The sequence below is a fragment of the Streptodolium elevatio genome (genome assembly GCF_053592165.1).
On sequence record NZ_JBSFVE010000001.1, the window covers coordinates 349,887 to 407,557 of the forward strand.

Consider the following 57,671-nt stretch of genomic DNA (forward strand, 5'->3'; position numbering starts at 1 on the left):
GGATGCGGGCGGTGGCGGGCGGTGTTCGAACACCGCCCGCCACCGCCCGCATCCCGTGTCACCCGCGCCGCACGATCGCCTGCCTGAACCGTTCCCGTCGCTCTACCGTGGTTGCGGGGAGGGACAACCGTGGAAGCACTGCGGTCTGAGGATCCGTCAACCATCGCGGGGTACCGCATGCTCGCCCGGCTCGGCGCCGGGGGCATGGGCCGCGTCTATCTCGCGCGTTCGCCCGGAGGGCGACCGGTCGCGTTCAAGGTCATCCGGGCGGACTTCGCCGACGACGCCGACTTCCGCGTGCGGTTCGCGCGGGAGGTGGCGGCGGCCCGGTCGGTGAGCGGCGTCTTCACGGCACCCGTGCTGGACGCCGACCCACAGGGCGACCCGCCGTGGCTGGCCACCGGGTACGTGGCCGGGGTCGCGCTCGACGACGCGGTCACCCGGTTCGGCCCGCTGCCGGGTTCGCTGCGGCAGTTGGCGGGCGGCATCGCGGAGGCACTGATCGCCGTGCACGCCGCGGGACTTGTGCACCGCGACCTCAAGCCGGCCAACGTGATGCTGGCGGCGGACGGGCCGCGCCTGATCGACTTCGGCATCGCCCGCGCGCTGGAGGGCGGGACCATCACGCGCACCGGGTTCCTGGTCGGCTCACCCGGCTTCCTCGCCCCCGAGCAGGCGGGCAGCGGCGCGATCGGCCCGGCCACCGACGTGTTCGCGCTCGGTGCCGTGCTGACGTACGCGGCGACCGGCCAAACGCCTTTCGGCGAAGGCGTGTTCACCGAACTGCTCTTCAAGGTCCTGTACGGCGAGCCGGACGTGTCCGGGGTGCCCGAACGCTTCCGCCCGCTCGTGGCCGCGATGCTCGCCAAGGCACCCGCCGACCGGCCGACGCCCGGCCAGATCCTGGACCGGCTCGCGGAGTTCGGCCCGGACGCCCGCGCGGGCGCGTGGCTGCCGCGGCCGTTGACCGAGTTGGTGCTCGCGCGTTCGGCGGCGCTGCTGGCGGAGGACCCTCCCCCGGCCTTCGGCCGGGAGGCGCCCCCCGCCGCGGAGACGGTCGTAGAACACCCGGAGCCCGCGGCCCCGGTGCCTCCCGCGCCGCAACCCCCGCCACACCCCGCGCCGCCGGTCGAGCCCATATCCGAGCCCCTGTCCCAGCCCGCGCCGCTCAGACCGCCGCCCGGGCAACAGCCCACTGGACCACCGACGTCGTCGCAGGCGACCGCGTCGCAAGCGATGCCACCGGCGGTACCACCGGTGGCATCCCCGTCGCCGCGACCATCGGCACCGCCGTCGCCGTCGCTCTCGCCGCCCGGGCAGCCGCCGCACGCGCCACCGTCCGAGCGCCCCGGCGGCCCCGCCTCGGCAGGCACGGGCCAGCGCCGCCGCATCGTCGTCGCGGCGGTCGCTGTCATGGCACTGGCCGTGGCGGCCGCCGTCCTCACCCCGCGCCTGCTCGACGACGACAAGAACCCGGAGGGCGGCGGCAAGGCGAGCCCCAACTCCGGAACTCCCGGCACCGGCGGCCCCGCGTCGCCCACCGCCTGCGGCGCGGTGTCCGCGAACTTCACCGGCACCACGGTGTATCCGCAGATCAGCACGCCGACCGACGGCATCGAGCCGGAGCAGACGGCGGCGGGGTACGTCATCACGGCCGAGCCGGAGTCCGACGTACGCGCCGACTTCCAGGGCAAGGTGACCGCGCCTTTCGCGAGCGCCCGGGTCAACGGGGACCTGACCGTCGAGACGCGCGTGACGGTCGACCCGCGCGTCGGCTACCAGGCCGCCGGCCTCCTGCTGTTCACCGACCAGCACAACTACGTGCGGCTGGAGCGCGGCTACGGCGACTTCGACGCCATCGCCTTCGAGTACTTCGCGAACTCCGTGCACTACAAGCTGACCACGCCCTACAACACCGAGCCGGAAGGCAAGGTCAGGGCCACGTCCGACACGGTGTCCCTGCGCCTGGAGCGCAAGGGCGGCAAGGTCACGGCGCAGTGGCGGGCCGCGGACACCGAGCCGTGGAAGCCCCTGCCGGGCGAGGCGGCGTTGCCCGAGGGGCGCGCCGACGCGGGCATGACGGTCCTCAACTCCCCGAAGACCGGCCTGTTCAGCGCGACGTTCCGGAACCTGACCGTGAACTGCCTGTGAGCGCCGGGCGGGACCACCCGCGTACGGCCGCTACCGGGCCGCTACAGGGCCGCCCCGATCGCCGCGAGCACGATGCCCGCGGCCAGGGGCGCGAGGATCTCCCAGGACCAGGCCACCTTGACCGGTCCCGTCGACTCCTTGCCCATTTGTTCGGCCATGCCGCGGAAGTCGGCCACCGCGTGGTCGGCGAGCGCGGCCTGCGCGATCTCGTGGTGCCGGGAGCCGTAGGGGCTCTCCGCGGCCGACCGCGAGTTCATGCGCATGGCCCGCTTGCGCTCGCGCAGCGAGACCGGGATCGACCAGATGTGGAACTTGCGGTCGTCGGCCCGCACCTCCAACGAGTACTCCGCACGGACCTCCTGCACGGCGCCCCACGGGATCTCGATGGTGCGGAACGGGTTGCGGATGCGCAGCATCTCCGGCCCGGCGAACACCGCCGCGCGCAGCGTGAGCGCGACGACCACCGCGCCCACCGCGACCACGGCTCCCACGACGGTCACCGAGGCCTTGCCGTCGGCACGGACCAGGCTGTCGACGACCAGCCACAGCCCGGCGGCGAGCAGCGCGACGCCCGTGAAGACGGCCGGCTTGGACCGGTAGGTGGTGACGCCCTCATCGGTGTTCATGACTCGGGATTGTGCCCCACGCCCCGGCGGCTCGGAAACGGCAGGCCGAGCGCCCGGGCCTCGGGAGATCCGCCGGGCGGCCGCGTTCCGCGCGGATTCGCGGGCCTCCGCCCGTCCTTACCGGGCGCGTGCCGGGCCGCTGGGCGGACCAAGGGGCGAAACGTTCCGTTTGATAGCCCCTCTGGCCGTCAGCTACGCGTGTAGATATGCTCATGTGGTGACCATGCTGTCTGCCTTCCCAGCCGACCCGGCCGAGGTGACGTCCTCCGAGGCGGCCCTGACCCGGTTCCTCCACGGGCTTCCCGGCATCGACAAGGTCGGGGCCGAGTCCCGTGCCGCGATGCTCGGGACGCGTTCGATCAAGAAGGACGCCAAGGCCTTCGCGATCGACCTCGCCATCTCGATGATCGACCTGACCACCCTGGAGGGCGCCGACACCCCCGGCAAGGTCCGGGCGCTGTGCGCCAAGGCCCTCCACCCCGACCCCGGCGCCCCCGACGCGCCGCGGCCCGCCGCGATCTGCGTCTATCCGGACCTGGTCGGCGAGGCCAAGAAGGCACTCGGCGCCGCGCCCGTCAACGTGGCGTCCGTGGCCACCGCGTTCCCCTCCGGCCGCGCCGCTCTCGACGTCAAGCTCGCCGACGTGGTGGAGGCGGTGCGCGCGGGCGCCGACGAGATCGACATGGTCATCGACCGGGGCGCCTTCCTGTCCGGGCGCTACCGGCAGGTCTTCGACGAGATCGTGGCCGTCAAGGCGGCTTGTGGCAGCGCGCACCTCAAGGTGATCCTGGAGACCGGCGAGCTGTCGACGTACGACAACGTGCGCCGCGCGTCGTGGCTCGCCATGCTGGCCGGCGCCGACTTCATCAAGACCTCGACGGGCAAGGTCGCCACCAACGCGACGCTGCCCGTGACGCTCGTGATGCTGGAGGCGGTACGCGACTTCCGCGCCGCGACCGGGCGCCAGATCGGCGTCAAGCCGGCCGGCGGCATCCGGACGACCAAGGACGCGATCAAATACCTCGTCCTGGTCAACGAGACGGCCGGCCCGGACTGGCTGACCCCCGACTGGTTCCGCCTGGGCGCCTCCAGCCTGCTCAACGACCTGCTGATGCAGCGTCACAAGCTGGCGACCGGCCGCTACTCCGGCCCCGACTACGTGACGGTGGACTGACCCGTGAGCAAAGACGTTTCCACACCGGGCAAGGCGTTCGAGTACGCCCCGGCGCCCGAGTCCCGTTCCGCCGTCGACATCGCGGCGTCGTACGGGCTGTTCATCGACGGCAAATTCTCCGAAGCCGCGGACGGCGGCGTGCTCAAGACCGTCAACCCGGCCACCGAGGAGGTCCTGGCCGAGGTCGCGGTCGGCGGTGACGCGGACGTCGACCGCGCGGTCAAGGCGGCCCGCAAGGCGTTCAAGGGCTGGTCCGCGCTGCCCGGCAGCGAGCGCGCCAAGTACCTGTTTCGCATCGCGCGCCTGGTCCAGGAGCACGGCCGCGAGCTCGCGGTCCTGGAGACCCTCGACAACGGCAAGCCGATCCGCGAGTCGCGCGACGTCGACATCCCGCTCGTCGCCGCGCACTTCTTCCACTACGCCGGGTGGGCCGACAAGCTCGCGTACGCCGGCCACGGCCCCGACCCGAAGCCGCACGGCGTGGCCGGCCAGGTCATCCCGTGGAACTTCCCGCTGCTGATGCTGGCCTGGAAGATCGCCCCGGCGCTGGCGGCCGGCAACACGGTCGTCCTCAAGCCCGCCGAGACCACGCCGCTGACCGCGCTGCGGTTCGCGGAGATCTGCGTCGAGGCCGGGCTGCCGGCCGGGGTCGTCAACATCGTCACCGGCGCGGGCGCCACCGGCCGCGCGGTCGTCGCGCACCCGGACGTCGACAAGATCGCGTTCACCGGCTCGACGCCGGTCGGCAAGGAGATCATCCGCACGGTCGCCGGCACCGGCAAGAAGCTGACCCTCGAACTCGGGGGCAAGGCCGCGAACATCGTCTACGACGACGCCGCGCTCGACTCCGCGGTCGAGGGCATCGTCAACGGCATCTTCTTCAACCAGGGCCAGGTCTGCTGCGCCGGTTCGCGCCTGCTCGTGCAGGAGTCGGTCGCCGACGAGGTGCTGGCCATGCTGACCCGCCGCCTGGGCACGCTGCGCCTCGGCGACCCGCTGGACAAGAACACCGACGTCGGCGCGATCAACTCGGCCGCCCAGCTCGACCGCATCAGGACGCTGGTCGCGTCCGGCGACGACGAGGGTGCCGAGCGCTGGACCGCGCCGTGCGAGATCCCCGCGAAGGGCTTCTGGTTCCCGCCGACCGTGTTCACCGGCGTGACGCAAGCGCACCGCATCGCGCGCGAGGAGATCTTTGGGCCGGTGCTGTCGGTGCTGACCTTCCGCACCCCCGCCGAGGCGGTAGAGAAGGCCAACAACACGCCGTACGGCCTGTCGGCGGGCGTGTGGACCGAGAAGGGCGCCAAGGCGCTGTGGACCGCGCAGCGGCTGCGCGCGGGTGTCGTGTGGACCAACACGTTCAACCGGTTCGACCCGGCGTCGCCGTTCGGCGGGTTCAAGGAGTCCGGGTTCGGCCGCGAGGGCGGCCGCCACGGTCTGGAGGCGTACCTCGATGTCTAAGGCTTCGATGTCCAAGGCCGCGATGTCCAAAGACCTGATGCGCGCCTCGGGGACGGCCCGTCTGGCGGTCAACAAGACCTACAAGCTGTACATCGGGGGCAAGTTCCCCCGGTCCGAGAGCGGGCGGGTGTACGCGGTGACCGACACGAAGGACCGTCCGCTGGCCAACGCGCCGCGCGGCACCCGCAAGGATGCCCGCGACGCGGTCGTCGCCGCACGCAAGGCGTTCGGCGGCTGGTCCGGCGCGACCGCGTACAACCGCGGCCAGGTCCTCTACCGTGTCGCGGAGATGCTGGAGGCGCGCCGCGAGGAGTTCGCCACCGAGGTCGCCGCGGCCGAGGGCCTCGGCCGGGGCAAGGCGCTCGCGCTCGTCGACGCGTCGGTGGACCGCTGGGTCTGGTACGCGGGGTGGACCGACAAGCTCGCGCAGGTCGCGGGCGGCGCGAACCCGGTGGCCGGGCCGTACGCGAACTGGTCGACCCCGGAGCCGACCGGCGTCGTCGCGGTCCTCGCCCCGCAGAAGTCGTCGCTGCTCGGCCTCACCAGCGTGGTCGCCCCGGTGATCGCGACGGGCAACACCGCGGTCGTGCTGGCGTCCGAGAAGGCACCGCTGCCGGCGCTGGCGTTCGCCGAGGTGCTGGGCGTCGCCGACGTGCCGGGCGGCGTGGTCAACCTGCTGAGCGGTCCGGTCGCCGAGGTCGCCCCGTGGCTGGCCGCGCACCAGGACGTCAACGCGATCGACCTCGCGGGCGCGGCGCACAACGCCGGCGTCGCGTCGGTCCGTGACCTGGAGATCGCCTCGGCCGACAACCTCAAGCGCGTGCTGCGCCCCGAGGCCAAGGAGCCGGACTGGTCCGCGGACCCGGGCGTGGGCCGCATGCTCGCGTTCACCGAGACCCGCACCGTGTGGCACCCGACGGGCAACTGACCCGTCCCCCGGCCGGAGAGCCGGGGCACGCGCCGAGTCTGAGCGGCGCGTGCCCCGGCTCTCCGCACATCCGCCGGCGCGTCAGCCGGTGATGCCCCGGACGATCTCCTCCAGGTTGGTGCCGTCGGCGATCTGGCCGGTGACCATCCCGCTGCTGAGCGGCAGGTCGCCGACCGTGGTGCCCACCGAGTTGTCGAGCGGGTTCACGCCGGTGCCGGCGAGCGGGTTGAGCGCCACCTTCGCGGCCGGGTCGACGGCCGCCGGAACGGCCGCGTCCAGCGCCGGTTCCAGGCGCGTGGGGCCCGGCGCCTTGGGCGCGGCGGTCGCGGCCGGGGCGGCGACGCCCAGGGCCACGGCGGCGCCGATCGACGCGGCCATCACGGTACGCATTGCCGAAGCCATGGCAGGTCCTTCCGTACGACACGACCAGCCGGCGCGTCGCCGACCGCGACCGGACACGAAGAGCACCCGATCAAACACGCAAGGTAGCGAAACTGCCGTCGTCGGGGCAACGTGACACCCGCCGGAACCGAACCCGCGGCCGCGCCGTCCTCAACCGCGTGACAGCACAGCCCGGCAGACGACCGCTTCCGGGAAAACCCGGAAACGACGAAGTCCCGGGCCGGTCCGGCGAACGGACCACACCCGGGACTCCAGGTCCCCACAAGCCCCCCCGGACCGGTGTGAACTCTCCACGTCGCGCAGCCCCCGCCACCACGGCGGGGCACCTCACGTACCGCGGCTCAGGCAACCAGCTCCGCGAACGCCTCGTCCGCGCCGAAGCTGAGCGCCTCGTCCTCGCGCAGCCGGCGCAGCGCGCGCCAGATGCTGCTCTTGACCGTGCCGACGCTGACGCCGAGCACCTCGGCGACCTCGGGGTCGGTCCGGCCCTCGTAGTAGCGCAGCACGAGCATCGTGCGCTGCGGCTCGGGCAGCTTGGCCAGTGCCGACCACAGCACCGCGCGCAGTTCGGTGTCGCCCATCGAGTCCGAGCAGTCGGGGCGCTCGGGCATCTCCTCGGTGGGGTACTCGCCGATGCGGCGGCGCCGCCATGCCGATATGTGCAGGTTGGTCATCGTGCGGCGCAGGTAGCCGCCGAGCGCGGCCTTGTCCTGGATGCGGCCCCACGCCTGGTAGGTGCTCATCAGGGCGCTCTGCAGGAGGTCTTCGGCCTCGTTGCGGTCCCCGGTGAGGTGGTAGGCGGTGGCGAACAGCGCCGAGCGGCGCTCCCGCACGTACGCCGTGAAGTCGTCGTCCACGCAACCGGTGTCCTGCACGGCGGCGCGCGAGGCCGGCGTACCGGCACTCGGGACCGCGGCGAGCGCGACGACCGTGCGGCGGTTCTCGTGGCGGTCGATCAGCTGTGACTGCATGGTTCCTCCCCCAAACCCTGCTCCAACGCGAGCTTCGTTCACAGCCACAACTCTGCTGGTCGGGCTTCATCGGACCGTCTGCCTCGTGTCACAGCTGTGCAACAGGGCGCGGTGCCGGAGAACCACGGAATGCGGACCCGTGTTCTTCCCACCCGTGACGTCAGACACAATGGCTCGCGTGCCCTACCTGTTGCTGATCGAGGACGACGAGGCCGTACGCACCGGCCTCGAACTCGCGCTTGGCCGCCAGGGTCACCGTGTGGTGACCGCTGCCACCGGCGAGCTCGGCTTGGAGCGGTGGCGTGAGCAGCGCCCCGACCTCATCGTGCTGGATGTGATGCTGCCCGGAATCGACGGCTTCGAGGTGTGCCGGCGGATCCGCCGCACCGACTCGCTGCCGATCATCCTGTTGACCGCGCGCAACGACGACATCGACGTGGTCGTCGGCCTGGAGTCGGGTGCGGACGACTACGTGGTCAAACCGGTGCAGCCGCGCGTCCTGGACGCCCGCATCCGTGCGGTCTTGCGGCGCGGCGAGCGCGAGGTCTCGGACGCCTCGGTGTTCGGCGACTTGGTGGTCGATCGCAACGCGATGATCGTGACCAAGGGCGGCGAGGAGTTGTCGCTGACCCCGACCGAGCTGCGGCTGCTCGTCGAGCTGAGCCGCCGGCCGGGCCAGGCGCTGTCGCGGCAGCAACTGCTGCGGCTGGTCTGGGAGCACGACTACCTCGGTGACTCGCGCCTGGTGGACGCGTGCGTCCAACGACTGCGCGCCAAGGTCGAGTTGGTGCCGTCCGCACCGACGCTCATCCGTACCGTACGGGGCGTGGGTTACCGCCTCGACCCGCCGTGACGGGCCGGTTCGGCCGTACGCGGAAGCAGTCCACCGCCCGTCCCCGCTCGCGCCGCCCGGTGCTCGCGCGGCTCGGCCATGCGATGCGTCTGAGCTCGCTGCGGGTGCGCATCCTCGCGGTGTTCGCGATCGTCGCCCTCATCTCGGCGGTCGCGGCCTCCGGCATCGCCTACTGGCTGACCCGCAACGCGGTGCTCCAGCGTGCGCAGGACTCGGTCATCAAGGAGTTCCGCGACGGCCTCGGCCGGGTCTCCGCGAACCTGCCCGCCGACCCGACGCGGGAGCAGCTCGACGCGGCCGCGCTGCAGCTCAAGAGCACCAGCTTCGGCTACCAGGTCGTGCTGGTCGGCAAGGACGATCTCATCTCGGCACCCAGCGACGGCGAGTTCACGCTCGACGACGTGCCCGAGGACCTGCGGCGGGTGGTGAACACCACCGACGACCAGCTGAAGTACCACATGTACTTCAAGCGCGTGAACATAGACGGCCAGCCGTACCTGATCTGCGGGACGAAGGTCGTCGCGTCGGCCCCGGGGCAGGCCGACGGCCCGACCGGCTACATGTTCCAGTCGCTGCGCGCCGAGCAGACCGACCTGACGTCGCTCGCCCGCTATCTGACGACCGGTGCCGTGCTCGCGCTCGGCGCGGCCGCCGTACTCGCTCTGGTCGGCGCCCGGCACGTGCTGCGTCCGGTACGCCGACTCGGCGACGCCGCCCGGCAGTTGGGCGCGGGCAAGCTGGACACCCGGCTGGACGTCCGGGGCTCCGACGAACTCGCGGATCTGGCCCGCACCTTCAACGACGCGGCCGAGAAGCTGGAGCGCAGCGTCACGGAGCTGCGGGCACTTGAGGCGTCGTCGCGGCGGTTCGTCGCCGACGTGTCGCACGAACTGCGCACGCCGCTGGCCGCGATGACGGCGGTGAGCGAGCTCCTGGAGGAGGAGGCCGACAGCCTCGGCGAACAGGGCGCCCCCGCGGCCCGCCTGGTCGTCGCGGAGATCGACCGGCTCGCCACGCTGGTCGAGGACCTGATGGAGGTCTCGCGCTTCGACGCGGGCACCGCCGCCCTGGTCCTCGACGACGTCGACATCGCCGACCTGGTCACCGCGTGCCTCGACGCGCGCGCCTGGATGGACGCCGTCGACCTGCGCTCGGCACGCGGCATCATCGCCCGGGTGGACGCGCGCCGCCTCGACGTGATGGTGTCCAACCTGGTCGGCAACGCGCTGCGGCACGGAGGTTCGCCGGTGACCGTCGAGATCCGCCGTGAGCCCCGCACGCACGTACCCGGCATGCTCGCCGTGGAGGGTACGGAAGACCTGGTCATCGACGTGTCCGACACCGGCCCCGGCATCCCCGAGGAGGTCCTGCCGCACGTGTTCGACCGGTTCTACAAGGCGGACAGCTCACGGGCACGCTCCGAGGGCAGCGGCCTCGGCCTGTCCATCGTGATGGAGAACGCGCGGATCCACGGCGGTACGGCGTCCGCGTCCAACGTCCCGGGCGGGGGCGCGATGTTCAGCCTGCGGCTGCCGCTGGTCCCGCCGGCCGACGACGAGATGGACGCCGGGTCCGACACGTCGCTCCGGCTCGGAGGTGCCCCGTGAGCCCGGCCCGGCACGTCGCCCGGCGCACGCCGTCCGGCACGGCCTCGCCCCGGACCGTAGGCCGGTACCGGCGCTCCCGCCGCACCCTCGCCCTCGTCGGCGTGGTCGGCGCCGCGGCGCTGCTCGTCGGGTGCGGGATCCGGGAGACCGAGGGCCCGATCAACGCCGGCGAGCCCGCGAAGCGGCCCCAGGGCACCGCGACGTCGCCCGTCCTGGCCATGCACTCGATCTACCTCGTGCGCAACGGCCGCCCCGCGCCGGTGTTGCGCGGCGACGCGGTGGACCTGCCGGTGCCGGGGCAGAACTCGACGCGCCAGCCGGTGCCGGGCGACCCGCTGCGCATGTCGCTGATAGACCGCCTGCTGCGCGAACTGGGCCACGGGCCGAACGCGGAGGAAGCGGCCGCGGGCTGGACGACGAGGCTGCCGGTCGGCGGGGTGAAGCTCGCCGAGCCGGTCGCCGAGGACCCCGCGATCCTGATCCGCCTCGACCTGGCCGCCGTCTCCGAACTGGACCCGGTGGCGCTGGGCCAGGTGGTCTGCACGCTCCAACACGCGGCGAAGTCGGCCTCGGTGCTCCTGGCCGGGCGTACCGGCCCGGGACGCCCGCTGTCGTGCGCGACGTTCGAGGACGGGCCGCTCGGCCCGGAAGCCGGCCCCCCGCCCACGCCGTCCGCCCCGTCCGCGACCCCGTCGGCTTAGGCCGCGCCGACCTCGTCCGCTTCGCGGTCCTTGGCGGCCTGTTCGTCTTCGGCTTGTCCGTCGTCGGCTGTTCGTCCTGGGCCTGTGTGTCGTCGGTCTATGTGGCGTCGGCCTCGCCGCCGGTCGACCGGTCCCTCGTCCTCAGGGTCGAACCCTGAGGAGTCCCCTACGCCCGCGAGGCGGTTCCTCCGCCTTGCGCAGCATGTCCGTCCGGTCCGGCAGGAGGACGAAATGCGCCTCGGTCCTGCGTACCTTCGAAGGTGAGGGTGCGAGGTACGCGCCGCTCCGAGGAGGAACAGATCGCCATGTACGCCATGACGCAACCCGCACGATTGACCCGGCCCCGCGAAGGCCGGATGATCGCCGGCGTCTGCGCGGGTATCGCACGCCGCTTCGGCTGGACCCCCAAGGCGGTCCGCATCGCCTTCGTCGTCTCCTGCCTCCTGCCCGGCCCGCAGTTCCTGCTGTACCTGGCGATGTGGGTGGTCGTCCCCAAGGACAGGTGACCCGCGCCCGGCCGCAGCGGGGGTCTTGCGCCTATCATCCGTTCAGGGTCCGGACGGTGTCCGGACCGGGGACGGACGTACGGCGCAGGCGAGGGGGGAGGCCCGGTGGGGCCGACGTACCACAGGAACAGGATCATCACGCTGTCCGTCGTGGGCGGCGTGATCGTCACGCTGCTGGGGCTCTTCCTGAGCGGGACCCTCGCCGTGAAGGCGGCGAAGACGTCCGCGATGTCGTCCAAGAAGTACTCCGACCAGGAGATCGAGGACAACAACCGCTTCTGGGACGACGAGGGCAGGCTCGGCGAGGCCAAGCCGGTCGGCCCGCAGGGCGTCGAGGCGCCCTCGAACCCGAACTTCCGGCCGCCGCGCACGGTGGACGCCGAGGGCGTCTCCGCTCCGTACGACCAGGAGACCGCGATACGCGGCAAGATCTTCTTCGAGGTGCCGGGCGGCGTCGCGGAGTGCAGCGGCACCGTCGTGAGCCATCCGACGGGCAACATGGTCTGGACCGCGGCGCACTGCCTGCACGGCGGACAGAGCGGCGACTTCTACAAGCGCGTGACGTTCATCCCGGGCTACAACGGCGCGGGGCGCACGTCCGCCGACAAGGCGCCGTACGGCCGCTGGCCGGCCCGCCAGGTCGAGGTGAGCGACCAGTGGGTCGAGGACGCCGACCCCGAACGCGACAGCACCGCCTCGCCCTTCGACTTCGGCGCGTTCATCGTGCAGCCGCCCCCCGGCCGGCAGTCGCTGGAGGAGGAGTTGGGCAACAGCGCCGAGATCCTGTTCAACGCGCCGCGCAACCTGACCGTCGACTCGTTCGGGTACCCGGGCGAAGAGCCGTTCGACGGCAGCGAGTTGTTCACCTGCCACTCGCCGACCACGGACTTCCGCAACACCGGGTGGCCGGAGCCCGCGATGTTGTGGATGGGCTGCACGATGACCGGCGGGTCCAGCGGCGGGGGCTGGTTCGCGGAAGTCGAGGGCAAGAGATATCTGGTCAGCAATATCTCGCTGGGGATAACGACGTCGACCGCGGAGACGATGACGGGCCCCTACCTGGGGAACGTCGCGCGCTCGTTGTACGACCGGTTCTGACCTGCCCGAGACACGGGAAACCGCCGGACCGCGCCTTGCGGGGACGCGGACCGGCGGCGGGCAGCCGTACGGTCAGCCGGTGAGGCCGGGAACGCCGGGCAGGGCGTTGGTCGGCAGGGCGTTGGCGGGCAGGGCGTTGGTGGGCAGCGACTGCGTCGCCGACTGCGCCGCGGTGTCCAGACCGCCGGTGACCTGGCCGGTCGGCAGGCTGTCGGTCACCCCGCTGATCGGGAACGGCCCGAGGGTGCCGCTGTTCTCCTGCGCCACCTTCGGCACCGTGGGGACGTTCGGGTTGAGCAGTCCGGCGTTGCCACCGGTCACGGCCATCGCCGATCCGGCCGTTCCGGCCACGATCGCCGCACCGAGCCCGGCCGTGACAGCTGCCTTACGCGTTACCGATCCCATGAGCATCCTCATCTTCCGGACGCGGCTCTACCACGCCACGTGACGACATGACCACGAAAGGTAGCGAACGCAAGACGGGGAGTGCAAAACGCAAAAGGCCCGGGCAGCCGCTTGCCGAGGCCGTCCGGGCGTATTGCGTTCCGCCGAATCCGCAGGTCAGCCGCGCGGGAAAAGCCATTCGGCGCGAAGTGCGGCGTAACCGGGCTTGATCACCTCGTTGATCATGGCCAGCCGTTCGTCGAACGGGATGAACGCGGACTTCATGGCGTTGACCGTGAACCACTGCATGTCGTCCAGGTCGTAGCCGAACGCGTCGACCAGGTGCTCGAATTCGCGGGTCATCGAAGTCCCGCTCATCAGCCGGTTGTCGGTGTTGACGGTGACCCGGAAGTACAGCTTGCGCAGCAGGCCGATCGGGTGGTCCGCATAGGAATCGGCGGCGCCGGTCTGGAGGTTGGAGGTCGGGCACATCTCCAGCGGGATGCGCTTGTCGCGCACGTACGCGGCCAGGCGGCCGAGCGAGACGGAGCCGTCGTCCTTGACGTCGATGTCGTCGATGATGCGCACACCGTGTCCGAGACGGTCGGCGCCGCACCACTGCACGGCCTCCCAGATCGACGGCAGGCCGAAGGCCTCGCCGGCGTGGATCGTGAAGTGGAAGTTCTCGCGCTGGAGGTACTCGAACGCGTCGAGGTGGCGGGTGGGCGGGTGGCCCGCCTCGGCGCCCGCGATGTCGAAGCCGACGACGCCCGCGTCCCGGTAGCGGTTGGCGAGTTCGGCGATCTCCAGCGAGCGGGCGGCGTGCCGCATCGCGGTCAGCAGCGCGCCGACGCGGATGCGGTGGCCGGTCCGCGCGGCGTTGTGCTCGCCGAGGCGGAAGCCCTCGTTGACGGCCTCGACGACCTCGTCCAGGGTCAGGCCGGCGTCGAGGTGCTGCTCGGGTGCGTAGCGGATCTCGGCGTACACGACGCCGTCGGCCGCCAGGTCCTCGGCGCATTCGGCGGCGACGCGCACCAGCGCCTCGCGCGTCTGCATGACCGCGCAGGTGTGCGTGAACGTCTCGAGGTAGCGCTCCAGCGAGCCGGAGTCGGCCGCTTCGCGGAACCAGGTGCCGAGTGCGTCGGGGTCGTCGGTCGGGAGGTTGCCGTAGCCCACCGCGGCGGCGAGTTCGACGATGGTGGCCGGACGCAGGCCGCCGTCGAGGTGGTCGTGGAGGAGAACCTTCGGGGCTCGGCGGATGTGCTCGGCCGAGGGCGAGACTGCGTGTTGGCTGTGCATGCGCAGACTTTAGTACCTACGCGCGTAGAAGGCACGAATGTCAGGTGAAGACAGGGCGCGGAAAAGATGGCGGTCCAGGTCGGCCGAGGCGCCCCCCGCCGCCCCGAGGATGCCCCGGGGCACCACCCGGCCGCAGTCGGGGCCGCGGTCCGGTCTCAGCCCCGGCCCAGCAACCGGCCGGTACGGCCGATCACGAACTCGCGGAACAGCCGTACCGGTGCCGTCTCCGGGCGCTCCCGCGGCCACGCCAGGCCGATCGTGCGGTACGCGCGGGGCTCGGTGACCGCCAGCTGCACGGTCCCCGGCCGTACCGCCTCGGGCGCGGGCAGCAGCGCGACCCCGAGCCCCGCCGCGACCAGGCCGCGCAGCGTCTCGGCCTCCTCGCCCTCGAAGGCGACGCGCGGCACGAACCCGGCCTCCGCGCACAGCGCGTCGACGATGCGGCGCAGGCCGTACCCGGGCTCCATGCACACGAACTCCTCGCCCGCCGCCTCGGCCAGCCGCACCCGCCCGCGGCCCGCGAGCCGGTGGTCGGCCGGGACCACGAGGTAGAGCCGCTGGTCGTCGAGTGCGCGCACCGCGAGGTCGGGGTCGTCCGGCAGCGGTGAGGTCAGGCACAGGTCCAACTCCCCCGCGCGCATCCGGACGAGCATCGACGCGGCCGAGTCCTGCACCAGCGAGAAGCGGATCCCGGGGTGGTCGGCGCGGAACGCGCGCAGCAGTCCCGGGACGGCCTCGGCACCCATCGTGTGCAGGAAGCCGAACGCCACCTTGCCGCGGGCCGCACTCACCTCCCCCTGGATCTCCTCGCACGCCTCGTCGAGCCGGTCGAGCACCGGCTCGACGGCGGCCAGCAGTGTGCGGCCCTGCCGCGTCAGGCGCACCCCGCGCCCGGTGCGCACCAGGAGGGGCACGCCCAACTCGGCCTCCAGCCGCGCCATCGAGCGGCTGAGCGTCGGCTGCGGTACGCCCAGCTCCTCGGCGGCGCGCGTCACATGCTCGCTGCGCGCCACCGCCGCGAAGTGCACGAGCCTGGGCACGAGGACCTCCAACGGATTCTCGGCACCGTCCGGGCGTGCGCCACCGGCTGACCTGCTCTCATACGACATGGCATCAATCATCACCGAAACATGCATTGGACGCATGACTCGGCGAGCCCTACGTTCGTCGGTATGTCCGCGTCGTCCGCACAGTCCGAGTCCTCCGCGCCGGAACCTGCCACACCGGGGCCCGCCCCGGTGGCCCGCCACGCCAAGGGCACCGCCGCGTACCGCCGCGTCAACCTCGCGCTCTTCCTCGCCGGATGCGCGACGTTCGCGATGCTCTACACGACGCAGACCCTGCTGCCGCAGCTGTCCGGCGCGTTCCACCTCAGCCCGGCCCAGGCGAGTGCGTCCGTCTCGGTCGCCACCGGGGCGCTCGCCCTCGCGGTCATCCCGGTGAGCATGCTCTCCGAGCGCTGGGGCCGCACGCGGATCATGACCGTGTCGGTCTTCGCCGCCGCGCTGCTGGGCGTACTGGCCGCGTTCGCACCGGACTTCGGCACCCTCGTCGCCCTGCGCACCCTCCAGGGCGTGGCACTCGCGGGCCTCCCGGCGACCGCGATGGCGTACCTCGCCGAGGAGATCGAGGGCACCTCGCTCCCGGCCGCGATGGGGCTGTACGTCGCGGGCAACAGCATCGGCGGCATGGGCGGCCGCCTGGTGACGGGGCTCGCGGGCGACCTGGGCGGCTGGCGTACCGCACTCCTCACCATCGGCCTCGTCGCCCTCGCCTGCGCGGTCGCGTTCCGCGTCCTGGTCCCCCGCTCGCGCAACTTCCGCCCGGCGGACCGCAGCGCGCGCGAACTCGCCGGAACGCTGCGCACGCACCTGGCCGACCCGGTCCTGCGCCGCCTCTACCTGCTGGGCATGCTCTTCATGGCGGCCTTCGGGACCGTCTACAACTACCTCGGCTACCGCCTGCTCGACGCCCCGTTCAACCTCCCCGAGGCGGTCGTCGGCGCGGTCTTCGTCATCTACCTCGCGGGTACGTTCAGCTCCGCCGCCGCGGGGCGCATGGTCGGCCGCTTCGGCCACCGCGGCACGCTGTGGGCCGCCTCCGCGGTCACCGCCGCCGGAGCGCTCCTCACGCTCCCCGACCACCTGGTGTTCGTGATCCCCGGCCTGGTCGTCCTGACTGCCGGCTTCTTCGCCGGTCACGCCGCGGCGAGCGCGGCGGTCGGGCTGCGGGCGACGCGCGGGCGGGCGCAGGCCTCCGCGCTGTACATCGCGGCGTACTACCTGGGCAGCAGCCTCGGCGGCCCGCTCGGCGGCATCGCCTTCCACGACATCGGCTGGCCCGGCGCCGTCGCCTTCGTCCTCACCCTGTGCGCGCTGGCCGCCCTGGTGACCGCCGGTCTGCGCACCGGGAACTCCGCCGCCACCCCGGTCACGCAGTCCTCCGCGCGGCGCGCCCCTGCCAGGGCCTGACCCTGGCAGAGGTACGCCTCGGCGGAAAGGTTCAGCAGGTGAGGCCGGTCACGAGGTGAGGCCGGTCAGGAGGTGGGGCCGATGCGGTCGATGACGATGGGGGTGGGCTCGAACCTCGTCCCCGGGGCCGCGACGTCGTACGAGTCGGCGACCGCCTCGAGCGCGTAGTCGAACCGCTCGGGGGTGTCCGTGTGCAGGGTCAGCAGCGGCTGGCCCTGGGCCACCGTGTCGCCCGGCTTGGCGTGGATCTCGACGCCCGCGCCCGCCTGCACGGCCTCTTCCTTGCGCGCGCGGCCCGCGCCCAGGCGCCAGGCGGCCACGCCGACGGCGTACGCGTCCAGGCGCGTCAGCACGCCGGAAGCGCTCGCCGTCACCACGTGGGTCTCGCGCGCGGTGGGCAGCGCGGCGTCCGGGTCGCCGCCCTGCGCGGCGATCATGCGGCGCCAGGCGTCCATCGCCGAGCCGTCCTTGAGCGCCTCGGCGGGGTCCCGGTCGGTCACGCCCGCGGCGGCCAGCATCTCGCGGGCCAGGGCCAGCGTCAGTTCGACGACGTCGGCCGGACCGCCGCCCGCCAACACCTCGACGGACTCGCGGACTTCGAGGGCGTTGCCGGCGGTCAGGCCCAGCGGCGTGGCCATGTCGGTCAGCAGCGCGACCGTCCGGACGCCGTGGTCGACGCCCAACCGCACCATCGTGCGGGCCAGTTCGCGGGCGTCGGCGAGTTCCTTCATGAACGCGCCGGTGCCGACCTTGACGTCGAGGACCAGCGCGCCGGTGCCCTCGGCGATCTTCTTGCTCATGATGGAGCTGGCGATCAGCGGGATCGCCTCGACGGTGCCGGTGACGTCGCGCAACGCGTACAGCTTCTTGTCGGCGGGGGCGAGGCCGTCGCCGGCCGCGCAGACGACCGCGCCGACCGACTCCAGGACGGCGAGCATCTCGTCGTTCGAGAGCTGCGCCCGCCAGCCGGGGATGGCCTCCAGCTTGTCGAGCGTGCCGCCGGTGTGGCCGAGGCCGCGTCCGGACAACTGCGGGACGGCGACGCCGCACGCGGCGACCAGCGGCGCGAGCGGCAGGGTGATCTTGTCGCCGACGCCCCCGGTGGAGTGCTTGTCGGCGGTCGGCCGCGACAGCCCGGAGAAGTCCATGCGCTCGCCGGACGCGATCATCGCGTCCGTCCAGCGGTTGATCTCGGCGGAGGTCATGCCGTTGAGCAGGATCGCCATCGCGAGCGCGGACATCTGCTCGTCCGCGACCTCGCCCCGCGTGTAGGCGTCGACCACCCAGTCGATCTGACTGTTCGTCAGCTCGCCTCGGTCGCGCTTCGTGCGGATGACGGAGATGGCGTCCATGCTCAACAGGCTCCTCGCTTCACTTTCAGGTCAGGTTGTCGGGGCCGAAGGCGTCCGGCAGGACCTCGCTCATCGGCCGGATGCCCCGCGCGGTGTCCACCAGCAACCCCGGGCCGCCGTGCTCCCACAGGAGTTGGCGGCAGCGACCGCACGGCATCAGCACCGCGCCGTCGCCGTCGCAGCACGTGAACGCGACGAGGCGGCCGCCGCCGCTCGCGTGCAGGGCTCCCACCAGACCGCATTCCGCGCACAAAGTCACGCCGTACGACGCGTTCTCCACATTGCAGCCCACGACGGTACGCCCGTCGTCGACCACCGCGGCGGCGCCGACCGGGTACTTCGAGTACGGCGCGTATGCGTGCGTCATCGCCTCGCGCGCCGCGTCCCGCAGTGCCTCCCAGTCGACGTCCGCGCCGGTCGTCGGATGGCTGCCCGCATCGGTTCCGGTCATGCCGTCAGCCCTTCGTGTAAGGCTTGTTGGCCGCGGCCGGCGGTCGGACCTTGCCCACCAGGCCGGCCACCGCGAACACCGTGACGATGTACGGCAGCATCTGGAGGAACTCCGCCGGGATCGGCGTCTGCAGCGGCTGGAGCGACGTCGCGAGGGCCTTCGTGAAGCCGAACAGCAGGGCCGCCGCGACGGCGCCCAGCGGACGCCAGCGGCCGAAGATGACCGCCGCCAGCGCGATGTAGCCCGCGCCGGACGCCATGTCCTTGCTGAACGTGCCGACCGTGCCGATGGTGAGGAACGCGCCGCCGATGCCGGCGATGAGGCCGGCCCCCGAAACGTTCAGGTAGCGGGTGCGCAGCACCTTGATGCCGACCGTGTCCGCCGCCGTCGGGTGCTCGCCGACCGCCCGGGCGCGCAGGCCCCAGCGGGTGTGGAAGAGCGCCAGGTGGACGACCGCGACCAGGACGTACATCAGGTACACGATCACGTTGACGTCGAAGAGCACCGGGCCGATGACCGGGATCTCGGACAGGCCGGGGATCGCCCAGTTGTCGAAGGTGCCGGGGTTGTTGTACTTGTCGCTGTTCGGCCGTAGCAGCTGCGAGTACAGGAAGCCGGTCATGCCCGCGACGAGCAGGTTGATGACGACACCGAGCACGACCTGTTCGACCAGGTAGCGCACCGCGAACACGGCCAGCAGCAGCCCGACGAGGCCGCCCGCCACCGCGCCGGCCACCAGGCCCGCGTACAGCGAGTCGGTGATGGAGCCGACCAGTGCCGCGGAGAACGCGCCGGCCAGGAACTGGCCCTCGATGGCGATGTTGACGACACCGGAGCGCTCGCCGATGACGCCCGCGAGGGCGCCGAGGATGAGCGGCGTCGCGGCGAGCATCGTGTTCTGCAGCGCGCCCGCGAAGGACATCTGCTTGCCGGCGATGGCCCAGCTGAGGAACGCGACCACGAACGCGATCACGAACACCGCGGCGCTCAGCCGCCGGGCGAGCTTGGACCGGTCCAGCAGGATGCGGGCCACGCCCGCCGCCATGCACAGGATCGACATCGCGATCGCGGTGCCGCGCGCGGCGACGTCGAGGTCGCCGACCTCGGGGCCGGAGCCGGAGACGGTCAGGCCGAAGACCGCGTCGACGCCGCCCTTGGTGCCGAAGCCGAAGGCCCACAGCGCGTACACGCCGATCAGGACGAAGCCGATGCCGGTGATCAGCGCGCGGCGCCGGGCGGCGGCCGCGAGCGTACGCGCCGCGGCACCCGTGGCCTCCTGGGGCGCCTCTGCCTCGGGGGTGATGAGAGTGTTCGACATCAGACGGCCTCCGCCCCTGCGGTTTCCTTCGCCACCAGGCCGCCTTCGCCGCCCCGGTGTGCGCCCTTGAGGCGGAAGATCGTGCGGACCAGGGCGGGTGCCGCGACGCAGAGCACGATCACCGCCTGGATGACCATGACGATGTCGATCGACACGCCCACGGCTGCCTGCATCTTCGAACCGCCCGCCTGGAGCGCGCCGAACAGCAGCGCCGCGAAGATCACGCCCAGCGGCTTGGTGCGGCCGAGCAGCGCCACGGTGATGGCGGTGAAGCCGAGGCCCGCGTCGATGGTCGGGCTCAGCTGGTGGCCCGCGTTGTACGGGCCGGCGAGCTGCGAGACGCCCACCATGCCGGCCATCGCGCCCGCGATGGCCATCGCCACGATCTGCGCGCGTCCCACGCTCATCCCCGCGGTGCGGGCGGCGTCCGGGTTGGAGCCCACCGCGCGCAGTTCGAAGCCCATCGTCGAGCGGTTGAGGATCCACCAGTACAGCGCCACCGCGGCGAGCGCGAGGATGATGCCGAGGTTGATGCGCAGCTCGTCGCCGAACAGCCGGGGCAGCAGCGCGCCGTCGTCCAGCGGCTTGCCGATCGGCTGCTGCTGGTTCTCCTCGCGGAAGGTGTCGGTGGTGAGCAGCCACGCGAGGAAGTTCAGCGCGATGTAGTTGAACATGATCGTGATGATCACCTCGTGGGCTCCGAAGCGGGCCTTGAGGACGCCGGCGAGCCCGGCGTACACGGCACCGCCGAGGATGCCGCCGACGATCACGAGGATGAGCAGCAGCGTGCCCGGCAGGTCGAAGGTGAAGCCGACCCACGACGCGACGATGGCGCCTGCGATGAGCTGGCCCTGCGCACCGATGTTGAACAGCCCGGCGCGGAAGGCGATCGAGACCGAGAGACCGCCGAAGATCAGCGGGGTGGCCTGCGAGATCGTCTCGGAGATCGGGTTGAGGATGTAGGGCGCGTAGTTGCTGTCAAAAGTGCCCGGGTCGACGATCGAGCCCTTGAAGAGGGCGACGTACGCGTCCTTGACCAGGTTCCACGACGCCGACAGCGCGTCGCCCGGGTCGTCGAAGAAGTACTTGTACTTGTCCAGGACGTCCTGGTTCGACAGCACGATCAGGACGGCGCCGACGAGCAGAGCCAGCACGATCGCCAGGAACGTGACGACGGCCGAGTTGCCGGTGACGATGCCGTCGACGACCTGGCGCCCGAACGACTTCCGCGGCTGCGCCTGGGCCTTCTTCGCCGCGGCGACGGCCGCGACGGGCTTGTCGGCGGGCGTCTCGGCCGGCTGCTCGGCGGGCGTCCCGGCAGGGGTTCCGGCCGGTGTCCCGGCAGGCTGCTCGGGAGGCGTGCTGCCCTCGGGCTTCTTGCCGTCGCCGTCGTTGTTCGCGTCGCTCATGCCTGCCCCTCCTCTCCACCGGTCGTGTCCGTGTCGTTGCCGCCGTCGTTGCCGCGGTCGCGCGGGGTGTCCTCGACGTCCAGTTCCAGCGACGGACGTGTGGCGGCCTTCTCCAGCAGCGCGGGGTCCTCGACACCGGCCATCAGGAGGCCCAACTGCTCACGTGTCGCGGTCGGCGGCACGATGCCGACGATGCGGCCGCGGTACATGACCGCGATCCGGTCGGCCAGCGCGACGACCTCGTCCAGTTCGGTGGAGACGATGACGACCGGCGTGCCGACGTCCCGCTCGGCCACGATGCGCTGGTGGATGAACTCCATCGCGCCGACGTCCACACCGCGCGTGGGCTGCGAGGCGATGAACAGCCGCAGCGGGCGCGACATCTCGCGCGCCACGACGACCTTCTGCTGGTTGCCGCCGGACAACGAGCCCGCCGGGCTGTCGATCGACTGCGTGCGGATGTCGAACTCCTCGACCCGCTTGTACCCGTTCTCGCGCACCTTCTTGGGGTTGATCGCGATGCCTCCGCCGTACGGCGGGCGCGTGACCAGGTCGAGCACCAGGTTCTCGGAGACCGTGAACTCGCCCACGATGCCGTCGTGCTGGCGGTCCTCGGGTACGAACCCCACGCCGGCGTCGAGCGTCTTGCGCGGACTGAGCGCGGTGATGTCGCGGCCGTCCAGCCGGATCCGGCCGGCGGCCGGCCGGCGCAGCCCGAGGATCGCCTGCGTCAGCTCGGTCTGGCCGTTGCCCTGCACGCCCGCGACGCCGAGGATCTCGCCCTCGCGCAGTTCCAGGTTCACGCTGTCGACCTGGACGTTGCCGAAGTCGTCGAGCACGGTGACGTTCTCGAGGGTGAAGCGCACCTCGCCCGGCTGCGCGGGTTCCTTGTGCACCACCAGGTCCACGGGCCGGCCGACCATGAGCGAGGCCAACTCGGTCTCGGAGGAGGACGGGTCGGCGCTGCCGACTACCTTGCCGCGGCGGATGACCGTGATGCGGTCGGCGACGGCCTTGACCTCTTTGAGCTTGTGGGTGATGAAGACGATCGAGTGGCCCGAGTCGCGCAGCGCGCGCATGACGCGGAACAGCTCCTGGGTCTCCTGCGGCGTCAGCACCGCGGTCGGCTCGTCGAGGATGAGCACCTTGGCGTCGCGTACCAGGGCCTTGAGGATCTCGACGCGCTGCTGAAGGCCGACGGGCAGGTCCTCGACGGTCGCGTCCGGGTTGACCTCGAGGCCGTACTCGGCGACCAGGTCGAGCACCTTCTTGCGGGCGCGGCGGCGGTCCAGCCAGCCGAGCGCCTGGGTCTCCTCGTTGCCCAGCATCACGTTCTCGGCGACCGTGAAAACCGGCACGAGCATGAAGTGCTGGTGGACCATGCCGATGCCGGCGTCGATGGCGTCGCCCGCGGTCCTGAAGGTACGCGGCTGTCCGTCCACGACGATCTCGCCCGACGTCGGCTCGTAGAGCCCGTACAGGACGTTCATCAGCGTCGACTTGCCGGCACCGTTCTCACCGAGGAGGCAGTGGATCTCTCCGGGCTCGACGGTCAGATCGATGTGGTCGTTCGCGACCAGCGATCCGAACCGTTTCGTGATCCCGCGCAGTTCCAGCTTCAGCGCGGTCACCTCCTCAGCGGCGCTGCGCCCCGGGCGGCGGGGCGTGCGGGGGGATGGGCAAGGGTGTGTGAATACTGCGGTGCGTGCCGGGCGACGGGGGCGAGGGGCCCGGCGGGTCGAGCGGGTACGCCGAGGGGTGAAGCACAGCGCCGGGTGCCGTGGACCGAGGGGTCCACGGCACCCGGCCGCGGCGTCACTTCGGCTGGCTCGGCGAGGTGATCTTGATGGTGCCGGCGATGATGTCGGCCTTGATCTTCTGCAGCTCGGCCTTGGTCTCCGCGGAGACCTGCGAGTCGAAGTCGTGGAACGGCGCGAGGCCGACGCCCTCGTTCTGCAGCGTGCCGAGGTACGGCGCGGTGGTGTACTGGCCCGCGGCGGCTTCCTTGAGCGCCAGGAACACCGAGTCCTTCATGGACTTCGTGACGGTCGAGAGCATGACTTCCTTGTCGTTCGTGCTCTCGTAGCCGTCGACGTCGACCCAGATGACGCTGGCCTTGCCGGACTGCTTGGCCTTCGAGGCCGCGCCGAGACCGGTCTGCCCCGCCACCGGGTGGATGATGTCCGCGCCCTGGTTGATGAAGTCGTTGGCGATGCGCTCGCCGTCGCCGGGCGAGTCGAACTTGCCCGCGATGGAGCCGTCCTGCTTGGCCTCGTCCCAGCCGAGGACCTGGACGTTCTTGCCCTTTTGCTGGTTGTAGTAGTTGACGCCCTCGACGAAGCCGTCCATGTAGATGGTGACCGGCGGGATCTTCATGCCGCCGAAGGTCGCCACCTTGCCGGTCTTGGTCTGCGCGGCGGCGAGGTAGCCGCCCATGAACGCCGCCTGGGCGGTGTTGTACTCGAGACCCTTGATGTTCGGCTCGACGCTGCTGGAGTCGACGATGATGAACTTCTGATTCGGGTTCTTCTTCGCCGCCTCGCCGGTCGCCTTGGCCATGAGGCCGCCGACCGCCACGACGACGTCGCACTTGTCGGCGACGAGGCTGTCGATGTTCGGCACGTAGTCGTTCTCCGTCTTGGAGTCGACCTTCTTGATCTGCATGCCCAGCTGGTCCTTGGCCTGGTTCAGGCCGGCCCACGCCGCGGCGTTGAAGGAGCGGTCGTCGACGCCGCCCTGGTCGGTGACCATGCACGCCTTGAAGTTCGCGGCGTTGGTGGCACCGCCGGCGCCGGGCGCGGACGCACCTGCGCTCGGGGTCGAGCCCTTGTCATCGTCCTTCGGCTTGCTGCCACAAGCAGTCGCGGTGAGGGCGAGAGCCCCGGTGACCGCGACCACGGCGACCTTGGATACCCGGCGCACGGGGTGTCTCCTTCCGATGCACGCCCAACAAGGCGTGAAATCAGCTGAACATCTGGCAAGACCTGTGGTGGCGGTTGGCTGACACGCTGCGTTCAACGCGAGTAGAATGCGTCGTGTACGCGCGTAGACATGCGAACCGCCGCTGAGCATACATACAAAATCAATATCTCTGACATACAGGTCAGATCACCACTTGGACACGATCTGCTGAGCCAAGTGGATGAAGGTAGCCGGTGGTTGGGCCAGGTCTCACGGCTCCACGGTTTCCCCGTCGCGAGCCTCGGTAAAAGCAAGGCCCCGCACCGGTCGGTGCGGGGCCTGATTCGTGTCCTGGTCGTTATCGCGGGTACTACGTATAACCTGGTCAGGGCACTCATTTGCCCCCGCGCAGGGCTCCGTTCGGGCCCGTACGAGGGGCGTCGGCGGGACGTGCCGGAGAGGAACCCGGGCCTACTGGCGCGGGCGCAGCGCCAGGTCGGCGAACAGCCGCACGCCCACGCCGATGGCCTGCTCGTCGACGTCGAAGCGGCCCTGGTGGAGGTCGTACGGCGCCTCGCCCACGGGGCGCACGCCGAGCCGGGTCAGCTGCCCGGGCACGTCCTCCAGGAACCACGAGAAGTCCTCGCCGCCCAGGCTCTGCTCGGTCACCTCGACCGACGCGGCACCGAGAAATCCGGTCGCCACGGTCCGCGCCGCGGCGACCGCGTCCGCGTCGTTGACGACCGGGGGCACGCCGCGGTGGTGCTCCAGCTCCCACTTCGCGCCGTAGGTCGAGGCGATGGCGTCGACCAACTCCTGGATGAGGTCGGGCGCCTGCCGCCACGCCTCGATGTCCAGGCAGCGCAGCGTGCCGTCCAGTTCGCCGCGCTGCGGGATGACGTTGGGCGCGGCCCCCGCGTTGATGCGGCCCCACACGATGCTGACGCCGGAGCGCGGGTCGATGCGCCGGGCCAGCGCGGACGGCAGCTCGCCGGCCATCTTCGCCAGCGCGGTCACCAGGTCGGTGGACTGGTGCGGCCGCGCGGTGTGCCCGCCCGGGCCGCCCAGCGTGATGATGATGCGGTCGCAGGCGGACGTGATCGCGCCGACGCGCAGCGCCACGCGTCCGACCTCCACGCGCGGGTCGCAGTGCACCGCGTGGATCTCCTCGACGCCGTCAAGCCCCCCGGCCTTGATGACGTCCAGCGCACCGCCGGGCAGCTTCTCCTCGGCGGGCTGGAAGATCAGCCGCACCGGACGCGTCAGCAGCCCCTCGCGCGCGAGGTCGGCCAGCACGAGGCCCGCGCCGAGCGTGACCGTGGTGTGCACGTCGTGGCCGCACGCGTGGGCGCGGCCGGGCACGGTCGAGCGGTACGGGACGTCTTTGGCGTCCTCGACCGGCAGCGCGTCGATGTCGCCGCGGAAGGCGATGAGTCCGCGCCCGTCGGCCGCACCCGCCGAGGCCGGGATGTCGCACACGACGCCGGTGCCCGGCAGCAGACGGGGCGTCAGACCGGCGGCCACCAGCCGGTCGTGGATCAACCCGGTGGTGCGAAACTCCTCCCGCCCCAGCTCAGGATGCATGTGCAGGTCGCGGCGGATCGCCACGAGTTCGTCGGCATAAGCAGCGACATGGGAGGACGCGGCTGAAACTGCGCCCTCGGGGCCTTCGGGGAGGGATGCGCTCACCCCTGCAAGGGTACGTTGCCGCGCTACCCGGGACGTGAGAGAAAGCGAATTACCCCCGTTAGGGTGAGGAAATCTGCCCTCCGTGGCGCATGACCCAGGGCCGGTGGGGGTATGCCACTACGCCCACTTGGCTGACGCCCCGTCAGGGCGCCAACCGTACGGTCAGTCCGTGTTCCCGCCCCTGCCGTGGAACGCGTCCAGGATGCGCGCGGCGGCGATCGTCGCGGTGATCTCGCCGTCCCGCACCTGCCGTTCGAGATCCGGCACCAGGCTCTTGACCTGGGGGTTCGCCCGCAATTCGGCCAACAGCGAGTCGTGTACGGCGGCCCATGTCCAGTCGACCTGCTGACGGCGCCTCACGTCCGCCAGCCGCCCTGCGGAGTCCAGGGTCTGACGGTGCTTCAGGACGGTGTCCCACAGCTCGTCGAGCCCTATCCCGGTCAGCGCCGAACAGGTGAGGACCGGCGTGTACCACAATTCACCCGGTCTGCGCATCAGCCGCAATGCGCCTTGGAGTTCGCGCGCGGCGGCCTTCGCGGCCGCCTCGAACTCGCCGTCCGCCTTGTTGACGGCCACGATGTCGGCCATCTCCAGGACGCCCTTCTTGATGCCCTGGAGCTGGTCGCCGGTACGCGCGAGGGTCAGGAAGAGGAAGCAGTCGACCATGTTGGCGACGGTCACCTCCGACTGCCCGACGCCGACCGTCTCGACCAGCACGACGTCGTGGCCCGCGGCCTCCATGAGCACGATGGACTCGCGCGTGGCGCGCGCCACGCCGCCGAGCGTCCCGGCGGTCGGCGACGGGCGCACGAACGCGGCGGGGTCGACGGCCAGCTTCCCCATCCGCGTCTTGTCGCCCAGGATGCTGCCGCCGGTCCGCGTCGAGGACGGGTCGACGGCCAGCACCGCGACCCGGTGCCCGGCGGCAGTCAGCTTGGTGCCCAGCGCCTCGATGAAGGTGGACTTGCCGACGCCCGGCACACCGGTGATGCCCACCCGGTGCGCGCCGCCCGCGTGCGGCAGCAGCTTGACCAGCAACTCCTGGGCGAGGTCGCGGTGTTCGGCGCGGGTGGACTCCACGAGGGTGACCGCGCGGGCCAGGACGGTGCGGTTGCCGGCCAGCACGCCTTCCGCGTACTGGCCGACATCGATCACACGACGTGCCACGTCACTCCGATGCGGTGGAGAGCGCCGCGGGCAGCTCGTGGCCGAGCTGGTCGTACAGACGCTTCAACAGGTCGACCGCGGCGTCCGAGATGACCGTGCCGGGCGGGAAGACCGCGGCGGCGCCCATGTCGAGCAGCGGCTGTACGTCGGACGGCGGGATCACGCCGCCGACCACGACCATGATCTCGCCCGCGTCGAGCTTGGCGAGCTCTTCGCGCAGGGCCGGCACCAGCGTCAGGTGGCCGGCCGCGAGGGAGGAGACGCCGACCACGTGCACGTCGGCCTCGACGGCCTGGCGGGCGACCTCCTCCGGAGTCTGGAACAGCGCGCCCACGTCGACGTCGAAGCCGAGGTCGGCGAACGCCGTGGAGATCACCTTCTGGCCGCGGTCGTGCCCGTCCTGGCCCATCTTGGCCACCAGGATGCGCGGGCGGCGGCCCTCCTCGCGCTCGAACTCCTCGACCAGCGTGCGGACCCGCTCGACGTTGCCCGTGGCCCCCACCTCCTCGCGGTACACGCCGGTGAGCGTGCGGATCGTCGCCTGGTGCCGACCGTACGCCTTCTCCAGCGCGTCGGAGATCTCCCCCACCGTCGCCTTCGCCCGCGCCGCGTCGACCGCGAGCTTGAGCAGGTTGTGCTCCAGGTCGTCGGGCCGCTCCCCCGCGAGGTCCGCCTCGGCGGCACCCGCGAGCGCCGCGAGGGCGCGCTCGACCTCGCCGCCGTCGCGCTCCGCGCGCAGCCGCTCCAGCTTCGCGATCTGGTCGGCGCGTACCCGCGCGTTGTCGACCTTGAGCACGTCGATCGGCTGATCGTTGTCGACGAGGTACTTGTTGACGCCGATGAGCGGCTGGCGGCCCGAGTCGATGCGGGCCTGCGTACGCGCCGCGGCCTCCTCGATGCGCAGCTTGGGGATGCCGGCGTCGATCGCGGCGGCCATGCCGCCGGCCTTCTCGATCTCGGCGAGGTGCTCGCGGGCGCGCATCGCCAGGTCGTAGGTCAGGCGTTCGACGTACGCGCTGCCGCCCCACGGGTCGATCACGTTGCAGGTGCCCGACTCCTGCTGGAGCATCAGCTGCGTGTTGCGCGCGATGCGGGCGGAGAAGTCGGTCGGCAGCGCCAGCGCCTCGTCGAGTGCGTTGGTGTGCAGCGACTGCGTATGGCCCTGCGTCGACGCCATGGCCTCGACGCACGTGCGCACCACGTTGTTGAAGACGTCCTGCGCGGTCAGCGACCAGCCGGAGGTCTGCGAGTGGGTGCGCAGCGACAGCGACTTCGGGTTCTTCGCGCCGACGCTCTGCACGAGGTCCGCCCAGATGAGGCGGGCCGCGCGCATCTTGGCGATCTCCATGAAGAAGTTCATCCCGATGGCCCAGAAGAACGACAGGCGCGGCGCGAACGCGTCGACGTCCATGCCCGCGTCCATGCCGGCCTTCAGGTACTCCAGGCCGTCCGCGAGCGTGTAGGCCAGCTCCAGGTCGGCCGTGGCCCCGGCCTCCTGGATGTGGTAGCCGGAGATCGAGATGGAGTTGAACTTCGGCATCTTCTGCGAGGTGTACGAGAAGATGTCGGAGATGATCCGCATCGACGGCTTCGGCGGGTAGATGTAGGTGTTCCGGACCATGAACTCCTTAAGGATGTCGTTCTGGATCGTCCCCGCGAGCTGCTCCGGCTTCACCCCCTGCTCCTCCGCCGCGACGATGTAGAGCGCGAGGATCGGCAGCACCGCGCCGTTCATCGTCATCGACACCGACATCTGGTCGAGCGGGATGCCGTCGAACAGCTGCCGCATGTCGTAGATCGAGTCGATGGCCACGCCTGCCATGCCGACGTCGCCCGCGACGCGCGGGTGGTCGGAGTCGTAGCCGCGGTGGGTGGCCAAGTCGAACGCGATCGACAGGCCCTTCTGGCCGGCCGCGAGGTTGCGGCGGTAGAAGGCGTTGGACGCCTCGGCGGTGGAGAAGCCCGCGTACTGGCGGATCGTCCAGGGCTGGTTGACGTACATCGTCGGGTACGGCCCGCGCAGGTACGGCGTGATGCCCGGGTAGGTCGCGAGGAAGTCGAGGCCCTCGGTGTCCTTCTCCGTGTACAGCGCCTTGACCGGGATGCCCTCGGGCGTGTCGCGGGTCAGCTCGGCGGCGTCCTTGCCGGTCGCCTCGGCGACCGCGGCGACCCACGCCTCGGCGTCGGCGGCCTCGGGGGTGCCGAGGTCGATGCCGGTGAAGTCCGGAATGGTCATCGGTCCCCTCCCGCGATGATCGTGTACGCCCGGTTCAGTACTTCGAGTGCGTCGCACCCGACAAATACGTACCCGTCGGCGTTCGTGTCCGCCCACTTCTTGGCCGCACCGGCGAGAAGGACATGCCGGGCGCCGGCCTCGTGCAGGCGCGTGACGGCGTCCTTCGCGCGCTCTTCGTAGATCTTGTCGCTGGAGGCCAGGCAGGCCACGGCCGGGGCACCGGCCGCGCGGTACGCCTCGACGACCTCGTCCTCGGTGGCCGTCGCGCCCGCCTCGACGGCGTCGATGCCGCCCGCCGCGAACAGGTTGCGGGCGAACTGGGCGCGCGCGGTGTGCTGGGCGACCGGGCCGAGGGTGGCCAGGAAGACCGTCGGGCGCGCGTCGGTGGCGAGGTAGATGTCGTCCGAGCGGTCGCGCAGGGCCTCGTAGCCGTCGGCGTACCGCACGCGCGGCAGGCCGCCCCCGGGCAGCGCCGGGGCGGGCTCGCGGATCACCGCGTCCTCGGTGAGGTTCGGGAACTCGCTGACGCCGGTGAGCGGGTCCTTGCGGGTGGCGATCGCCTTCTCGCGGGCGGCCCGCACCTCGGCGATGCGGTCCGCGACGAGACCGCCGTCGAGCGCCGCGGCGATGCCGCCCGCGCGCTCGATGTCCTGGAAGAACGCCCAGGCGGCGTGCGCGAGTTCGTCGGTGAGCTTCTCGACGTACCAGGAGCCGCCCGCCGGGTCGATGACCTGCGCGAGGTGCGACTCCTCCAGCAGCAGCGACTGCGTGTTGCGGGCGATGCGGCGGGCGAAGGCGTCGGGCAGGCCGATCGCCGCGTCGAACGGGCGGACCGTGACGGAGTCGGCGCCGCCGACGCCGGCCGCGAACGCCGCGACGGTCGTGCGCAGCATGTTGACCCACGGGTCGCGGCGGGTGGCCATCGACCAGGACGTGATGGCGTGCTGCTTCTGCGCACCGGCCCCGGCCGAGGCGCCGGACGCCTGCGCGACGCGGGCCCACACGCGGCGGGCGGCACGCAGCTTGGCGATGGTGAGGAACTGGTCGGCGGTGGCCGCGAAGCGGAACTCGACGAGGCCGAGCGCGGTGTCGACGTCGAGTCCCGCGGCGGTGAGCGCGCGCAGGTACGCGACGCCCGCGGCGGTGGCGGCGCCGAGTTCCTGGCCCTCGGAGGCACCGGCCTCGTGGTAGGGCTGGCCGTCCACGGTGATGGCCTGGAGGTGCGGGAACTCGGCGTGCGCGCGTACCGCGAGGTCGGCGGCGGCGGCCAGGTCCCGGCCGGCCCCCGGGGCGCGGCCGGTACGGGCGTGGGTGGTGACGGGGTCGGCGCCGAGGTTGCCGCGTACCTCGGCCGGGGCGACGCCGCGCTCGCGGAAGACCGCGAGGAGGGCTTCGGCGGCCGGCCCGAAGTCTGCCCCGGGGTCGAGCACGACCGGCGCGAGGTCGAGCAGCACGCCGGCCAGGACGCCGGGCAGTTCGGCGGGGTCCAGGGCGTCCTCGCCGCCGGGCGCGCCGGTCTGCAGGAAGACGGACGAGACGCCGTTCTCCAGGTCCGCGAGCACGGCTTCGGCGGTGCGCGCCGGGTCCGGGTCGCTGTGCAGCTGGCGTACGTCCCAGCCGTCGACGGAGCTGCCGGCCGCCCGGGCGCCGCGTACGTAGGAGGGGAGTCCGGGAGCGCCGGGCTCGGGTGAGGCGTCGTCGGCCGTGTAGAGAGGGGCCAGCCTGATGCCGTCGTAGGTGGTGGTCGCGAGCAGATCCTCAGGGTTGTCGGGTGCGTCGTCCGCACCGATGACCCTCGACTTGCGGAGCACGCCGGCCACCAGGCCCTGCCACTGTTCACGCGTGGGCTGCGGGAACTGCGAAGCAAAGGTGGAGCCGGTAGACGTGCCGCCGTCGACAGTAGCCTCCGTCATGTTCACGCATCGTAGGGACCGCGCCCCAAGATCGATACACGGCCTCGGTGTGACATCAGTCGCGAATTCGCTTGACCGCGGCAAGGACAGTGTCGCGGAACGGTTATCCGATTTGTCCGACGAGTGCCGGCGACCGCCCGGAGGCGTCGATGACACTGCGTCACATCAGCTGGCGGGAAAGGCCGTAGGACGCGAAGTGTCACCCGTTTGGTTCCCGTAGGCGTGCGGAATCGATCACATCACGCGCCCCCGGGCGGGAGCCGGTGATTTCGATGGCTAACATGGCCGGGGCCGGAGGAAGGTACCCGGCCGGGCCGACCGACGGCTTGCCGGCCGAGCCCCGTCTACCGCATCCGGAGGGTAGTTTCCGTGCCGGCTGGAACGCTCTACCGCGGCCGGGAAGGCATGTGGTCATGGGTGGCTCATCGAGTCACCGGCGTCCTCATCTTCTTCTTCCTGTTCGCCCATGTCATCGACACCGCTCTTGTGCGGGTCTCGCCCGAGGCGTACGACGAGACGATCGAGATCTACAAGAACCCGTTCGTCAACGTCATGGAGTACGGCCTCGTGGGCGCCGTTCTCTTCCACGCCCTCAACGGCCTGCGCATCGTCGCGGTCGACTTCTGGGAGAAGGGCCCCCGCTACCAGAAGCAGATGTTCTGGGGCGTTGTCGGCCTGTGGGCCGTGCTCATGGCCGGCGCCTTCTACCCGGTCCTGGAGCACACGCTGCGCGAGATCTTCGGGAGCTGACCCAGATGGCTTTGATCGAGAACGCTCCCCAGATCAGCGGCGGCGGCCCGGCCATCGAGGCCCCCCGCTCCAAGCGCTCGCCGCGCTCCACCCGGACCAACTTCGAGCTGTACAGCTGGCTGTTCATGCGGCTGTCCGGCATCCTGCTGGTCGTCCTCGTGCTGGGCCACCTGATCATCCAGCTGGTGATCGACGGCGGTGTGTCGCGGATCGGCTTCGCGTTCGTCGCCGGCCGCTGGGCCAACCCGTTCTGGCAGGCGTGGGACCTGATCATGCTGTGGCTCGCCGAGCTGCACGGCGTCAACGGTCTGCGCACGATCATCAACGACTACGCGGAGCGCGACCAGACCCGCTTCTGGCTCAAGGTCGTGCTCTACACGTCGGCCCTGATCGTGCTCTTCACCGGCACGCTGGTGATCTTCACCTTCGACCCGAACATCGGCCAGTAGCCGGCCAACGGACCGCACTCGAACGCACCCGAACGCGCCCCTTGGTGGTCGCGGAGATCGGTACCAGAGGACACACAGGTCATGCAGATCCACAAGTACGACACCGTCATCGTCGGCGCGGGCGGCGCCGGCATGCGTGCCGCCCTGGAGGCGAGCAAGAGCAGCCGTACGGCCGTTCTCACCAAGCTCTACCCGACCCGCTCCCACACCGGCGCCGCCCAGGGCGGCATGTGCGCCGCCCTCGCGAACGTCGAGGAGGACAACTGGGAGTGGCACACCTTCGACACGGTCAAGGGCGGTGACTACCTCACCGACCAGGACGCCGCGGAGATCATGTGCAAGGAGGCGATCGACGCCGTCCTCGACCTGGAGAAGATGGGCCTCCCGTTCTCCCGGACCCCCGAGGGCCGCATCGACCAGCGCCGGTTCGGCGGCCACACGCGTGACCACGGCAAGGCCGCGGTACGCCGGTCCTGCTACGCCGCGGACCGCACCGGCCACATGATCCTGCAGACGCTGTTCCAGAACTGCGTCAAGCAGAACGTCGAGTTCTACAACGAGTTCTACGTACTCGACCTGCTGCTCGTCGACGACGAGGACGGCAACAAGACCACCTCCGGCGTCGTCGCGTACGAGCTGGCGTCCGGCGAGGTGCACGTCTTCCAGGCGAAGGCCGTCATCTTCGCGACCGGCGGCTTCGGCAAGGTCTTCAAGACCACCTCCAACGCGCACACCCTCACCGGCGACGGCATGGGCATCGCGTGGCGCCGCGGACTGCCGCTGGAGGACATGGAGTTCTACCAGTTCCACCCGACCGGCCTCGCGGGCCTGGGCATCCTGCTCACCGAGGGCGCGCGCGGCGAGGGCGGCATCCTGCGCAACGCGGACGGCGAGCGCTTCATGGAGCGGTACGCCCCGACGATCAAGGACCTCGCGCCGCGCGACATCGTCGCGCGCTCGATGGTGCTGGAGGTCCTGGAGGGCCGCGGCGCGGGCCCGAACAAGGACTACGTCTACCTCGACCTCACCCACCTGCCGGCCGAGCAGATCGAGGAAAAGCTCCCGGACATCACCGAGTTCGCGCGCACGTACCTCGGCGTGGAACCGACCACCGAACTGGTCCCGGTGTACCCGACCGCGCACTACGCGATGGGCGGCGTCCCGACCAACGTCGAGGCCGAGGTGCTGGCCGACAACGAGACCGTGGTCCCCGGCCTGTACGCGGCGGGCGAGGTCGCCTGCGTCTCCGTGCACGGCTCGAACCGGCTGGGCACCAACTCGCTGCTCGACATCAACGTGTTCGGCCGCCGCGCGGGCATCGCCGCCGCGAAGTACGCCGCCACCGCCGACTACGTCGAACTGCCCGAGAACCCGGCGGCGGACGTACGGGCGCTCCTGGACCGCCTGCTGAACAGCGAGGGCACCGAGCGGGTCGCGCAGATCCGCTCGGAGATGCAGGAGACGATGGACGCCAACGCGGGCGTCTACCGCACCGAGGAAACCCTCAAGCAGGCCCTCTCGGACATCAAGGCACTGCAGAAGCGGTACCTCGACGTGTCCATCCAGGACAAGGGCAAGCGGTTCAACACCGACCTGCTCGAAGCCGTCGAACTCGGCTTCCTGCTCGACCTCGCCGAGGTCCTGGTCGTCGGCGCCGCCAACCGCAAGGAGTCGCGCGGCGGCCACGCGCGCGAGGACTTCCAGGCGCGCGACGACGCCAACTACATGAAGCACACGATGGCGTACCGCGAGGTCGACGCGGACGGCGACGTCTCGATCCGGCTTGACTGGAAGCCGGTCGTCGTCACCCGCTACCAGCCGATGGAGCGTAAGTACTGATGACTGCCGTTATCGACGAGACCCCGGCTGCCCCCGCGCAGAAGCCGGCGCGCGACCACACCCCCATCACCATCACCCTGCGGATCCGCCGCTTCCTGCCGGACCTGGTCGGCCCGAACGGCGAGCCCCCGGTGCCGTTCTGGCAGGACTTCCAGGTCGAGGCGGACCCGACCGAGCGCATCCTCACCGCGATGCTCAAGGTCAAGGGCGAGCAGGACGGCTCGCTCACCTTCCGCCGCTCCTGCGCGCACGGCATCTGCGGCTCCGACGCGATGCGCATCAACGGCCGCAACCGCCTCGCCTGCAAGACCCTGGTGAAGGACCTCGACGTCACCAAGCCGATCACCATCGAAGCGATCAAGGGCCTGAAGGTCGAGAAGGACCTCGTCGTCGACATGGAGCCGTTCTTCCAGTCCTTCCGCGACGTGATGCCCTTCCTCGTCACCTCGGGCAACGAGCCCACGCGCGAGCGCCTCCAGTCCCCCGAGGACCGCGAGCGCTTCGACGACACCACCAAGTGCATCCTGTGCGCCTGCTGCACGACGTCCTGCCCGGTCTTCTGGACCGACGGCCAGTACTTCGGCCCGGCCGCCATCGTCAACGCGCACCGCTTCATCTTCGACTCGCGCGACGAGGGCGCCGAACAGCGCCTGGAGATCCTCAACGAAAAGGAAGGCGTCTGGCGCTGCCGCACGACCTTCAACTGCACCGACGCCTGCCCCCGCGGCATCGAGGTCACCAAGGCCATCCAGGAAGTAAAGCGAGCCCTGATCTTCCGCCGAGTCTGAGCAACCCGCTGTTCCGAACGGTCCGTACCCCATCGGGGGCACGGGCCGTTCGGGCTTCCCGGGCAGGCTTCCCGGGCCCCGGGACCCGGTGTGCCGCGGCTTCGGTGCGCGCGAAGAACGGGCGGCCAGGTTCGGGTCAGTCCATCGAGTTGTCGAGTTCTCGTGCCGGGCAGTCGGGTTCGGGGCTTGGCAGCTCGGGACGGTCCGGAGCGCCTGCGGCGTCCGACGGCCCGGTTGCGCCGTAGTGCCGGTCGGCAGCCTGCCCGGGTGCCAACACGTCGGCTCCACGCTGCGTGGCGGACGGGTCGACGTCATGCGCGGGGGCGTGCGTCTCGTTCAGGTCGCTCAGGCCGTTCGCGGCTATGCGGGCCACGTCCGTCGGTTTCTCCGAGGCCGGTGCGGCCGGTGCTGGACCTGTGTACGGTGCGTCGCGTCCGCGCGGACGGGCCGGCAAGACATCTGGGGTTGCCGACTCTTGCAGGGTGATGAAGGGACCGACATGGCCGACCGGCTCGGTCGGCAGGGACTGCGCGAGCTCCAGGAGCACATCCCTGACTTCCGCGGCGGAATCGGGCCGCCTACCCGGGGTGTTCACGGTGAGCGCGGTCACGATTCCCGCGAGATCCCGCGGTACGCCCCTGGCCGCGTCGGCTATCGGCTGCAGTTCCCCGGTGGACTGAGCGAGGATCCGGTCCTCGCGGTCGAAGCCGGGGAACGCCGGTTCGCCCGAGATCATCTCGTACATGATGACGCCGAGGCCATACAGGTCGTTTTGGCGCGTGTTCACGCGTTCGCCGGTTGCCGGAAGGCCGTAGTCCCGCGCCACGACCGCCCGCGCCATCTCCGGTGACATGTAGCCGGGAGACCCGGCGATCGGCGAGCCGCGGCCGCCGAACTCCAGCGTGGCATTGCCGTAGTCGGCCATCTTCAGCACGCCGTCGTGCCCGAACAGCACATTTGCGGGCTTAACGTCGCGGTGCAGGATCCCGCTTTCGTGGGTCGCGGCCAGCGCGTCGGCGAGCGCCGCCCCCAACTTGGCCACCTGGTCCAAGGGAAACGACCCGCCAAGGGCCAATCTGTGCGCGAGAGTTCCTGTGCCTACCAACTCCATGGCTATGAAAGCGTCATGGTCGGTGCTCCGCTTGGGAGAGCTGTCGTGGATGCGCACCACGTGGGGGCTCCGGACCGCCGACGCGATGTGGTACTCCCAGTTGAGCTTGTCGTAGTGCGCCGGCGCCAGCGGCTTGTCGTACCTCAGAGTCTTCACCGCGACGTCCTGGCCGAGTCCCTTGTCACGGACCCGCCACACGTATCCCTCACCCCCCTGACCGATGCGCGTCACCTGCGCCGGGTCGAATCTCTCGGGAGGCAGCTGCGGCTTGCGAACGGCCACGGCGTACCTCCCTGGGCAGAGTTCGACCGAGGAGTTCATGAGAGCGGCTGCGTAGCCGCCCCGAAAGGCCGTGAGGCGCGAAGAACTGCGCGGGATCGGGCGATTCGAGGCGGCTTCCGGATTCAGTCGTTCGGCGCGTGCCGGCGGCGGAGGCGGGCGTTGCGGCCGGCATGCCGCACACGGTCAGCACGGCCGTCGTGGCGACAAGTGCGCGCTTCCGCGGCATGCGGCGGCGGCGCGGTGATGAAGTACGCATTTCCTCCCGTCCGGTGCGGCTCACGGTGTCTGAAGTACGGTGTCCGAAGTCCGGGGTTGCCAGCCTGGATCACCAGCTGTGCACGGTCTTGATCGGGAAGTCCCGGACGGTCCTCCGGGCGACGGCCCGGAAGCGCACGTTCACCTGCGTGGCAGCCGCCGCAGCGGGCCGCACCGCGGCAGGACGGTGCCGACACCCGCGGCCCCGCCGAGGAGGAGTGTCCGTCGATGCCCGACCGGGCCTGGCCTGGCGCCTGCCCGGCCTCCGTGAGACCCGGGGACGCCGGTCCCACCGACCACCCGTTGCAACCACGGCATGCGCCACTGGCGTTTTACCACCGTGCCCTCCTCCCCGGCCCCGCTCACCCCCGGACCGGCTCGGCGGCCCCCGACGCGCCGCGCGGGGCGGGTATCCCGTAAATGATTTGCGTTGATCCTGCAAAAAATTGACGCGATCGGTACTACTCTTGCGGGCATGGTGCGTCGACTTGCTGAGGTTGCCAAGAAGGTCGGAGTGAGCGAGGCGACGGTCAGTCGCGTGCTCAACGGGAAACCCGGGGTCTCGGAGGGGACCCGGGCCGCGGTGCTGACCGCGCTGGACGTCATGGGGTACGAGAGGCCGACCCAACTGCGCGGCGAACGCGCCCGCCTGGTCGGCCTGGTCCTGCCCGAACTGCAGAACCCGATCTTCCCGGCGTTCGCCGAGATCGTCGTGGGGGCGCTCGCGCAGCGCGGTTTCACGCCGGTGCTGTGCACCCAGACCGCGGGCGGGGTGAGCGAGGCCGACTACGTCGAGATGCTCCTCGACCAGGCGGTCTCCGGCGTGATCTTCTTCGGCGGGCTGTACGCGCAGGCCGACTCGCCGCACGGCCACTACGACCGGCTGGCCGAGCGCGGACTGCCGACCGTGCTGCTCAACGCGGCCGTCGACAACCTCGACTTCCCCCGCGTGAGCTGCGACGACGCGGCCGCGGCCGAGCAGGCCATCGCCCACCTCCAGGCCCTCGGGCACGACCGGATCGGCATGATCCTCGGACCGCCCGACCACGTACCGTCGAACCGCAAACTGGCCGCCGCCCAGGCCGCGATCGGCCTCGCCGACGACCGCGTCGAGCACACGCTCTTCTCCTCCGAGGGCGGCCAGGCCGCCGCCACGCGGCTCATCAACCGGGGCATGACCGCACTCGTCTGCGCGAGCGACCCGCTGGCCCTCGGCGCGGTACGCGCCGCCCGCCGGCTCGGCCGGAGCGTACCGGGCGACGTGTCGGTCGTGGGGTACGACGACTCGGCACTGATGGCCGCGACCGACCCGCCGCTGAGCACCGTGCGCCAGCCGATCGAACTCATGGGCCGGGCCGCCGTGGAGATGTTGATGGCGGAGATCGCCGGCAGCCCGGTGACGCACGACGAGCTGCTCTTCGAGCCCGAGTTGGTGCTGCGACGGTCGTCCGGCCCGGCACCCGCGCTAACTCCCCCGGTCGATCCCGCCGCGGACACCCGAGCGGACGCCGCGGCCGGTACCGCAGCCGGGGCTGCGATCTCGCCGTCGACCGCGGCCGTACGTACGCCTGCCGCTCGCGAGCCCGCGTAATCGATGTTCTTCCTTCTGTTGTCAATTTTTTGCGGAATCTAATCGAGATATTGAGTCCTGCTGCCAAGCGTGGTTGAGTGTGGCCCGCGCCACGCACGGGCCGGAGGGACACCTTCCGGTTCGCCCGCGTATCCGACCTCGTTCGACTTCCCGGGCAGAAGGGCTATTCCCATGCGCAGCTCCACCCGGTACCGCAGATCCTCCGCGATACTCCTCGCCGCCGGCCTGCTCTTCACCGGCGCCGCGTGCTCCGACGACGACTCCGGGGACAAGGCGTCCGACGCCGGAGGAACCGCCGGACCCGGCGACACCGGTGCCAAGAAGGTCACCCTCACGGTCAACTGCAAGCCGCCGCGCACCGCAGAGGTCGACCGCAAGCAATGGGAGCAGGACGTCGAGGCGTTCGAGAAGCTCAACCCGAACATCAAGATCGAGTCCAAGGACGCGTTCCCCTGCTCGGACCCGACCACCTTCGAGGCGAAGTTGGCCGGCAACCAGATGGAGGACCTGTTCTACGTCAATTACACGAACGTCCAGACGGTCCTGGCGCGCGGCGGCGCGGCGGACATCACGCAGTACATGGACAAGGTCGTGAAGGACAAGGAACTCCGGCCCGACCTCGTCAAGTTCTTCCAGGACGCCGACGGCAAGACGTACGGCGTGCCGCGTACGAACTACTCGATGGGCCTGATCTACAACCGCGCGCTGTTCACCAAGGCCGGCCTCGACCCCGACAAGCCGCCCACGACGTGGGACGAAGTCCGGGCCGCGGCAAAGAAGATCGCCGACAGCGGCGGCGGCAACGTCGGGTACGCCGACTACAGCGCGAGCAACCAGGGCGGCTGGCACTTCGTCGCCGAGCTGTACTCGCGCGGCGGCGCGGCCATTTCCGCAGACGGCAAGACCGCGACCGTCGACACCCCTGAGGGCAGGGCCGTTTTGCAGACGCTGCACGACATGCGCTGGACCGACAACAGCATGGGCAGCAAGCAGCTCCTGACCATCAACGACGTGCAGCAGATGATGGGCAGCGGACGCCTGGGCATGTACATCGCGGCGCCCGACAACGTCACCCAGATCGTCAACGAGTTCGGCGGCAAGCTCGAGGACGTCGGCCTGGCCCCGATGCCCGATGGCAAGGGCACCCTGGCCGGCGGCGACGGCTACATGTTCAACAAGAAGTGCACGCCGGAGCAGATCGAAGCGGGCCTGAAGTGGCTCGAGTTCCTGGCCCTCACCCCCGGCAAGGGCCTCAACGACTGGGCGCGCGGCAAGCAGGACAAGGAGCCCGTCGGCCTGCCCGAGCCCGCCATCTGGACCGGCGCGGCCGCCAAGAGCAACGACGACCTCAAGGCCCAGAACGCGACGCTCCCGGTGGGCAACTACAAGTCCTTCGTCGAGGCGTCCGGCAAGGTCCCGGAGATCGCCGAGCCCCCGCAGGCCCAGCAGATCTACTCGGTGCTCGACGGCGTGGTGTCCAGCGTGCTCACCAAGAAGGACGCCGACATCGCCAAGCTGCTCACCGATGCCAACGGGAAGATCACCCAACTCCTCGGCAAGCAGTAGCCGTTCCTCCGCGTCGGCCGCCGTCAGCCCACGGTGCCGCCGACCACGGGTGGACCGGGGAGCCCGCCGCGCCCCCGGTCCACCCGCCCGTCCGCCGCCTTGCCAGGTCTGTCCGCCGCTTTGCCGAGACCGTCCTTTACCTCGCCGAGCAAGTCCGTCGCCTCGCCGAGCATTCGGCCGCTTCGCCGAGTCATTCGGCCGCCTCGTCGAGTCCGTCCGTCGCCGCATCGAGGGAGTGCACGCCATGACCAGCACCGTCGGTGCGCCCCGGAAGCCGAAGAGCCCCACCGGGGCTCCCGCCCCGCCCGGCGCTCGGCCGCCCGGGAACCTGCGCCGCAAGGTCACCGACAACCTGACGGCGTACGCGTTCCTCGCCGGCGGCCTCATCTGCTTCGCGCTCTTCTCGTGGTACCCCGCGATCCGCGCGATCCAGCTGGCCTTCCAGCGCACCGGGGGCCAGGACGGCGCCGAAAAGACCGAGTGGGTGGGCTTCGACAACTTCACCACGGTCTTCCGCGACCCTGAGTTCGGCGCCGCGTGGCGCAACACCGTCCAGTTCACGCTGCTGGCCCTGCTCATCGGGTTCGTGGTGCCGTTCCTGCTCGCGCTGCTGATCAACGAGATGCGGCACGCCAGGGCGTTCTTCCGGCTCGCGGTCTACCTGCCGGTGATGATCCCGCCGGTCGTCACGGCGCTCATGTGGCAGTGGTTCTTCGACCCCGGCCCGGGGTTGTTCAACGAACTCCTCAGAGCCGTCCACCTGCCGACCTCGAACTGGACCAACGGCGAGGACACCGCCATGATCTCGCTCGTGCTCGTCGCCACCTGGGCGAACATGGGCGGCACGGTGCTCATCTACCTCGCCGCGCTGCAGGGCATACCGGGCGAGCTGTACGAGGCCGCCGAACTCGACGGCGCCAACCTGTGGCAGCGCATCCGGCACGTCACCATCCCGCAGACCCGCTTCGTGATCCTGATGCTGATGCTGCTTCAGATCATCGCCACCATGCAGGTGTTCGTCGAGCCGTTCATCATCACCGGCGGCGGGCCCGGGGATTCCACGATCACCGTGCTCTACCTCGTCTACAAGTACGCGTTCGTCTACAACAACTACGGAAGCGCCTGCGCGCTGAGCGTGCTCCTGCTGGCCTTCCTCGCCGCCTTCTCCGCGCTCTACCTGCGGCTGACCCGGAACCAAGGCTGAGGGGAGAGACGGCGATGGCCACCAAAGAGACCGCACACGTGCGCACACTCGTCTCGCCGATGCGGCTGCGCAGCCGACGCGGACGCACGATCTACTGGACCGTCTTCACCCTGACGGTCGCGGGATTCACGTTCGCGTTCCTGTTCCCCATCTACTGGATGGTGACCGGGGCCTTCAAGTCCCCCGACGAATTGCTCCAGAGCCCGCCCACCTACGTACCGAACGAATGGCACCCGGACAACTACTCCGAGGCCTGGCGCCGGATGGACCTCGCCGGCGTCATCAAGAACACCGTGCTCCAGGCCGGCGGGGCCTGGCTGTTCCAGATCGTGCTGTGCACCGCGGCGGCGTACGCGCTGTCCAAACTCAAGCCGGTGTTCGGCCAGATCATCCTGGGCGCCATCCTGGCCACCCTGATGGTCCCGGCGTCCGCGCTGCTGGTTCCGAAGTACCTCACCGCGGTGGACGTCCCCGTCATCGGCACCAACCTGCTCAACACCCCGTGGGCGATCTGGCTGCCGTCCGTCGCCAACGCCTTCAACCTGTACCTGCTCAAGCGGTTCTTCGACCAACTCCCCAACGACGTCCTGGAAGCCGCCGCCATCGACGGCGCCGGCCCGCTGCGGCGGCTCTGGTACATCGTCCTGCCCATGTCACGGCCGGTCCTGGGGGTCGTGTCGATCTTCGCGGTCGTCGCGGTCTGGCAGGACTTCCTGTGGCCGCTGCTGGTCTACCCGGACACCGACAAGCAGCCGGTCAGCGTCGCGCTCGTGCAGCTGTCGGCGAGCCTCCCGCTGACGTATCTCATCGCGGCGATGGTGATCGCGAGCATCCCGATGGTCGCCGTCTTCCTGGTGTTCCAGCGGCACATCATCGCCGGAATCAGTGCCGGCAGCGTCAAGGAGTAGGCCTCAAGGAGTCGGCTCCGAGGAGGAGTTGGCCCGGTAGTTGGCCCAGGTAGTTGGTCCCCAAGGAGCAGGCCCCGCGGACCCTCCCGAATTCCGGTACCGCCCGAAAGGACATGCCACGTGGCAGAGCACGGCCCGCAGAACGCACCGGAGACCCCGTGGTGGCGCAGCGCGGTGATCTACCAGGTCTATCCGCGCAGCTTCGCCGACGCGGACGGCGACGGTACGGGGGACCTGGCCGGCGTCCGGGAGAAGCTGCCGTACCTGGCGGAACTCGGCGTCGACGCACTCTGGTTCAACCCGTGGTACCCGTCCCCGATGGCGGACGGGGGCTACGACGTGGCCGACTACCGCGGCGTGGCACCGGAGTTCGGCACCCTGGGCGGCGCGGAGAAGCTGATTGCCGACGCCCTGGAACTGGGCATCCGGACCATCGTCGACATCGTGCCCAACCACATCTCCAGCGAACACCCCTGGTTCCGTGCGGCGGTCGCCGACCCCGCCGCGGCCGAACGGGAGTTGTTCTGGTTCCGACCCGGCCGCGGGGCGGACGGCGAACTCCCGCCCAACAACTGGATATCCGAGTTCCACGGCTCTGCCTGGACCCGTACCACCAACCCGGACGGCGCCCCCGGCGACTGGTACCTCAACCTCTTCGACTCCCGGCAACCCGACCTGAACTGGGCGCATCCGGCGGTACGCGAGGAGCACGAGGACGTCCTGCGGTTCTGGTTCGACCGCGGCGCGTCCGGCGTACGCATCGACTCGGCGGCGCTCCTCGAGAAGGACCCCGCCCTGCCGGACCTCGCCCCCGACGCGGTACCGAACGGCGGCACGCACCCCTACATCGACCGCGACGGCCTGCACGACATCTACCGCGCGTGGCGGCACATCGCCGACTCCTACCCGGACCGGAGGGTGCTGATCGGCGAGATCTGGCTGCCCGACACCGAGCGCTTCGCGCGCTACCTGCGGCCCGACGAACTGCACACCGCTTTCAACTTCGACTTCCTCACCTGCCCGTGGGAACCCGCCCGTCTGAAGGCCTCGATCGACGGGACGCTCGCCGCGCACGCCCCGGTGGCCGCCCCCGCGACGTGGGTGCTCGCCAACCACGACGTCACGCGTACGGTGACCCGCTACGGCCGGGCGGACACCTCCTTCGGGTTCGCCGCCAAGGCCCGCGGCGTTCCGACCGACCTCGACCTCGGCACCCGCCGGGCCCGCGCCGCCGCGCTGCTCACCCTCGCCCTCCCCGGCGCCGTATACATCTACCAGGGCGAGGAGTTGGGCCTGCCGGAGGTGGAGGACATCCCCGTGGAGAAGTTGCAGGACCCGATGGCGCTGCGCTCCGGCGGGGTCTCGCCGGGACGGGACGGCTGCCGGGTGCCGCTGCCGTGGTCGGGCGACGCGCCGCCGTACGGCTTCAGCCCGGCCGGCGCCGAGTCGGAGCCTTGGCTGCCGCAACCGGACGACTGGGCGTCGCGTACCGCGGAGGCACAGGACGGCGATCCGGACTCGATGCTGGAGCTCTACCGCACCGCGATCCGGCTGCGCCGGGCCGAACCGGCTCTCGGTGACGGCGAGTTGGCCTGGCTGGCGGACGCTGCCCCGGACACCTTGGCCTTCCGGCGCGGCCACGGCTTCGCCTGCGTCGTCAACTTCGGCCCGGACGCCGCCGAACTGCCTTCGCACTCCGCCGTACTCGTGGCCAGCGCTCCACTGGCCGGCGACGGCAGACTGCCCACGGACACCGCAGTGTGGCTGCGCCTCTGACCGCCAGACGGGATCACGTCACGACCTCGTAGCGGCAGGACATCCCGATGCGCGGTGGGAAGAGGCCGTACGCGCAACCGCGCATCGTCCACACCTCCCCCGTCAACGCCTCCACCTGCCCAGGCGCGCGCCAGACCATGACGCCGTCGCCGTCACCGCCGCCCGCACTCACCGCAACGGCCGTCCCGGACAGCATGGCCCCTCCAACGACGACCGCCGCCCCCGCGACCGCGACCACGCCGCCGCGCTTGATCATCATCATCCGTCCTCCAAAAGGGAGTTGGCACCACCATCCACCCAACGGCCGGGTGCGGCCCAGGTAACGCCCGTCGCGAGGCGGCCGGAAGCACAGAGGAGCGCACGCCGGTGCGCTGCGCGCGGGGCGGGTGGGGGATGCGGGGTCCCATGTGAGCGTGTGGACACGGAGTGCAGACCTCTCGATCGGGTCGGTCACGTCTCCTTGCTCTGCTCCTGCTCCAGCCCGGGCCCAGGCGAGAGTTCGGGCGCCGGGGCCGGAGCCGGCTGCGACTCGTCAACCGATTGCTCGGGGGCGGACGTCGAACGTGTCTCGGCCGTGGAAAGCCCCAGCGCGGCGGGATTGTCGAGCGCGCTCGGGGTCGGCCCCGGCAACTGCGGCGCCGACTCGGATCGTCCCGTCTCCGGCGTGGGCTCAGGGCCTGACGTTTCGGGACCTGACGCGTCCGAGCCCGGCGCGGGATCGTCGACACCACGCGCGCCGGACGCCGCCTCCGGCTGCGTAACGCCTCCCGGATCGGCATCCCGCTCGGCAACCGGCTCCGGGTCGGCCCTGGTCCCGCGTTCCCCCTCCGGCCGGGCGGGGGTCGCCTGCGGTGGGCCGCTCGGTGCGTGGCCGATCGCGGCAAGTGCCTCGATCTGCATGTCCGGTGTGACGTCCGGTGCCGCCAGTTCCGGGTGGTCCTGCGCCGCCAGGAGGACGCGTTCGGTCATGGTCTGGGCCCAGCCCTGCTGGAACCCGTCCCATGCGGCCTGCTGGAACCGCTGCTCGTGAACCTGGGCGGCGGTCAGTCCACTCCCCGGCCTGGCCTCCGAAAACGTGGCTTCCCTGAGCGCATCGGCCCCCTGGGCCGCCACGGCCGCACCCACGGGAGCGGTGAACGGAGCCTCCGCCGCCCAGTCGACGCCGACCTGCTCATCTGCCCCGACATCGTTCTCCGCGGCCGTACGCCGCGCCTCGGCAAGCCGCTCGCCGCCCCGGTCGACGTTCAGGACCGGCGTGCGGCCCGCCGCTCCGGCCTCCTGCCCCCACGGCACTTCGGCCGCCGCCGCAGCTGCCGCCCCCGTCTGCCGGCCGGCCGGATACCCGCGCATGCTCGCGTCGAAGTAGGCGGCCTGTTCCCCCAGTCGCGCCAGATGCGGAGGAAGCGGCGGAGCGGGCGGCAGGTCAGGTCGGGCCGGCGCATCCGGCACATCCACCCGTAGCGGCCCCACCGGGACCGAGACCGACCCCTCAGCAAGCGGAACGGCCGATTCCCCGGCGGCTCCACGGTCTTCCGAGGACGCCTCCGGCGTCGGAGCCGTGCGCTGTTCGGACTCGGTCCCCTCCGGGCCCGGCAGCGGCCCGGCCTCGGGCTCCACACCATCGAAACGGCGTACGTCGGCCTCGTTCAGTCCCTCGCGGACGGCCCGCATCGTGGCTGCCGAAGGCCGGTAGCCCGGGTCGTTCTCGATGCGCGTGATCTCCGCAGCCGGTACGCCGGAAAGTTCCGCAAGCTCCTCGACGGTGAGGTCGGCGACCTCGCGGTCCCGGAACACATCGCCTTGCGGTCCGGCCTCCGCCTGCTCGGTGCGTCCCTCGAAGAACGTGCGGGCCGCGTCGTCGAGTGCGCCGCGTACGGCTTCGACGGTGGCGTCCCTCGGACGCGCGGTGGCGCCCGACTCCCAGTCGTGCAAGGTCGCTTCGCGGACGTCGGCGAGCCGGGCGAGGTCCGCGACGGTCAAGTCCAGCATTCCGCGCACGGCCGCGGGGTCGAGATCATGGGCCGAGACCGCCTCGCTCACGGCGCCTGCCAGAGCGCCGCGGATGGCGGCGTTCGTGGCCGCCTGTGCGCCGACCGGGCGACCGCCCTCCTCCACCGAGGCAAGCGTCTCCGCCGATATACCCGCCCGGGCGGCCAGTTCGCCCCGCGACAGGCCGAGCCGTTCACGCACGTCGGCGACGTCGAAGTCGAGCGCGCGGCCGGCCGGCGGTTCGGCCTTCGCCGCGCGCAACGCCTCGCGGATCGCGGCATTGGTGGTCGCCAAGTGTCCCTGGGGGCCCCGCCCCTCCTCGACCGCGGCGACCGTCCGGCGGTCCACCCCGGCCAAATCGGCCAATTGCTGTTGCGACAGCCCCAAGTCCTCGCGTGCCTGCGCGAGATCGAAGTCGATCTGGGCGTTGTTCTCCAGACCTTCCTCAGCCGCCTGTCGCAATGCGTTGCGCAGCGCGGAGTCGATCTCCGCGGTCGGGCGGGCTCCCGCTTCGACCGCGGACACCGTTCCCTTGGAAACGTCCGCGCGTTCGGCCAATTCCGTCTGGGTCAGACCCAGTCGGTCGCGCTCGGCGGCGAGGTCCAGCGGGGGATCCGCGGCCATCAGTGCGGCCCGTATCGCCGCGACGGTCTCGGGCGATTGGTTGCTACCTGTCTCCACGTCTGACGAGGTCCCGAGTCGCAGCCCCGCTTGCGCGTCGACCTCGTGCTGGGTGAGCTTCAGTTGTCGGCGGAGATCACGCAGCTGTTCGACCTCGGCGCGGAGAAGTGCCCGGCGGACTTCGGTGATCGATTGCGCGTCGAGTCGTGTGCGTCCGGATTCGAAGGCCTCGACCTCCCCGATGGTGACGCCCAGCCTTTCGGCCAACTGACCGCGCGTCAGCCCGAGCTGGGTGCGCTCGGCCGAGAGGTCGAACCGACCTGCCGCGGCATCCTGTTCCGCGGCGATGCGGGACAGCGCCTGGCGCACGTCCGCGACAGCGGCGACGCGAGGCGTGGTCGCCCCGGTCTCCATCTCCGAGAGCTGTCTGTTGTTGAGGCTTGTGTACTGCGCCAAGTCGGTCTGGGAGATACCGAGCTGGGCACGCTCGGCAGCCAGATCCAGCTCGGCGGTGAGTACGAAGTCCGCGCCCGACTCGACCAGCGCCGCACCGATCGCGCTTACCGAGGCGTAGGAGGGGTTGGCGGTGCGGCCGCTCTCGATTCCGTCCACAACACTCTTGCTGGTCCCCGCGCGTTCCGCGAGTGCCCGCGTCGACAGGCCGAGCGCGGTGCGTTCCTCCCGGAGCCGTGCTCCGACGAGTTCGGTGGCGTCGACCTCCCGGGTCGGCGCAGGTAGCACCGTGCCGACGTCGGCGGCGACAACAGCGGCAATGGCCGCGCGCGTCTCGGGATCAAGGTCGCGCTCCCCTTCCTCGATCCTCCGAATACGGCGGTACGGCACACCGCTCGCGTCGGCGAGTTCCTGCTGTGAGAGGCCCTGAACCCAACGCTGTCGCGCCAGCGGATGGAGATCGCTCGGGATCAGGCCCAAACTCTCCACGTCACCGCCCAGCGCCTCGGCGATCGCATGGGCGTGCTCCATCTGCGGATGCGCCCGCTGCCCACCCTCAAGGCGGCTGATGACAGACGGGGAGACTCCCGCCTGGAGGGCGAGTTCGCCTTGGCTCAACCCCGCGTCCCGGCGCGCCACCGCCACGGGGTGTGTCGACTCGGACCGTGGCGGGGGCGCGGAGCCGCCGAACCCGAGGGCTTCGGGCGTCGTGTTCAACGCCGCGGCGAGGTTGGCGGCGATCTCTGCGGAAGCGCCCTTGGCTCCGCTCTCGATCTGGCTGATGCGGCGGCGGGAGACTCCGGAGACGTCGGAGAGTTCCTGCTGGGTCATGTCTCCGCGCGCGATGCGGAGAGGGTGATCGAAGGCCACGTCCTGGGTGACGACCGCTTCGTCCTGGGTGGCGACGCCCTGGTCCTGGGTCTCGATGGCCTGGTCCTGGGTGCGGACGGCGCGGTCGTGGGCGGCTTGGCCTGCGGCTATCCAGGGGTTGGGCTCGTTCTCCCCGGCCATGTCACCCCCGCTTGGCTGTGCCCTGCGTACTCCCCTCGACCGCACTTGACAGCTCCCGATCATCCGGCGAGCGAATGGGGCATTTCAAGCCTCTTGCGGTGTGCCGCGCTCCGGGGATAGCGCGACGCGGGGAACTCGACCTCGGCGTTGGGCGGGAAGGCGCCTCGTCGGAAGCGCACTGCACGACAAAGGGCGACGAACCAGTAGGCGTGCCAACGCTGTTACTGCTGGGCACCCCCGCGTGAATCTGTTCACAAGGCGATTGGCACAATCAGGAACGCGGAGGTTCGGGCACCGGGGAGGCAGCATGGCCGACACCATCGAGAAGGCCGCGGACCATAGCGGGGACGACGGCGGGGACCACGGCAGGGGAGACGGCGGGGGCGACGCCGAGAGGCACGGCGGCGGGGACTCGGAGCCGCAGCTCGACCGGCGGCGGTGGATCGCCCTTGCCGTGGTGCTCACCGCGGGGTTCATGGACCTGCTGGACGTCACAATCGTTAACGTCGCGATCCCGGCGATCCAGGACGAGCTGGGGGCGAGCTACGCGTCCATCCAGTGGATCGTGGCGGCGTACGCGCTCTCCTTCGCGGTCGTCCTGATCACCGGCGGCCGCCTCGGCGACATCTTCGGCCGACGCCGCCTGTTCCTGATCGGCATGACGGGGTTCACCGTCGCCTCGCTGCTGTGCGGCATCGCGACCGGGCCCGGAATGCTCGTCGGGGCAAGGGCGTTCCAGGGCCTCATGGCGGCGATCATGGTGCCGCAGATCCTCGCCATCGTGCACGTCACCTTCCCGCCGTCCGAGCGCGGCAAGGTCTTCGGGATGTACGGCGCCATCGCGGGCATGGCCGCGATCAGCGGCCCCATCGTGGGCGGACTCCTCATCGAGGCCGACGTGTTCGGCTGGGGCTGGCGGCCGATCTTCCTGGTGAACATCCCGGTGGGGATCCTCGGCATCGTCGCGACGCTGGTGTACGTACGCGAGTCCAAGGCACCGCACGCGCTCAAGCTCGACCTCGTCGGCGTGGGCCTGGTCACCACGGCCCTGCTCATGCTCGTCTTCCCGCTCGTGCAGGGCCGCGAACTGGGCTGGCCGTGGTGGACGTTCGCGCTGATGGCCGGATCCCTGCCGCTCTTCGCGGTGTTCGTCGCGTACGAGCGCGTCAAGACCCGCCGCGACGGCTCACCCCTGGTCGAACTGGGTTTGTTCAAGGCCCGTTCGTTCTCCGCGGGCATGCTGGTGCTGCTGCTGTTCCAGGGCTGCATGGCGGCGTTCTTCCTCACATGGAGCCTCTACCAGCAGCTCGGGCTCGGCTGGAAGCCGCTGCACGCGGGTCTTGCGGGCGTTCCGTTCTCGCTCGGCGTCTCGGTCGCGGCGGGGCTGTCGATCCAGTTCCTGGTGCCCCGGCTCGGCCGCCACGTGCTGAGCCTCGGCGCGGTGGTGATGGCCGTCGGCATGCTCGCGTACGCGTGGGCCGTCGACCACTTCGGCACCGGCATATCGGCGTGGCAGATGCTGGTCCCTCTGATGGTCGCGGGCCTGGGCATGGGGCTGCTGCTCCCGCCGCTCGCCGACACCGTGCTGTCGGGCGTCGCGGAGAAGGACGCGGGGTCGGCGTCCGGCGTGCTCAACGCGGTCAACCAGCTCGGCAACGCGATCGGCATCGCGGTGGTCGGTGTGATCTTCTTCGGTCTCCTCACCGCACAGGCCGGGCCCGCAGCGTCGTCCGCCGCACCGCAGTTGCGGCGCGACCTGGCGGCGGCGGGCATCCACGGGCCCGCGCAGGACCAAATGGTCGCGGGCTTCCGCGACTGCGTGCGGGACCGCACCGAGGAGCAGGACCCCGCCGTCGTCCCCGCGTCGTGCGATGACGCCCCGCTGCGCCAACTCCCGCAGCCCGTGCGGGACAACGTGCTGCAGGCGGTGGAGAAGGCGGGGCGCGAGGCGGGGGCGACCGACTTCGCCCGCTCGTTCCAGCGCACGCTGTACGGCGTCGCGGGGGGCATGGTCCTGGTGTCCGTCCTGATCCTGGCCCTGCCCAGGCGCATCGAACACCACGAGGGCGTACACGTGGGGTGACGGGCGGAAGCCCCGATCCGGTCCCCGGGCCTGCCCGGGAACCTTCGGATACCTGTGCCGTCTACGCGCGATGGGCGCCGTCGGGCGCAGATTCCGCAGTCCCGCTTTTCGGGCCTCTGGCCCCACTCGTACCCCTGGACCTTGCTGCAGAATGCCCTGTTTCTACCCATCTTTCCGGCTACGCCGCACTGTCGGATCGACAATTCAACGACAACTAAATCCGCAGAATATTGCTCATTAGACAATTGATTTCGTTCTTCATTGTCCGATGACCAACTGGATACCATCCCGAACAGGCAATCCAGCTTCGGAATCAGCACATTCCCTTCTGGGGGTTATGCATGTCCAGATTCAGCGACCGTGAACTCGGGATGGACCGGAAGATCACCCGCCGGGACTTCCTGGACGGCGTGGCCCTCAGCGCCGCCGTGGTGGCCGCCTCCGCCGCGTTCCCGAGCGTCGCGTCGGCCTCGTCCGGAGGCTCGCACGGCCGCCCCGGAAACGGCGGCCCCGGGAACGGCGGCGGCAACGGCCACGGCGGCAACGGCGGTTCCGGCAAGCCCTACCCGCCGACCCAGACCGGCCTGCGCGGCCAGCAGGCCGGCGCGTACGACGTCGCCCACGCCGTCCGCGACGGAGCCTTCACGCCCTGCCGCATCACCGAACTGCGTGAGGCGTACGACCTGGTCGTGGTCGGCGGCGGCCTCAGCGGCCTGGCCGCGGCGCACTTCTACCGCAAGGCGGCCGGCTCCCGGGCCCGCATCCTGATCCTCGACGCGCTCGACGACTTCGGCGGCCACGCCCGCCGCAACGAGTTCCACGTGGGCCGCACGATGCTGCTGTCGAACGGCGGCACTGTCAACCTGGACACCCCGAGCACCTGGAACCGCGCGGCATACGACCTGGTGACCAAGGACCTCGGCATCGACCTGAAGGGCCTTGAGGCGACGGTCAAGAGCGACGCGTACACGCCCTATGGGCTGCGCAGCGCGACGCTGTTCAACTCCGAGCGCTGGGGCAAGGACCAGCTCGTCATCCGCGAATCCGGGGAGCCCTGGGTGTCGTTCGCGCAAAAGCTCCCGATGAGCGCGGCGAGCAAGGCCGCACTGGTCCGCCTCTACAGCACCACCGAGGACTTCTACCCGGGCCTGACGGACGCCCAGAAGAAGGAGATCCTCGCCCGCACGCCATACGAGACGTACCTGCGCGAGAAGATCGGCATGGACGACGACGCGCTCGCGGTCATGCGGCGCGGCACCAACGGCCTGTGGGGCGTGGACGTCGACCGGGTCTCCTCGGCCGACGCCTGGGCCACCGGGCAGCCCGGCTTCGGCGGTCTCAACCTGGCGCACACGCCGTGGCCGGGTGCCGGGTTCACCCCGCTGATGCATCTCGCGGAGACCGACGAGGACGGCAACTTCTACTTCCCCGAGGGCAATGCCTCGGTGGCGCGCCTGCTGGTGAACAAGCTCGTCCCGCACGCGTTCGAGGAGAACCGGCTCGACTGGCGGAAGATCCCCACCGCGCACGCCCGGTACGACCGCCTCGACCACCCGGACTCCGACGTCCGCATCCGGCTGTCCAGCACGGCGTTCGACGTCCGCAACGACGGACGCCGCGGCGCCGTCGTCAGCTACTCCCAGGGCGGCCGGAGCTACCGGGTCCGCACCAAGGGCGTCGTGATGGCGTGCTGGAACTCGGTGGCGTCCTACGTCATGCCCGAGTTGAAGGCCGACCAGATCGAGGCCATGCGGTACGGCGTCAAGGTCCCGCTCGTCTACACACGCGTCGCGCTGCGCGACTGGCGCGCCTTCGCCGCCGCGCGGGTGCGCAACGTCAGCACGCCGACCCGCTTCTTCAGCAGCTTCGGCCTGCCGACCGTCACCGACATCGGCGACTTCACGATGCCGCACCAGCCCGAACTGCCTACCGTGATCTCGTTGTCCGCGACCCCGAACTCGCCCGGGCTCAAGTGCCGTGACCAACACAAGGCGGGCCGCCGGACGCTGATCCGCATGCCGTTCGAGGACTTCGAGCGGGAGATCCGCGACTCGATGACCCGCGCGCTCGGGTCGTACGGCTTCGACCCCGGCCGAGACATCACCGCCATCACCGTGAACCGGTGGGCGCACGGCTACGCGTACGAGTACAACTCCCTCGACGATCCGGCGCTGTTCGGGCCGGAGGAGCAGCGGCCGTACGCCAAAGCCCGCCGCCCGGTCGGCCGCATCGCGATCGCAAACTCCGACGCCGAGGCCTTCGGCTACACGCACGCCGCGTTCGACGCCGCCTACCGCGCGGTGCGGCACCTGCTCTGACCTGCCGTCCCCCGGAAAAGCGGGGCCGTCCGCGGCACATGCCGCAGACGGCCCCGCCCGCCGTCACTCCTGTGCCGCGGATTCCCCGGGCTCCGCGGCCTTCGCAGCCGCCGCGGCCTCTGCCGCCCGGACCGCGTCCCGGTGCCGCAACGCGGCCGCGCGCAGCGCCGTTTCCGCGTCGACGCCGTGCGTCGCGGCCAACTGGGTTGCGGCGAGGAGCAGTTCGCCGACCGAGTCGTCATCCACATGCTCGGGCACCGTGACGGATCCCGGTACCGGCACGTCGAATCCGGCACGCCTGCTGCGCGCGATCACCTTGCCGGCGAGGGACAGTGCGGGCTGGCCGAGCGGGATGCCGTCCACGACCGACTCGCGCCCGGACTTCTCGGCGGCCTTCAGCTCGTCCCAGTTGCGCTCCACGTGCTCCGCGCTCTCCGCCACGACGTCGGCGAACACGTGCGGATGACGCCGCATCAGCTTGGCCACGATCTCCCCCGCGACGTCGTCGATCGTGAACGGGTCCTCGGGGTCCTCCTCGGCCACCCGGGCGTGGAAGGCGACTTGGAACAGCACGTCGCCCAACTCCTCGCGCAGATGCGCGCGGTCACCGGAGTCGATGGCGTCGACGAGTTCGTACGCCTCCTCGACCAGGTAGCGCACCAGCGACTGGTGCGTCTGCTTCGCGTCCCACGGACATCCGCCCGGCGAGCGCAGCCGGTCCATCACCGCGACCAGGTCGAGGAGCCGCGAGCCCGGCAGGTCCCACGAACCGGGCACCACCTCGATGGCCGGGAGCGCCTGCGTACCGCCGGCCGCGACCGCGCCGAGTGCCGCGCCGAGCTCGGGGTCGCCGTCCGAGCCGGCCAGCCAGACGACGGGACCCGTCCGCGCGTCCGCGAGCAGGCGCCGGGCGAGCACCTGCGGCGCGGCGCCCTGGTCGTCGTCGGAGACCACGGTCACCTCGACTCCGGCGTCGCGCACGTACGGCAGTTGGGGATGCGTCGCCTCCCCGGTCAGCACCTGTCCCCCGCTCGCCGCCGACGTCTCGCGCAGCACCTGCCACGCGGGCCAGCTCAGCAGGCCGGGGGCCACCCGGTGGGTGCCCGTCAGGAGGATCAGCCGGTTCTGCGGCACACCGCTCTGTTGCTCGCTCACGGGATCACCGTAAGGGGTCCCCGGGACGGGCGGGCTCAGTCGCGCGGGGTCTCGCCGGCCAGGACGGCCCGCACGCGCTCCACCTGCATGCGCACCAGTTCCTCGTCGGGCAGGACGACGTCGGGACCGGTGAGGTTGACGTACGTGGCCTCGACCAGGGTCGTCCCGACGCGCACCGCGACGATGCCGTGCACCCACGCCCGACCGTCCGCCGTGCGCGTCGTCTGCGACAAGGCCAGCGCCTGGTCGCCGAGGGCAGGGGACTTCTGCTCGACGTAGCCGCTACTGAAAGCCTGGCCGTCGGACGAGGTCCGCCGCACGTCCGCGCAACGCGGCAGCAGTTGCTCGGTTTGTCCGAGGAGCTTCTCGGCGTCGCCGGCGGCGAACGACGCCAGGTTGACGCCGACGATGGCGTACGCCTTGCCGCCGCCGGGCGTGTCCATGGCGATCACCGACGCCTTGCCCTTGGCGGTCACCGACTCGGCGTTCCCCGGCGACAACATCTCGTCGATCGCGTCGCACTCCGGCTTGTCCGACGTGTCGCCGCCGTCGCCGCGGTCGTCGTCATCGGCGCCGCCGATCACCGTCCACCCCGAGGGCAGCGCGCTCTCGGGCACCAGGGCGGTGCGGAGCTGCTCGTCGGTCAGGTACGCGAACTGACCGCTCCTGGGCGACTCCGCGGCGGAGCCCGCACCGGTCCGGGCGGGCGTCGGGGTCGCCGGGCCGCCCGCGGGCGCCGAAGCGGCACCGGACCTGCCCGAGCCGCCTGACCCGCCTGAGCCGCCGACCGTGTCAGCGGCATCGGCGACGCCTCCGGCAGCACCCGACGAACACGCCGTCGCGGCGAAGAGCGCGAGCGGCAGGAGCGCGACCGCCGTACGACGGGCAGTGCGACGCACGGTGTGGCGACCGGCGCGACGGGCGGTCCCCAAGGCGGCGGGACGGGCGGTGCGGGATCGGGTCAAGGCCGGCTTCCTCGGACTGGCGGGATCGGGGTGATCATCCTGCCAAAGCGACCCCGGCCCCCGACCGCTGGGGCGGGCGCTACGCGCCGGCGGCGCCCGTGCCCGCGGTCCCGGCGATGTTGTCCGGCGTCAGCCACTTGTAGGCCACCGGGACGAGGCCTTCGGCGACGTCCCACTTGCCGTACCGGGGGTTCACGGTGATCTCCATCGACTCGGCGGTCTCGGTGTAGATCTTGTCCGCGCCGGCGTTGCCGTTCTTGGCGATGAGCCGCTCGATGATGATCTGGGACCGGGTGAAGGCGTCCACGCCCGAGGCCGGCACGCCCTTCTCCGCGAGCGACTCCTCGATCGGCACGCCCCTGTTCTGGGCCAACCACTCGTTCTTCTGCTCGGCGATGTCGGTCGGCGTGACCACGATGCCGCTGCGCTCCGCGGCCTCGTCCAGGACCTTGGTCTGGAGCAGCAGGACCAGTTCCTCCTGCGACGCCGTGACGCCCGGAACCGGGGCGGCGCCGACGCTCTCCCGGGCGTCCGCGGCCTTCTCGACGCGGGAGTTCAGTGTGGAGATGTCGATGCGTTCGCCGTCGACCACCGCGGCGGCGCCCGCCTTCGAGTCGGCGCAGCCGGTGAGGGCGAAGCCCGCGAGCAGGGCGGCGAGAGCGAGCGTGGGGACGGAACGCGACGTGCGACTCACACGAACTCCCAGGGTTCGATGGCGCTTGTACGACGGCACTGCGTGTGACCCATGACCAACGACCAAAGATACGGGCGGGCACGCCGCGATACTTGGATCTTTGCCAAGTTCGCGCCGTGCCGTCGCGGATCTTGTCGTCGGTCGAGTTCGGTCTTACACGGGTCGGCAGCGGTCATCAAGGGCCGCGGAGCGATCAGCCGCCGTGATCAGCGGTGTGACCAGTGTGATCGGCCCTCGACGCGGCGTGGTCAGCCGCCTCCGCCGGACGACGTCGCCTTCGCGTCGCGCACCGCCTTTCGCAGCGCGTCCGGCACCGGGCCGAGGCCGGCGGCGAGTTCGTCGACCCGGCCGCGCGCCGCGCGGCGCTCGCCGCCCGACATCACCGTGTTCATCTCGGCGATGTGCACGAGGACCGTCGTCGCGGCCTGGCGGCGGGGTACGCGGGACGCCGGCTGCGTGGCCCGCAGCGCGTCGCGTACGCCGGCCAGGGCCGCGGTCCGCATGCGCGGCTGGCGCAGGGCGACCGAGTGGTAGGGGAAGACCAGCAGCACCCGGGTCTTCTCGACGCGGAGGACGCGTGAGCGGGCGAGTTCGGTGCGTACCGTGCCGACCGCGAAGGCGGCGGACTTCTTCACCCAGTGCCGCCACGACCGGGACCGGTCGGACGCGACGACCCGGGCGAACACGTCGGCCTCCAGCGCCCCGTCCGGCACCGCCCCGCGCGACGCCGCCACCCGCACCCGGCCGCCCTCGTCGGCGAGGAAGCCGGCGTCGAGGAGCCCTTGCAGCGCCGCGGCATTGAGCGCAAGGCCCATGTGCTGGCCGCCGGCCAGCCGCTGCCGCTCAGGCCGGTACGCCAGGAGGAACACCCGGTGTACGAGGGATACATCGTCCTGCGCTTCCATGGTGGGTCACCCTCCTGCCCTGGTTCGCACTCTCGGTCCGGTTGTGGTCGCGGAGGCCGTTGCGGCGGCTGCCGCGGTCGTCCCCAAGGCCACCGCCTTGGTCATCGCCGCTGTCATGGCCATCACGGTCGCCGTGGCCGTGGCCGTCGCCGTGGCCGTGGACGCGGTCCGGTCGGCCGCCTCCGCGCGGTCCGCGGCACCGTCCTCGGGGTCACCGTCAGCCGGGTTCCGGTTCGACACCGCCATCGTCGCCAGCGCCGCCGTCACCGTCGCCAGCACCGCGAGCATCGTCTCGAGCGACACCGTCGTCCCCCTCCCCCTCACGCCGCCTCGGCGGCCTGCCTCGCCGCACCGGGCGCCCGGCGTCGCCGGGCATGCGGCCCGCGTCGCCCAGGGCCCGGCGCAGCAGGAACTCGATCTGGGCATTGGTACTGCGCAGTTCGTCGGCCGCCCAGCGGGCCACCGCGTCGTGCACGGCGGGGTCCAGGCGGAGCAGGATCTTCTTGCGCTCGCTCATCGGCGCCGAGGCTATTGGTACAGCGAACCGGAGTTGATCACCGGTTGCGTGGCCTGCTCGCTGCACAGCACGACTAGCAGGTTGCTGACCATCGCGGCACGGCGCTCGTCGTCGAGTTCGACGAGCTGCTGTTCCTCCAGGCGGTTGAGCGCGAGCTCGACCATGCCGACCGCGCCCTCGACGATCCGGGTACGGGCGGCGACCACCGCGCCCGCCTGCTGGCGGCGCAGCATGGCCTGGGCGATTTCAGGGGCGTACGCGAGTCTCGTGATGCGCGATTCGATCACCCGCACGCCGGCCGCCTCGACGCGTACGCCGATCTCCGCCGACAGCTTGGCGGTGATCTCGTCGGCGTTGTCGCGCAGCGAGAAGCCCTCGGTGTTGTGGTTGTCGTACGGGTAGCTGTTGGCGATGTGCCGCACCGCGGTCTCGGTCTGGATCGCCACGAACTCCTCGAAGTCGTCGACCTCGAACATGGCCTGCGCGGTGTCCTGCACCTGCCACACCACGACGGCGGCGATCTCGATCGGGCTGCCGTCGAAGTCGTTGACCTTGGCGGTCTGCGTCTCCAGGTTTCGGATACGGGTCGAGATCCGGGTGCGGTCGGTCAGCGGGTTGACCCACCGCAGGCCCTCGTGCCGCACGGTCCCCTTGTAGTGGCCGAAGAGCTGGACGACCCGGGCCTGCCCGGGGGCGATCGTGGTCAGCCCGCACAAGCCGACGAGCGAACCGATCGCGATGACGACGCCGAGGGCGATGAGGCCCGCCCGCGAGCCGCCGTGCACCGTCGCGCTGACGAAGAAGAGCACCACGGACAGCGCGAGCGCGAGGAACCCCACGCCGAGGGCGGGAAACCCGCCCGCGCCCTGCACCAGCCGCTCGCGCACTTGCGGCGCGGGCATCTCCACCGTGGTCTCGGGAACCGTTTCGGCCATGGCGTCCTCCACTCGTCGACCTGACACCATCAGGTTAGCAAAGTGATATCACTTTTCGCGTGAGGGACATCCCTCGACTTGCCCGGGCGGCCCGCCGTACGGGTACGCGCCGCGGCCGTCGGCGCAGGACAGCGCCGGTCCCGCACCCCTGGCCGAAAACCGCGGGCGGCCGCCGCGCCGACTGGCTAGCTCCCACCCCCCGACGCCCCCTTAGCCTCGGCGCCGGACCAGGCGCCGGCGAGACGCGCCCCGGACTCGGAGGGACCCACTCACCGGTGCGCGCAAAACATGCAAGCCCGTCGCTGCGACCGCGCCGTACGGCGTTGATCGCGGCCATCAGCGCGTTGGCGATCTTCGGGGGCATCCAGGGGGCGAACGCGCTCCAGGGCGACGGGGGTTCGGCACCCGCCGCGGTGTACGCCGAGCCGACTCCGGCCG

At 71.0% G+C, this 57,671-nt stretch carries 47 protein-coding genes (1 of these 47 only partly in view); 22 read left to right on the plus strand and 25 right to left on the minus strand.

Going from position 1 to position 57,671, the window contains the following annotated elements:
* The first annotated feature begins 129 nt into the window (after positions 1–129).
* Positions 130–2,151, plus strand: coding sequence for a protein kinase domain-containing protein (locus ACWD12_RS01545; protein WP_450097867.1), 2,022 nt, complete (start codon positions 130–132; stop codon positions 2,149–2,151).
* A gap of 41 nt (positions 2,152–2,192) precedes the next feature.
* Here the strand turns inward: ACWD12_RS01545 and ACWD12_RS01550 are convergent, their stop codons facing one another.
* A complete protein-coding gene (locus tag ACWD12_RS01550; protein WP_450097868.1) occupies positions 2,193–2,777 on the minus strand; it encodes a PH domain-containing protein in 585 nt (194 codons plus the stop codon).
* Positions 2,778–3,000: 223 nt separating this feature from the next.
* Here ACWD12_RS01550 and deoC point away from each other — a divergent pair, with 223 nt between their 5' ends.
* From deoC to ACWD12_RS01565, 3 genes are read left to right on the plus strand one after another with little or no spacing between them, the layout of a single operon-like run.
* The gene (deoC, locus tag ACWD12_RS01555; RefSeq protein ID WP_358362568.1) at positions 3,001–3,951 is read left to right on the plus strand and encodes a deoxyribose-phosphate aldolase; all 951 of its coding nucleotides are present in this window, start codon (positions 3,001–3,003) and stop codon (positions 3,949–3,951) included.
* A gap of 3 nt (positions 3,952–3,954) precedes the next feature.
* Positions 3,955–5,412 (plus strand): aldehyde dehydrogenase family protein, encoded by a 1,458-nt coding sequence (locus tag ACWD12_RS01560; RefSeq protein WP_358362561.1) that lies wholly within the window; start codon positions 3,955–3,957, stop codon positions 5,410–5,412.
* 37 nt (positions 5,413–5,449) lie between these two features.
* Positions 5,450–6,340 (plus strand): aldehyde dehydrogenase family protein, encoded by an 891-nt coding sequence (locus ACWD12_RS01565; RefSeq protein WP_450098194.1) that lies wholly within the window; start codon positions 5,450–5,452, stop codon positions 6,338–6,340.
* 81 nt (positions 6,341–6,421) lie between these two features.
* Here ACWD12_RS01565 and ACWD12_RS01570 read toward each other — a convergent pair whose 3' ends face one another.
* Together ACWD12_RS01570 and ACWD12_RS01575 are read right to left on the minus strand one after the other, a co-directional pair.
* Positions 6,422–6,742, minus strand: coding sequence for a hypothetical protein (locus ACWD12_RS01570; RefSeq protein WP_358362558.1), 321 nt, complete (start codon positions 6,740–6,742; stop codon positions 6,422–6,424).
* Positions 6,743–7,083: 341 nt separating this feature from the next.
* Positions 7,084–7,713, minus strand: coding sequence for a SigE family RNA polymerase sigma factor (locus ACWD12_RS01575; protein WP_358362557.1), 630 nt, complete (start codon positions 7,711–7,713; stop codon positions 7,084–7,086).
* Positions 7,714–7,891: 178 nt separating this feature from the next.
* Between ACWD12_RS01575 and ACWD12_RS01580 the strand changes: the two genes are divergently transcribed.
* The 5 genes from ACWD12_RS01580 (at position 7,892) to ACWD12_RS01600 (ending at position 12,478) form a co-directional block, all read left to right on the plus strand.
* Positions 7,892–8,566 (plus strand): response regulator transcription factor, encoded by a 675-nt coding sequence (locus ACWD12_RS01580; RefSeq protein WP_281475360.1) that lies wholly within the window; start codon positions 7,892–7,894, stop codon positions 8,564–8,566.
* An 83-nt stretch (positions 8,567–8,649) separates the two neighbouring features.
* Positions 8,650–10,173, plus strand: coding sequence for an ATP-binding protein (locus tag ACWD12_RS01585; protein ID WP_450098195.1), 1,524 nt, complete (start codon positions 8,650–8,652; stop codon positions 10,171–10,173).
* The gene (locus ACWD12_RS01590) at positions 10,170–10,874 is read left to right on the plus strand and encodes a hypothetical protein (protein ID WP_450097869.1); all 705 of its coding nucleotides are present in this window, start codon (positions 10,170–10,172) and stop codon (positions 10,872–10,874) included. The genes ACWD12_RS01585 and ACWD12_RS01590 overlap by 4 nt, the downstream gene beginning before the upstream one ends.
* A gap of 314 nt (positions 10,875–11,188) precedes the next feature.
* Entirely contained in the window at positions 11,189–11,380 is a 192-nt protein-coding gene (locus ACWD12_RS01595) for a PspC domain-containing protein (protein WP_358362566.1), read from the plus strand.
* 105 nt (positions 11,381–11,485) lie between these two features.
* A complete protein-coding gene (locus ACWD12_RS01600; protein ID WP_358362554.1) occupies positions 11,486–12,478 on the plus strand; it encodes a trypsin-like serine peptidase in 993 nt (330 codons plus the stop codon).
* Positions 12,479–12,550: 72 nt separating this feature from the next.
* Here the strand turns inward: ACWD12_RS01600 and ACWD12_RS01605 are convergent, their stop codons facing one another.
* The 3 genes from ACWD12_RS01605 to ACWD12_RS01615 form a co-directional block, all read right to left on the minus strand.
* Entirely contained in the window at positions 12,551–12,883 is a 333-nt protein-coding gene (locus tag ACWD12_RS01605; protein WP_450097870.1) for a hypothetical protein, read from the minus strand.
* Positions 12,884–13,039: 156 nt separating this feature from the next.
* The gene (locus ACWD12_RS01610) at positions 13,040–14,161 is read right to left on the minus strand and encodes an adenosine deaminase (protein ID WP_450097871.1); all 1,122 of its coding nucleotides are present in this window, start codon (positions 14,159–14,161) and stop codon (positions 13,040–13,042) included.
* Positions 14,162–14,316: 155 nt separating this feature from the next.
* On the minus strand, positions 14,317–15,270 hold the full coding sequence (locus ACWD12_RS01615) for a LysR family transcriptional regulator (protein WP_358362549.1): 954 nt from the start codon (positions 15,268–15,270) through the stop codon (positions 14,317–14,319).
* Positions 15,271–15,333: 63 nt separating this feature from the next.
* Here ACWD12_RS01615 and ACWD12_RS01620 point away from each other — a divergent pair, with 63 nt between their 5' ends.
* A complete protein-coding gene (locus ACWD12_RS01620; RefSeq protein ID WP_450097872.1) occupies positions 15,334–16,632 on the plus strand; it encodes an MFS transporter in 1,299 nt (432 codons plus the stop codon).
* A gap of 65 nt (positions 16,633–16,697) precedes the next feature.
* Here the strand turns inward: ACWD12_RS01620 and ACWD12_RS01625 are convergent, their stop codons facing one another.
* The 10 genes from ACWD12_RS01625 to ACWD12_RS01670 all read right to left on the minus strand — a co-directional run bounded on the left by ACWD12_RS01625 (position 16,698) and on the right by ACWD12_RS01670 (position 31,068).
* Positions 16,698–17,990, minus strand: coding sequence for a thymidine phosphorylase (locus ACWD12_RS01625; RefSeq protein WP_358362545.1), 1,293 nt, complete (start codon positions 17,988–17,990; stop codon positions 16,698–16,700).
* A gap of 19 nt (positions 17,991–18,009) precedes the next feature.
* Positions 18,010–18,435 (minus strand): cytidine deaminase, encoded by a 426-nt coding sequence (locus tag ACWD12_RS01630; protein ID WP_450097873.1) that lies wholly within the window; start codon positions 18,433–18,435, stop codon positions 18,010–18,012.
* A gap of 4 nt (positions 18,436–18,439) precedes the next feature.
* Positions 18,440–19,753, minus strand: a complete 1,314-nt coding sequence (locus ACWD12_RS01635; RefSeq protein ID WP_358362542.1) for an ABC transporter permease — start codon at positions 19,751–19,753, stop codon at positions 18,440–18,442.
* Entirely contained in the window at positions 19,753–21,162 is a 1,410-nt protein-coding gene (locus ACWD12_RS01640) for an ABC transporter permease (protein ID WP_450097874.1), read from the minus strand. Before ACWD12_RS01640 ends, ACWD12_RS01635 begins: the two co-directional genes overlap by 1 nt.
* Complete coding sequence (locus ACWD12_RS01645) at positions 21,159–22,793, minus strand: ABC transporter ATP-binding protein (protein ID WP_450097875.1); 1,635 nt, start codon at positions 22,791–22,793, stop codon at positions 21,159–21,161. The genes ACWD12_RS01640 and ACWD12_RS01645 overlap by 4 nt, the downstream gene beginning before the upstream one ends.
* A gap of 184 nt (positions 22,794–22,977) precedes the next feature.
* Complete coding sequence (locus ACWD12_RS01650; RefSeq protein WP_358360019.1) at positions 22,978–24,084, minus strand: BMP family lipoprotein; 1,107 nt, start codon at positions 24,082–24,084, stop codon at positions 22,978–22,980.
* A gap of 450 nt (positions 24,085–24,534) precedes the next feature.
* Positions 24,535–25,752 (minus strand): amidohydrolase, encoded by a 1,218-nt coding sequence (locus ACWD12_RS01655; protein WP_358360016.1) that lies wholly within the window; start codon positions 25,750–25,752, stop codon positions 24,535–24,537.
* Positions 25,753–25,914: 162 nt separating this feature from the next.
* Positions 25,915–26,919 carry a methylmalonyl Co-A mutase-associated GTPase MeaB gene (gene meaB / locus ACWD12_RS01660; protein WP_450097876.1) on the minus strand — a complete coding sequence of 335 codons (1,005 nt, stop codon included), beginning with the start codon at positions 26,917–26,919 and terminating at the stop codon, positions 25,915–25,917.
* A 1-nt stretch (position 26,920) separates the two neighbouring features.
* Positions 26,921–29,155: a methylmalonyl-CoA mutase gene (gene scpA / locus ACWD12_RS01665; protein ID WP_450097877.1), complete on the minus strand. Its 2,235-nt coding sequence runs from the start codon at positions 29,153–29,155 to the stop codon at positions 26,921–26,923.
* Positions 29,152–31,068, minus strand: a complete 1,917-nt coding sequence (locus ACWD12_RS01670) for a methylmalonyl-CoA mutase family protein (protein ID WP_358360009.1) — start codon at positions 31,066–31,068, stop codon at positions 29,152–29,154. The genes scpA and ACWD12_RS01670 overlap by 4 nt, the downstream gene beginning before the upstream one ends.
* A gap of 369 nt (positions 31,069–31,437) precedes the next feature.
* Here ACWD12_RS01670 and sdhC point away from each other — a divergent pair, with 369 nt between their 5' ends.
* The 4 genes from sdhC to ACWD12_RS01690 all read left to right on the plus strand — a co-directional run bounded on the left by sdhC (position 31,438) and on the right by ACWD12_RS01690 (position 34,894).
* Positions 31,438–31,818: a succinate dehydrogenase, cytochrome b556 subunit gene (gene sdhC, locus ACWD12_RS01675; protein ID WP_358360007.1), complete on the plus strand. Its 381-nt coding sequence runs from the start codon at positions 31,438–31,440 to the stop codon at positions 31,816–31,818.
* Positions 31,819–31,823: 5 nt separating this feature from the next.
* Positions 31,824–32,267 (plus strand): succinate dehydrogenase hydrophobic membrane anchor subunit, encoded by a 444-nt coding sequence (locus ACWD12_RS01680; protein ID WP_450097878.1) that lies wholly within the window; start codon positions 31,824–31,826, stop codon positions 32,265–32,267.
* An 81-nt stretch (positions 32,268–32,348) separates the two neighbouring features.
* Entirely contained in the window at positions 32,349–34,106 is a 1,758-nt protein-coding gene (gene sdhA, locus ACWD12_RS01685; protein WP_450097879.1) for a succinate dehydrogenase flavoprotein subunit, read from the plus strand.
* A complete protein-coding gene (locus ACWD12_RS01690; protein ID WP_450098196.1) occupies positions 34,103–34,894 on the plus strand; it encodes a succinate dehydrogenase iron-sulfur subunit in 792 nt (263 codons plus the stop codon). Before sdhA ends, ACWD12_RS01690 begins: the two co-directional genes overlap by 4 nt.
* Positions 34,895–35,030: 136 nt before the next feature.
* Here ACWD12_RS01690 and ACWD12_RS01695 read toward each other — a convergent pair whose 3' ends face one another.
* On the minus strand, positions 35,031–36,287 hold the full coding sequence (locus tag ACWD12_RS01695) for a serine/threonine protein kinase (RefSeq protein WP_450097880.1): 1,257 nt from the start codon (positions 36,285–36,287) through the stop codon (positions 35,031–35,033).
* 730 nt (positions 36,288–37,017) lie between these two features.
* On the opposite strand from ACWD12_RS01695, the gene ACWD12_RS01700 reads away from it, so the two are divergent.
* The 5 genes from ACWD12_RS01700 (at position 37,018) to ACWD12_RS01720 (ending at position 43,587) form a co-directional block, all read left to right on the plus strand.
* Positions 37,018–38,133 carry a LacI family DNA-binding transcriptional regulator gene (locus ACWD12_RS01700; RefSeq protein ID WP_450097881.1) on the plus strand — a complete coding sequence of 372 codons (1,116 nt, stop codon included), beginning with the start codon at positions 37,018–37,020 and terminating at the stop codon, positions 38,131–38,133.
* Positions 38,134–38,304: 171 nt separating this feature from the next.
* On the plus strand, positions 38,305–39,699 hold the full coding sequence (locus tag ACWD12_RS01705) for an ABC transporter substrate-binding protein (protein WP_450097882.1): 1,395 nt from the start codon (positions 38,305–38,307) through the stop codon (positions 39,697–39,699).
* A gap of 244 nt (positions 39,700–39,943) precedes the next feature.
* On the plus strand, positions 39,944–40,903 hold the full coding sequence (locus ACWD12_RS01710; protein WP_358359994.1) for a carbohydrate ABC transporter permease: 960 nt from the start codon (positions 39,944–39,946) through the stop codon (positions 40,901–40,903).
* 14 nt (positions 40,904–40,917) lie between these two features.
* Positions 40,918–41,811 (plus strand): carbohydrate ABC transporter permease, encoded by an 894-nt coding sequence (locus ACWD12_RS01715; RefSeq protein ID WP_358359992.1) that lies wholly within the window; start codon positions 40,918–40,920, stop codon positions 41,809–41,811.
* A 120-nt stretch (positions 41,812–41,931) separates the two neighbouring features.
* Positions 41,932–43,587 carry a glycoside hydrolase family 13 protein gene (locus ACWD12_RS01720; RefSeq protein ID WP_450097883.1) on the plus strand — a complete coding sequence of 552 codons (1,656 nt, stop codon included), beginning with the start codon at positions 41,932–41,934 and terminating at the stop codon, positions 43,585–43,587.
* A 13-nt stretch (positions 43,588–43,600) separates the two neighbouring features.
* On the opposite strand, the gene ACWD12_RS01725 is transcribed toward ACWD12_RS01720, so the two are convergent.
* Positions 43,601–43,849, minus strand: a complete 249-nt coding sequence (locus tag ACWD12_RS01725; RefSeq protein WP_450097884.1) for a hypothetical protein — start codon at positions 43,847–43,849, stop codon at positions 43,601–43,603.
* Between the two features lie 188 nt (positions 43,850–44,037).
* Positions 44,038–47,661: a helix-turn-helix domain-containing protein gene (locus ACWD12_RS01730; RefSeq protein ID WP_450097885.1), complete on the minus strand. Its 3,624-nt coding sequence runs from the start codon at positions 47,659–47,661 to the stop codon at positions 44,038–44,040.
* 307 nt (positions 47,662–47,968) lie between these two features.
* Here ACWD12_RS01730 and ACWD12_RS01735 point away from each other — a divergent pair, with 307 nt between their 5' ends.
* Together ACWD12_RS01735 and ACWD12_RS01740 are read left to right on the plus strand one after the other, a co-directional pair.
* Entirely contained in the window at positions 47,969–49,744 is a 1,776-nt protein-coding gene (locus ACWD12_RS01735) for an MFS transporter (RefSeq protein WP_450097886.1), read from the plus strand.
* A gap of 341 nt (positions 49,745–50,085) precedes the next feature.
* Complete coding sequence (locus tag ACWD12_RS01740) at positions 50,086–52,062, plus strand: NAD(P)-binding protein (RefSeq protein ID WP_450097887.1); 1,977 nt, start codon at positions 50,086–50,088, stop codon at positions 52,060–52,062.
* Between the two features lie 63 nt (positions 52,063–52,125).
* Here the strand turns inward: ACWD12_RS01740 and ACWD12_RS01745 are convergent, their stop codons facing one another.
* The 6 genes from ACWD12_RS01745 to ACWD12_RS01770 form a co-directional block, all read right to left on the minus strand.
* Positions 52,126–53,217 carry a MazG family protein gene (locus ACWD12_RS01745; protein ID WP_450097888.1) on the minus strand — a complete coding sequence of 364 codons (1,092 nt, stop codon included), beginning with the start codon at positions 53,215–53,217 and terminating at the stop codon, positions 52,126–52,128.
* Positions 53,218–53,252: 35 nt separating this feature from the next.
* Positions 53,253–54,116, minus strand: coding sequence for a hypothetical protein (locus ACWD12_RS01750; RefSeq protein ID WP_450097889.1), 864 nt, complete (start codon positions 54,114–54,116; stop codon positions 53,253–53,255).
* Positions 54,117–54,261: 145 nt separating this feature from the next.
* Positions 54,262–54,876, minus strand: a complete 615-nt coding sequence (locus ACWD12_RS01755) for a SurA N-terminal domain-containing protein (RefSeq protein ID WP_358359973.1) — start codon at positions 54,874–54,876, stop codon at positions 54,262–54,264.
* 248 nt (positions 54,877–55,124) lie between these two features.
* Complete coding sequence (locus tag ACWD12_RS01760) at positions 55,125–55,781, minus strand: GOLPH3/VPS74 family protein (RefSeq protein WP_450097890.1); 657 nt, start codon at positions 55,779–55,781, stop codon at positions 55,125–55,127.
* Positions 55,782–55,998: 217 nt separating this feature from the next.
* Positions 55,999–56,298 carry a hypothetical protein gene (locus ACWD12_RS01765; protein ID WP_358359967.1) on the minus strand — a complete coding sequence of 100 codons (300 nt, stop codon included), beginning with the start codon at positions 56,296–56,298 and terminating at the stop codon, positions 55,999–56,001.
* An 11-nt stretch (positions 56,299–56,309) separates the two neighbouring features.
* Positions 56,310–57,233 carry an SPFH domain-containing protein gene (locus tag ACWD12_RS01770; protein WP_450097891.1) on the minus strand — a complete coding sequence of 308 codons (924 nt, stop codon included), beginning with the start codon at positions 57,231–57,233 and terminating at the stop codon, positions 56,310–56,312.
* A gap of 275 nt (positions 57,234–57,508) precedes the next feature.
* Between ACWD12_RS01770 and ACWD12_RS01775 the strand changes: the two genes are divergently transcribed.
* Positions 57,509–57,671 carry the 5' portion of a hypothetical protein gene (locus tag ACWD12_RS01775; RefSeq protein WP_450097892.1) on the plus strand. It continues 170 nt past the right edge of the window, so 163 of the gene's 333 nt are visible here — the first part of the coding sequence; its start codon is at positions 57,509–57,511; its stop codon lies off the right edge, out of view.

Excerpts from the sequence above, each read along its gene's own strand:
- ACWD12_RS01725 (WP_450097884.1), bottom strand. The coding sequence starts at position 43,849 with ATGATGATGATCAAGCGCGGCGGCGTGGTCGCGGTCGCGGGGGCGGCG.
- ACWD12_RS01640 (WP_450097874.1), bottom strand. The coding sequence starts at position 21,162 with ATGAGCGACGCGAACAACGACGGCGACGGCAAGAAGCCCGAGGGCAGC.
- ACWD12_RS01565 (WP_450098194.1), top strand. The coding sequence starts at position 5,450 with ATGCGCGCCTCGGGGACGGCCCGTCTGGCGGTCAACAAGACCTACAAG.
- ACWD12_RS01740 (WP_450097887.1), top strand. The coding sequence starts at position 50,086 with ATGTCCAGATTCAGCGACCGTGAACTCGGGATGGACCGGAAGATCACC.
- ACWD12_RS01605 (WP_450097870.1), bottom strand. The coding sequence starts at position 12,883 with ATGGGATCGGTAACGCGTAAGGCAGCTGTCACGGCCGGGCTCGGTGCG.
- ACWD12_RS01620 (WP_450097872.1), top strand. The coding sequence starts at position 15,334 with ATGTCCGCGTCGTCCGCACAGTCCGAGTCCTCCGCGCCGGAACCTGCC.
- ACWD12_RS01610 (WP_450097871.1), bottom strand. The coding sequence starts at position 14,161 with ATGCACAGCCAACACGCAGTCTCGCCCTCGGCCGAGCACATCCGCCGA.
- ACWD12_RS01635 (WP_358362542.1), bottom strand. The coding sequence starts at position 19,753 with ATGTCGAACACTCTCATCACCCCCGAGGCAGAGGCGCCCCAGGAGGCC.
- scpA (WP_450097877.1), bottom strand. The coding sequence starts at position 29,155 with ATGACCATTCCGGACTTCACCGGCATCGACCTCGGCACCCCCGAGGCC.
- ACWD12_RS01595 (WP_358362566.1), top strand. The coding sequence starts at position 11,189 with ATGACGCAACCCGCACGATTGACCCGGCCCCGCGAAGGCCGGATGATC.
- ACWD12_RS01630 (WP_450097873.1), bottom strand. The coding sequence starts at position 18,435 with ATGACCGGAACCGATGCGGGCAGCCATCCGACGACCGGCGCGGACGTC.
- sdhA (WP_450097879.1), top strand. The coding sequence starts at position 32,349 with ATGCAGATCCACAAGTACGACACCGTCATCGTCGGCGCGGGCGGCGCC.
- ACWD12_RS01615 (WP_358362549.1), bottom strand. The coding sequence starts at position 15,270 with ATGTCGTATGAGAGCAGGTCAGCCGGTGGCGCACGCCCGGACGGTGCC.
- ACWD12_RS01700 (WP_450097881.1), top strand. The coding sequence starts at position 37,018 with ATGGTGCGTCGACTTGCTGAGGTTGCCAAGAAGGTCGGAGTGAGCGAG.
- ACWD12_RS01770 (WP_450097891.1), bottom strand. The coding sequence starts at position 57,233 with ATGGCCGAAACGGTTCCCGAGACCACGGTGGAGATGCCCGCGCCGCAA.
- ACWD12_RS01585 (WP_450098195.1), top strand. The coding sequence starts at position 8,650 with ATGCGTCTGAGCTCGCTGCGGGTGCGCATCCTCGCGGTGTTCGCGATC.
- ACWD12_RS01705 (WP_450097882.1), top strand. The coding sequence starts at position 38,305 with ATGCGCAGCTCCACCCGGTACCGCAGATCCTCCGCGATACTCCTCGCC.
- ACWD12_RS01760 (WP_450097890.1), bottom strand. The coding sequence starts at position 55,781 with ATGGAAGCGCAGGACGATGTATCCCTCGTACACCGGGTGTTCCTCCTG.
- ACWD12_RS01765 (WP_358359967.1), bottom strand. The coding sequence starts at position 56,298 with ATGAGCGAGCGCAAGAAGATCCTGCTCCGCCTGGACCCCGCCGTGCAC.
- ACWD12_RS01730 (WP_450097885.1), bottom strand. The coding sequence starts at position 47,661 with ATGGCCGGGGAGAACGAGCCCAACCCCTGGATAGCCGCAGGCCAAGCC.
- deoC (WP_358362568.1), top strand. The coding sequence starts at position 3,001 with ATGCTGTCTGCCTTCCCAGCCGACCCGGCCGAGGTGACGTCCTCCGAG.
- ACWD12_RS01715 (WP_358359992.1), top strand. The coding sequence starts at position 40,918 with ATGGCCACCAAAGAGACCGCACACGTGCGCACACTCGTCTCGCCGATG.
- ACWD12_RS01735 (WP_450097886.1), top strand. The coding sequence starts at position 47,969 with ATGGCCGACACCATCGAGAAGGCCGCGGACCATAGCGGGGACGACGGC.
- ACWD12_RS01680 (WP_450097878.1), top strand. The coding sequence starts at position 31,824 with ATGGCTTTGATCGAGAACGCTCCCCAGATCAGCGGCGGCGGCCCGGCC.
- ACWD12_RS01550 (WP_450097868.1), bottom strand. The coding sequence starts at position 2,777 with ATGAACACCGATGAGGGCGTCACCACCTACCGGTCCAAGCCGGCCGTC.
- ACWD12_RS01710 (WP_358359994.1), top strand. The coding sequence starts at position 39,944 with ATGACCAGCACCGTCGGTGCGCCCCGGAAGCCGAAGAGCCCCACCGGG.
- ACWD12_RS01575 (WP_358362557.1), bottom strand. The coding sequence starts at position 7,713 with ATGCAGTCACAGCTGATCGACCGCCACGAGAACCGCCGCACGGTCGTC.
- ACWD12_RS01670 (WP_358360009.1), bottom strand. The coding sequence starts at position 31,068 with ATGACGGAGGCTACTGTCGACGGCGGCACGTCTACCGGCTCCACCTTT.
- ACWD12_RS01570 (WP_358362558.1), bottom strand. The coding sequence starts at position 6,742 with ATGGCTTCGGCAATGCGTACCGTGATGGCCGCGTCGATCGGCGCCGCC.